Genomic DNA, 50,204 nt, shown 5'->3' with positions numbered 1-50,204 from the left:
GACTCGACAGAGGGCCGCTTCCACGGCTGGGGCGTTGATTACGAGGTGTTCGAGACCGGTCCCGGCAACTACACCGTGGCCATCGTAGAAATGTCAGATGGCTCCGTTCAAACGTTGATGCCGTGGCTGATCCGCTTCTTGGACAGCAAGCAAGCCGAATCCGAAGCCTTGGATCACGCATTAGCCAACCCGATCATCATCGGGTGATTCAATCCCAGGCTCTCCCCCGAGAGCCCATCGATAACCCCTTTCGCACAACGATAGTTGGACGGCAGCCACCGTCGCGAGAGGGGTTATCGATGCCGGACGAAACTGCGGCCTATAACCGCCCACCTGGTATCACCTGCGCAGAGCCGATCTGCGAATCCAGTGTTGGAAGCACTGGACGGAATCCCCCTCAACCAGTCTTGCCGGGTATCGGCAGCAAGAAACGGCAGCCCTATCTCACTAGGGCCTCCAACCACCTGCCCGTAGTGAGCCAATAACGGGCCCGATCACCTCGAAAGAGGCTGCATCGGAGTGTGATTTGCCGATTGAGTAGGGTCTGCCAACTCGGGCAGGCACCAAACCGATAACGCGGAAGGTAGCACCGACTGGCGATTCGGATCGGGCGAGACAGATCACACCCCGATGCAGATGCACGCCCAGGCTGATGGGCAGGTTTGAAAACTAACAGTTCCCGAGAGTGAGCGCTGACCGGCTAAGTACTATTTTATGCCCGCGCGGTACCGGCTCGTAATAACTGGCATTGCGGTAGCCGAAAGGCGCTGACCGCGGCATGACTCTCAAGGCGGAGATCAGCACCGTCCTTCTGCATCACCCCCTTCCCCCATCGACCGCATCGGCAGGTGCCAGGCCACCATTCACGGTGGGTTTGGTCACCCGCGCCTGGTATCTGACCAATGCGGTCTGCGCCCTGGAGGCGATCATGCACCCAAGCATCCAAAGCCGCCGCGAAGTACTCGCGGTGCTGCGCGAACGCACCCGGCTGGCCACGGCCGAGTTCTACGAACTGGTCGGCATTGTCTTCCCGGTTGTCTCCTGCCGACACAAGGTCATCCCGGTCGGCAAGGCGTACCACGTCACCGACAGCGCCACCGGTAAGGTGAAGGGCTTCCGCTTCACGCATCAGGCCGCCTGCGAGCTGGCGAAGGTTCTGGACGACCGAGTGTTGAGGTCGTCGCAATGAACACGCACGACAAGGCCGTTTGCCTGATCGACACCGCGATCAAAACGCTAGCCGCGGCAAAGCCTGATCTGCACCTGGTGTATTCCAACGCCGCCTACACAGCCGCGAACGTCAGCCACGAACTCAGGGCCATCGACAGCGCCGAGTTCAAGCAGTACTGCGAACGCATCCGCCACATAGACGCCCGCTTCCTGGGCCTCGACCAACCTGGAGTTGCGCCATGATCGCTCTCGTCTGGTTCTGCTACGCCTACCGCGTCAAATAATCCTCCCCGCCCCACACCAGCCGCCCTCTCGGCCTGGAGATTCGCCATGTCCCAGATTGGACAGTACGCCGACACGCTCCAGGCGTTGGAGCAGGATCGGCGGATGGAGAGCGTGGGCGATGCAAAAGGCGATAACTGGTTCGACGATGCCGCGAACGAGGAAATCGCCCAGCAATACGCCTCAGTGCGTGATCGCCACCTGGCCGGCCGGCCTGCCCGGATCCGCGCCGCAATGCTCCAGCTGGAAATTGTCTGCCCACCCACCACCCTAACCACCAAGGCGCCCAGCATGGAGCGCGAGGAGAGTGCCGTGTCCGCACAAACTGAACTGGCCATCTTGCCAGCCAAAGACGTTGCCCTGACGGTATTCAGCACGCCGAACGGGCTTGATCCATACCTGCAGATCGTGCGGGACGATATCGACAAGTTCCTCGCATCTGCCCCTGACGTAAAAACCAAGAAGGGTCAGGCGGCTTACCGGTCCATCGCCTACGACTTGGCCGGGTCAAAAACGAAGCTCGATACCCTCGGCAAGGATCTTGTGGCTGAGCTGAAGGATGTGCCGAAGAAGATCGACGCAGAGCGGAAACGGGTGCGTGAGCTTCTGACGGCCTGGCAGGAAGAAGTTCGAAAGCCCTTAACCGACTGGGAGGCGGCGGAAACGGCACGCAAAGACCGGCACGTCGACGCGATCCAGGCGATGAAGGATGTGGTTGAAGCGACTGGCCCGCTCGACGCCGCGCAAATTCAGACGGCTATCGATGAGATGGAAACGCGGGTCATCGACGCCTCCTGGGAGGAGTTCCTGACCGAAGCTGCCCAGGTCAAAGACCAATGCCTGCTAGCCCTGCGCAACCACCTGAAAGCGCGACAGGTCTACGAGGCCGAGCAAGCCGAACTCGCCCGGCTACGCGCTGAAGCAGAGGCCCGAGCCAAGGCCGACCACGAAGCCGCCATCGCCCGCGAAGCCGCCGAGCGTGCACAGCGTGAGGCAGATGAGCGCGCCGCGGCTGAACGTGATGCTGCTGCCAAGCGTGAGCGGGAGTTGCTGGACCAGGCCGCCGCCCAGAAGCGCGAAGCCGAAAATCAGCGCCTGCAGTTGCAGCTTCAGGCTGAGCAGGCCGAACGCCAAGCGGCCCAGGCGGAAGCAGACAGACTGGCAGCTATTCAGGCAGCGGAAATCGCCCGGATCGAAGCCGAGAAGAATGCCGAACGCGCCGCCGAGCAGGCCCGCCTGGACGAGCAGCGCCGCCAGCAAGCCGCAGCCGACGAGCTTGTGCGACAGCAGCAGGCTCGCGAGCGCGACGAAGCCCACCGCCGCAATATCAATCGCGCAGCCCTGGACGCGTTCGTCGCCGGCGGCATGCCAGAAGCCTGCGCAAAGCAGGCCGTCACCCTGATCGCCCAGCGCAAGATTCCCGCCATCGCAATCACCTACTGAGGTCGCCATGAACGCGACGCCACGCCTGGCCGCCCAGCTTGACTGGATGCAGGTCAGCGCGTTCTCGCCTGAGCAATTCACCGGCGACGAGCGCAAAGAGTACGAAGACGAAGCCCGCAAAATTGAGCGGGAATGGGACAACCAACCGAACTGAGGACACCTCCATGTTCAAGAAAGCCGAACGCAAGCAGGCCAAGCTACGGCTGGCACTTGCAGGCCCATCAGGCTCTGGCAAAACCTTCTCCGCACTGCTCATGGCCAAGGGCCTGGGCGGCCGGATCGCGGTAATCGACACCGAGCAGGGCAGCGCCTCCCTCTACTCCGACATTGCCGACTTTGACGTGCTGGAGTTGCAGGCCCCCTTCTCGCCCGAGCGCTACGTTGAGGCGATCGCCGCCGCCGAGGCTGCCGGGTACAACGTGCTGATCATCGACAGCTACTCGCACGAATGGACGGGCCCGGGCGGCTGCCTGGAGGCCAACGAGGCGCTGGCCCACCAGAAATTCCGGGGCAACACCTGGGCGGCCTGGAACGAGACTACGCCGCGGCACCGGCAGCTCACCAACAAAATCCTCACCAGCACGCTGCACGTCATCTGCACGATGCGCAGCAAGACAGAAACCGTCCAGGGCGAGGGCAAGAAGATCGTGAAGCTCGGCATGAAATCCGAGCAGCGCGACGGCACCGACTACGAATTCACGGTGGTGCTGGATATCACCCATGACGCGCACACCGCGCTTGCGAGCAAGGACCGGACGAAGATTTTCGAAGGCCCGGAGCTAATCTCCGAAGACACAGGGCGCCGCCTGCTGGCCTGGCTCAATGACGGCATCAACCCTGAGCAGCGCGCCAAAGACTTACTGGTGGACGCAATCGCCGATATCGCCGCTGCCAAGGACATGGCCAGCCTCCAGGCAGCCTTCAACGCTGCCAAAACAATCGCGATCGGCTTCGACCACCTGGTTGCCCAGGTTGTGGCCGCCAAAGACAAACGCAAATTCGAACTCACCCCACAGGAGCAATCTGCATGACGGCGTACATTTTCGATTCGGAAACCACCGGCCTCAACCAGCCCCAGTTGGTAGAAGCAGCGTGGCTGCAACTGGCAAGCATCGCCGAGCCTGTGGCAACCGGCACCTTCCTGCAGCGGTACAAGCCGGCCAAAGCTATTGAACTGGGCGCGCTCGCAACCAGCCACATCCTTGACGAAGAGCTGGAGGGTTGCCCCTCGCACGACACCTTCGCTTTGCCTGGCGATACCGCCTACCTGATTGGTCATAACGTCGACTACGACTGGGGTGTCATTGGTCGTCCAGACCTCAAGCGGATCTGCACCGCGGCACTGAGCCGGCGCCTGTGGCCGGATGCAGACACCCACACCCAGTCAGCGATGATGTATCTGCACTACCGCAGCGAGGCTCCAGCCCTACTGCGAAATGCCCATGCCGCCCTGGACGATGTAAAAAACTGCCGGCTGTTGCTGGTGAAGATCCTCGATGCATTGGCGGCAGACCTGGGCCGGGCCGTTTCTTCCTGGGACGAACTCTGGGAGATTTCGGAGGATGCACGGGTCCCCACCATCATTCGTTTCGGCAAACATGCGGGCTCGGCCATCAAGGACATCCCAGCCAGTTACAAATCCTGGCTCTTGGGGCAAGCCGATATCGATCCGTACCTGCGCGTTGCGCTATCTCGGTAGGTGCAGCATGAGCGAACACAGCCCCCAAACCTACAGCGCCCGGATGGCGGAGATCGAAGCGGCCAAGGCCGAGTTCTTCGCCCGGGGCAATCAGCCCCAGGTGCTCGCCACCTACGCATTCAAGCCTGAGCCGCCACGCAGGGCCTGGATAGACCCTGAAACGGTCCTGAAGCGTAAGCCGATGCGCATCACCCGGGACCAGCGCCGCATCCTCAAGCAATTGGCGGACTCGCTATGAGCAAGGTGCGCAAGCCCCACAACTTCAAGGCCAGGATGGACCGGGCCAGCCGGGCGCTGCTCAAGACCAACCACGCCGCCGTGGTCAACGTCGAGTCACCGGACCGGCAGATCATGCTCAATTGGAAGAACTGCAAGCAGATCATCACCCTGCCGGTGGCTAACGCCATGTGCGATATCCCCCACCGGTGGACGATCTACATGAGCGTGTTCTGCCAGCAGCCAGACGGCAGCCAGTACAGCAAGTCGACCGAGTTTTCACCGGTCGGCGTGCACTTGGTCGCCGCCCTGGAGCAACTGATGATCAGCAAGCACGCCGAGCTGATCGGGTCGAGCAACCAGAAACACGTCATCGGGTCGGGGTGGATCGCGATACCCGATGAGGTGAGCCTGACCGAGGCCCAGGCCAACGCGGTATTCACGGCCATGGGCGTCTGGCAGCAGGCCAGGGCCGCATGAGACGAATCAGCACCAAGGTCCGGGCCCGGCGCCGGGCCGAACATCTCCACCTTCCACCCAGTGGTATTCAATATGACCCCAATTTGGCGATACCTAACCCACCCGGCCGGGATGACGGCCCAGGCGTTGGCCGAATCGGCCAAGATGACCGTCCAGGCGGTCCGCGCCGACCTTGCCAAGCTTGAGTCTGCCGGCAAGGCCCGGCGACAACGCGCAGCCGTGGGCCAGCCCCATCGCTGGTGGCGCGCCGGCAACCAGCCGCTGGATGGCGACGAGGTCATGCTGCACATGGCCTTGGCCGCCTACCACAACTCGTCCGCAGAAAAGCTGAGGGAGGTGCTGGCCGATGTCGGTCGCCGGGCAAAGAACCCCGCCCACCAGAAGATCGTGACCCTGTGCGCTACGGCCCGGTCTCCGCATCAGGTGGTATGGGCAGCGCTGGAAGGGTATGAGGTCGAACCAGGAGACCAGCATGGCACTGACTCAGCAGCAGCGTGACGAACGCCGCCACGCCAAGGCAGCAGCTCTACAGGAAGAGGATCTGAGGCTGAAGGTACGCCCTGGCACCAAGCAGGCCCTGGCCGAACTGATGGCCTGGGCCAGGATCGAGGAACAGGGTGAGGCGTTGACGCTGATGATTCATCGACTGCATGAACTGGGGCCGGGCGGCGCGCTGCCGCTGCTGGAACCGCCGCGCCACGAGATAGCACTATCGCGAAAAGTGGCGCTGGCGTTTGAGCGGAAGAGCCTTCTGATGATTCAGAAGGATCCGGGGGATGTAATTATCGGCCCTGATTTGGCTGGCCGCCAATCCACCGAATAGCTGCAGCCTTTGCCGCGTTTACTGCATCTTCATAACTGCTCCAGTCCCCAATGACGGCATCACATATAAAAAGGTCATCAACCGTCTGGTCAGCTGGATAAATGATGGCGGCGCTTGGAACAGATCCTGGATCCTTCCACTGGAAAGCAATTTTAAGAGCAATTCCCTGGTGCTTGAAGTCAATCGGCCGAGGCCGGTCCCCTGGTGTGTGCATTTTCCACCTCCTTTTGATCCGGCCCCATGCCGGCCAATACCTATAGCCCACCCCCAATCAAATTGCCACCATCCGGCCACGGAGGGCGGCGCATGCAATGGAGATTGCCATGACCCACAAGTGCTACCGGCGCGACCCCAACGTGAACGCGATCACCGACCTTGTAAGCGATGAGCAGATGCAAGCCGTTTTCGATGGCACCAATTTCGGCCATACCGACTTTCGGGGTCTGCTCGCCCAAGGTTGCATCAAGGCGCTGGCCGGCTGGCACCAGGGCCACACTCTGACCACCATCCTCGACGAGCTGCGCTTGATCAGCTGGAACAAACAGGCCGGCAAGATCAAGGTCACGGCCAAGGGCCGGCACTATATCTGGCTCGCCTTCAAAGGCCGCCCGGGTGTCTGATCCCGACACCTAACCCCACCCTCCCCTATATCGCCACCTCGGCCAGCCATCGGCAGGCGGGCGGCCGCCTAGACGCAAGGACCAACGAATGGCTGAGCACAACATCGTCAGCATGAGCGGCGGTAAAGATAGTACGGCCACATTATTGGTCGCCCGCGAACTGGAGGTGCCAAACCTCAGCGCTGTATTTGCCGATACCGGTCATGAGCATCCCGCAACCTATGACTACGTGCATTACCTGGCTGAAGCCACGGGCATCCCTATCCGCTGGGTGAAAGCCGACTTCACGCGTCAGATAGCAGGCAAGCGCAAGTTCATCGAGTCGAAGTGGCGCGAAAAGGGTGTCCCCGAGTCGGTTGTGCTCGGCGCGCTAGAAGTTCTGCACCCAACGGGTAACCCGTTCCTCGACATGTGCCTCTGGAAGGGCCGCTTCCCCAGCACCAAGGCCCGCTTCTGCACAGAGGAGCTGAAGCGCAACCCGATAATCGAAGACGTCTTCATGCCTCTGATGACAGGAGAGAACCTGGTTCTATCGTGGCAGGGCGTGCGTGCTGATGAGTCGCTCGATCGCCGCTATCTACCGGAGTGCGACGAAGTAGGTGCGGGGCTATTCAACTACCGCCCGATCCTCAAATGGCCAGTGGCTGCTGTCTTCGAGGCCCACCGCGCCGCGGGCATCAAGCCAAACCCCCTGTACCTCCAAGGCTGCAATCGTGTTGGCTGCATGCCCTGCATCAACTGCGCGAAGGACGAGCTGCGCGAGATCGCGTCAAGGTGGCCAAAAGAAGTTGCAAGGGTCCGTGAATGGGAGCGTCTGGTCAGCATTGCCAGCAAGCGCGGGTCGGCCACGTTTTTCACCTCAACTAACGACCCGACCGTGCAGGCCAGTGACGACATTACAGCCGCGACCCACGGTATTGACCGCATGGTCGACTGGGCCAACACCGCGCGCGGCGGACGCCAGTTCGACATGGTCGACCTGATAGCGCGCACCGACAGTAAACAGAAATGCTCTTCGGCCTACGGCCTCTGCGAGTAAACCATGACCACAGCAATCGATCTGTTCGCCGGCCTGGGCGGATGGTCCACCGGTGCCCGCGCGGCGGGCGTCAAAGTCCTCTGGGCGGCCAACCACTGGCCCGAGGCCGTGAAGTGGCACGCGGCCAACCATCCCACCACCGACCACGTGTGCCAGGATTTGCACCAGGCGCGCTGGGAGCAGGTACCGCCCCATGACCTGTTGCTGGCCTCGCCATGCTGCCAGGGCCACTCGAAGGCGCGCGGGAAGGCCTCCGGCAACCCGCAGCATGACTCCTCCCGCTCCACCGCCTGGGCAGTCGTATCGGCCCTGGAGTATCACCGGCCGGCGGGCGGGGTGGTGGAGAACGTGCCGGAATTCGTGGACTGGGCGCTGTACCCGGCCTGGCTACAAGCGGTCCAGGCGCTGGGCTACCAGGTCGCTCCGCACATAGTCGACTGCGCGGACCTGGGTGTGCCCCAGCACCGCGTGCGCCTGTTCCTGGTGCTGACCCGCAGCCGTGCACCGCTGATGCTGGAGCTGCACAAGCGCCAGCACGTGCCGGCCGCCAGCTTCCTGGACTTCAGCGCCGGCAAGTGGTCGCCCATCGAGAAGCCTGGGCGGGCTGCCGCGACCCTCACCCGGGTGGCCAACGGCCGGGCCAGATTCGGCGACCGGTTCATCATGCCTTATTACGGCAAGGGGTCGGGCCTCACCGGGCGGTGCACCAGCCGCCCCATCGGGACCATCACCACCCTGGACCGCTGGGCCTTGGTACGCGGCGACGAGATGCGGATGCTCAGCGCCAACGAGGCACTGGCCGCCCAGAGCTTCCCGGCGGACACCCTGCGGCCGGACAACCACCGGCTGACCATGCACATGGCCGGCAATGCGGTTCCGCCAAAGGCCGCGCAGATCATCCTGGAAGCGATGATGGCCGCCGCGTAGCGCAAAGAGTACAAGTGTACTCCACCCCCTATCACAGCCTGCTGCGGCAGGCGCAGAGGACAGATAGATGAAATACCCCCAAGACGATCAGAACGAGATAAACCGGCTGCACGCCGAGTTCATCGTCCTGCACGAGCCCCACAACGAGCAGGTGATGGCCTTCCAGGATGCGAGCTACGCGCTTGGCCTGAAGCGGGGCCAGGCGCGCGAGGCCGCACTCCAGCAGCGCCTGGCCACCGCCGAGCATCAGCGCGAGCAGCTGGCCCAAGCTATCGCTGATGCCACCCACAAGGCTGGCATTGTGGCCGACGGCGCGGCGCTCGACGGGCCAACCCTTCTCATGGTTCTGAGCGATCTTGCCGAGTGCCAGCTTGCGACCCAGCAGCGCCTGAACGAGGCAGAACAGCTTCTTACCGATGCCCGCACCATGCTCGCCGAGCATCAGTGGCACTACAGGCCCTATGACAGGGGTTATTACTGCCCGGAATGTGGCGGTGATCGCGATCATGGCCAGCACAACGAGCGATGCGCGATTGGCGCCTTCCTTAGCCAAGTGACCAAGGACAGCCCGGAGGTGGGATCGTGAGCGCGATCATCAGCCAATGCGGACTGTATCGCTATCGTTTGGAACGCGAAGTCCAGGATGAGGGAAAGGTGTTCGCCTATTTCGGAATCAATCCTAGCACCGCCGACGCCATGCTAGATGACGCGACCGTGCGAAAGTGGCGAGGCTTCACGCTCCGCAATGGCGGCCGGCGCTTCATCGTAGGCAACGCTTTCGCGTACCGCTCAACCAACCCCAAGGCGCTGTATCACGTAGAAGACGCTGTCGGGCCTGAGAACCTGACCCACCTCAAGCAGATCATCGCCGAGGCCGACATTCTGGTGCCTTGCTGGGGCGGTCTATCGAAAACCCTCAAGAGCCAGCACGGCAGGCTGTCAACGCTTCTCTACATGCTGACCTCAAGCGGAAAGCCCGTCTTGCACTTCGGCGTGACCTCGTGCGGGCAGCCCAAACATCCGCTGATGCTGGGCTACGACACTCAGCTACTTCCATGGGGAAAGCCATGAACAACGACATGATCAGCGTGCCGCGTGAGCTGCTGGAGCGCATTTGCCACATCTACGCCAGTTCTCCCTGGCCTGCGTGGTATGAGCTTCGCGCCCTGCTGGCCCAGCCGAACACCTGCACCAAGGACGGCGGCCAGTGCGAACCGCTGGCATATCTGGACCTTGAAAAGATTCAACATGGAACGGCCTACGCTACTAAAATGCGCGTCAACCACAGGCAGACCGCGATGTACGCCAAGCAGCCCGCGCCGGTTGTGCTGCCGGAGCGCAAGCCAGATTCTGGGCCAGACCCATTCGGCAACAAGGGCTGGAACGCCTACGACGACGAACTCAAGCGCCTCAACCCCACCCTCTAACCCTCCCCCATCTATCAAAGTCAGCCGCTGTAGCGGTATGGCGAGGTATTGCCCAATGAAAGCACTCTCAATTCGCCAGCCATGGGCCTGGCTGATCATCCATGGCGGCAAGGACATCGAGAATCGCAGTTGGCACACCAAGCATCGTGGCCGTTTCCTAGTTCATGCGTCAAAGGGGATGACTCGCGCAGAGTACAACCAAGCTACCTGGGTCGCTGGCCCGCTCGGCGTCACCATTCCACAGTTCGAGGAACTGCAACGCGGCGGCATCATCGGATCGATCGAACTGGTCGATAGCGTCGATCACAGCGACTCGCCCTGGTACATGGGCGCGAAGGGATTCACTCTGCGCAATCCGCAGACGCTGGAGTTCATGCCGCGCAAGGGACAACTCAACTTCTTCGATGTGCCAGATGAACTGGTGGAGCCATGACCGAACTGATCGAAGTGAATGTCGCCAACCTTTCCGGCGAGGCCTTGGGCTGGGCCGTCGGCAAGGCGGAAGGCCTGGATGTTCTCCTGGCCCCGCCCGTCTACGGCAACCCTTGGCGGGTGTTCGTCCGTTACGCCGGCGAGGTCACCACTCGCGATGTGCGGTATGTGCCGCAAGATAGCTGGGCTGATGGTGGGCCGCTGATCTCGAAATACCGAGTACTGATCACGCCGCCGAATGAAATGGTCCATCGCAACTTCGGACCTTTCGACAAGCGCAACGGGTACTACGAAAGCGGCTTGTGGGGATCGACCATCTTCGGCAAAGAACGCAAGCACCGACGAGCTTCCTTCCATCACCAAGACAGCCCACTGACCGCAGCCATGCGCGCGATTGTGCAATTCGAACTGGGCGACACCGTTCAGGTGCCCAAGGAGTTGATATGAGCGACCGCGAACTGCTGGAACTGGCGGCCAAGGCTGCTGGCATAACCGGGCTTGATTTCAACTATCACAAGCGCGAAGGTCACGGGCTCTACTTTGGTCCGCGCCTGCCATATCCACCTGGCATCCAAGCGATGTGCCCGCGCTACTGGTGCCCGCTCGAAGACGACGGCGATGCGCTGCGTCTGGCGATGCTTCTCGAGCTTGGGGTTGTGTGCAAAAGGGAGAGCGACAGCTACGAACGGAATACGTCTGTTGTCACCAACCCTTATTGCGTCAACCAGATCAGGGTCACTCAGAAGCATCTTGGTGATCCTGAGGCCGCAACTCGCCGCGCTATCGTCCGCGCAGCAGCCGAGATCGGGAGGGCCATGCCATGACCCAAGTCCTCAAAGGTCCCTACCGTCAGCACGGCTTCTGGTGGGTAGATGTGAAGTGCGACCGCAAGGTGAAGCACAAGATGTACAGCAGCCAGGAGATCGCCCAGGCGGCCGTAGACCGCTGGCTTGCTGGGACCGGCGCTATGGCGGTGACCGGGAAGGCCCAGGCTGGGCAGGAGTCGGTATGAGCAGATTCATTGCCGTCATCCACGGCTGGCACGTCGACAGCAACGGTTTCAACGTGTACCAGCTGAACGCCACTACCAGCGAGGACGCCAGCAAGGAGGCGTGCTGGCTCATGCATCAGCGCGAGAGCACATTCGACCGCTGCTCGTACGTTGTGGTTGAGATCGACGACCGCGAGCACCTTCCCCGTCGCCTGACCTGGCGCGAGCGCATCACCGGCAAGATCTGATAGCTCTGACCTAATCTCACCCACTCTCTACTGCCTGCCGGGGTTCGGCGGGAAGGATCAATCATGTCTGAAATTAAGCACACGCCTGGGCCTTGGATTATTGACCCTGACGACACCGACTATATTGTCCAGGCTTCCAATCCTGACAGCATCGGCATAGCGATAGTCAGCACCATCGATCCGATGGGGGAAAAAAGGCGCTGGTGGTTTGGTCCGGAATCCATGGCCAACGCCAAGCTCATCTCCGCCGCGCCAGACCTGCTGGCCGACCTGCAGGAAGCGGCCGCCACCCTGCGCCGCTACGAAACCCTGCACCGCGCCAAGGGCACACCAGATAGCACAGCGAAGGCCGAGGTCAACGCCACCTTGGCCGCGCGCTTCGAAGCCACGATAGCCAAAGCCACCGAATAACCCCTTCTGCCGCCATAGGGCGGATGGAGCATACCCATGGCAAACGCCACAGCGGCCAAGGCCACCAGCATTCAGCCGCGGTTCATTCGCTTCGGCGATGCCCCGGGCTACCTGGGCATGTGCCGGGACGAGTTCAACAAGACCGTCCGGCCCCACGTTCGGGAATTTCCTATCGGAAAACAGGGCGTTGCCTTCGACCGGCATGAGCTGGACGAGTGGGCAGACGCCTACATCACGGCCAGGGCGATTGAAAAAGCCGCCAATCAGGACAACAATCCGCCTCGCAGCGAGCGCCACGGCGGATCCACAGGAGATGCGCCATGGCCCAAAAAGCAATCACGGGGCTCCAGCAAATGCCGAACGGCATCTGGAAAATCGACAAGAAATACCGAGGTGAGCGAATTCAGGAAAGCACTGGCACTTGTGACCGGGCCGAAGCGGAGCAGTACCTGATTCACCTTTTGGAAAAACGCCGCCAGCAGAAGATTTACGGCGTGCGCACGGTCAGAACCTGGCGGGAGGCGGCCACCCGCTTCCTGCTGGAGGTCAAGGACCAGGCCTCTATCCACATCTCAGCCACTTATATGGAGCAGCTCGACCCCTTCATCGGGGACATGCCGATCACTCACATCGATGACGACGCCCTGGCTCCATACATCAGGTCGAAGCTCAAGCCTGAGGTCGGGCGCCCGGTCACGAACCGGACAGTGAATATCGCGCTGCAACGCGTGATCAGGGTGCTGAACCTGTGCGCAAGGAAGTGGCGGGATGATGAGCGGCGCCCATGGCTGGACGTGGTGCCGATGATCTCCCTGCTGGACGAGAAGACAAGCAGTCGCAAGCCCTACCCACTGTCCTGGGAAGAGCAGTCGATTCTGTTCGCGGAATTGCCGGCGCACCTGCAGACCATGGCGATGTTCAAGGTCAACACGGGCTGCAGGGAACAGGAGGTGTGCAAGCTTCAGTGGGATTGGGAGATTGCGGTGCCGGAACTGGGGACGAGCGTGTTCCTGATCCCGGCGAGCTTTGGAGGCAGGAGCGCACGGGCCGGCGTGAAGAACCGAGACGAGCGCCTGGTAGTGATGAACGACGTGGCCAAGTCGGTGATCGAGAAGCAGCGCGGCAAGCACCCGCTGTTCGTGTTTCCGTTTGGCAAGCCGGATGGCGAGGGGAATGAATCGACTGTGCACCGCATGAACGACTCAGCCTGGAAGAAGGCCAGGGTCCGGGCGGCGAAGAAGTGGCAGGAGAAATTCTTGCGGCCGGCGCACGATGGCTTTGCCAGGATCCGCATTCACGACCTGAAACACACCTTTGGGAGAAGGCTGCGTGCGGCAGGCGTGACTGAGGAAGATCGGAAAGCTTTGCTCGGCCACAAGAACGGGAGTATCACCAGTCACTACTCGGCAGCAGAACTGGACCAACTCATCGAAGCGGCAAATAAGGTATCAGCAACCGACTCGCGCGCACCAGCGTTGACGATTTTGAAGAGGAGGCAGGGATGAAGAAAAATGCCAGGGTCACTCGAAAAGTCACTATGGCAAAAACAACAAAGCCACCCGAAGGTGGCTAAGTCATTGAATTATATGGTCGGGACGGAGTGATTCGAACACTCGACCCCTAGCACCCCATGCTAGTGCGCTACCGGACTGCGCTACGCCCCGACTAGGCGTGAATCTTGTTGCGTAAAACCTGTTCCTTGTTGAAGGGAACGATTAAGAATATACCGCAAGCTTTTGAAAAGTGGAAGTATTTTCTTCAGCTGATTTGCTACTTTTTGAGCACCACCAGGACGTCTTCCAGTTCCGAGATCATCTGACGAATCAGTTGCTTGTACTGGGTGGTGTCGTCCTTGGCCTCGTCACTGGACAGGCGCAACCGCGCGCCGCCAATGGTGAAGCCCTGGTCGTACAGCAAGGCGCGGATCTGCCGGATCATCAGCACGTCCTGGCGCTGATAATACCGGCGATTTCCGCGGCGCTTGACCGGGTTGAGCTGGGGAAATTCCTGCTCCCAGTACCGAAGTACGTGGGGTTTGACAGCGCAAAGTTCACTGACTTCACCAATGGTGAAGTAGCGTTTGCCAGGAATCGGCGGAAGCTCGTCGTTATGACTTGGTTCCAGCATATGCCTCAACTCGGGCCTTCAACTTCTGCCCTGGACGAAAGGTGACCACACGGCGAGCCGTGATCGGGATTTCTTCACCCGTTTTCGGGTTACGGCCTGGACGCTGGCGTTTGTCGCGCAGGTCGAAGTTGCCGAAACCGGACAGCTTGACCTGCTCGTTGTCTTCCAGAGCGTGCCTGATTTCCTCGAAAAACAGCTCGACCAATTCCTTGGCCTCGCGTTTGTTCAGGCCCAGCTCTTCGTAAAGACGCTCGGCCATCTCAGCTTTCGTCAGAGCCCCCATGCGCTACTTCCTTAACGTGGCGTTCAACCTTTGTTCGAGCGAGGTGAGGATAGCTTGGGTCGTGGCATTCACCTCATCATCATTAAGAGTGCGCGATGGATGCTGCCAGGTCAAGCCAACTGCAAGGCTTTTTCTATTGGGATCAATGCCTTTACCTTGGTAGACGTCAAAAAGGCTGAGGTCTGTGAGCCACTCGCCTGCATTTTCACGGATTACCTGGAGTACAGCGCTCGACGCCACGTCACGATCCGCCACCAAGGCCAGGTCACGACGCACTTCCGGGAACCTGGACAGCTCCTGGAATTTCGGCAGGCGGCCTTCGGCGACTTCCGCCAGGACCAGTTCGAACACGAACACGGCGCGGTCCAGGCCCAAGGCCTTGGCCAGTTCAGGATGCAGGGCACCCAGGTAACCGACTTCGCGACCATCGCGAACGATTTTCGCCGTCTGGCCAGGGTGCAGCGCCGGGTGTTTGCCAGCCTCGAAGCTGAACTGCTCCAGGGCACCGGCGAAGCCGAGCACGGCTTCCACGTCGGCCTTGGCATCGAAGAAGTCGACGGTTTCACGGCCTTGCGCCCAACCTTCCGGCAGGCGCGAACCGCAGACGACACCCGCCAGCATTGGCTCTTGCTTCAGGCCGTCCAGTTGGCCGACGAAGCGCAAGCCGCTTTCGAACAGGCGCACGCGGGTCTGCTGGCGGTTGAGGTTGTGTTGCAGCGCCTTGACCAGGCCCGGCCACAACGAGGTGCGCATGGCAGCCATGTCGTTGGAGATCGGGTTGGCCAACAGCAGCGGCTCGACGCCTGGGTTGAACAGCTCGAACCATTTCGGGTCGATGAAGCTGTAGGTGATCGCTTCCTGGTAGCCGCGGGCAACCAGCAGGCGACGCAGCTCCGGCAGTTCGCCACGGGCTTCGGCCTTGGCCTGAGGGGCCAAGCGGGCTTGCGGGTAGCGGACCGGCAGGTGGTTGTAGCCGTACAGGCGCGCCAGCTCTTCGATCAGGTCGACTTCCAGACTGATATCGAAGCGGTGGCTCGGTACTTCAACGCGCCATTGGCCTTGGCCTTCGGCGGTAATGCCGAGGCCCAAGGCGGCGATCAGGCTTTCGATCTGCTCGGCCGGCATGTCCATGCCCAGCATCTGGCTGACACGGTCGGCGCGCAGGGTGATCGGCGCGACGTTCGGCAGGTGTTCCTGGCTGACGGTCTCGATGATCGGGCCAGGTTCACCGCCGGTGATTTCCAGCAGCAGGCCGGTGGCGCGCTCCATGGCTTCGCGGGCCAGGTTGAAGTCCACGCCACGCTCATAGCGGTGCGAAGCATCGGTGTGCAGGCCGTAGGAACGGGCCTTGCCAGCAACGGCGATCTGGTCGAAGAACGCGCTTTCCAGAAAGATGTCGCGGGTCTTGGCGGTGACGCCACTGTGCTCGCCGCCCATGACGCCGGCAATGGCCAGAGCACGGGTGTGGTCGGCGATGACCAGGGTGTCGCTGCGCAGGGACACTTCCTGGCCGTCGAGCAGTACGAGCTTCTCGCCCTCCTCGGCCATGCGCACGCGAATGCCGCCGTTGATTTCAGCCAGGTCGAAGGCGTGCAGCGGCTGGCCCAGTTCGATCATCACGTAGTTGGTGATGTCGACGGCGGCATCGATGCTGCGCACGTCGCTGCGACGCAGACGCTCCACCATCCACAGCGGTGTCGGCCGGGACAGGTCGACGTTGCGAATGACACGGCCCAGGTAACGCGGGCAAGCGGCCGGCGCCAGCACGTCGACCGGACGGACTTCGTCGTTCACTGCGGCCACGGCAGGCACTACAGGGCGAGTGACGGGGGCCGCGTACAGCGCGCCCACTTCACGGGCCAGGCCAGCCAGGGACAGGCAGTCGCCGCGGTTCGGGGTCAGGTCGACCTCGATGCTGGCGTCGTCCAGGCTCAGGTACACGCGCAAGTCTTCGCCCACCGGCGCGTCAGCCGGCAGTTCCATCAAGCCGTCGTTACCTTCGCCGATCTGCAGCTCGGACTGGGAGCACAGCATGCCGTTGGACTCCACGCCCCGCAGCTTGGCTTTCTTGATCTTGAAATCGCCGGGCAACTGGGCGCCCAGGGTAGCGAACGGGATCTTCAGGCCGGGGCGCACGTTCGGCGCGCCACACACCACCTGGAAGGTCTCGCTGCCATTGCTGACCTGGCAGACACGCAGTTTGTCGGCATCGGGGTGTTGCTCGGTGCTCAGCACTTCGCCAACGATCACGCCGGTGAAGGCGCCGGCCGCGGCGGTGACGCTGTCCACTTCAAGCCCTGCCATCGACAGGCGGGCCACCAGCTCATCACGTTCGACCTGCGGGCTTACCCAGCCACGCAGCCAATTTTCACTGAATTTCATCCTGCTCTCCTAATAATTCGTTTAGCGAAATTGCGCGAGGAAGCGCAAGTCGTTGTCGAAGAACAGGCGCAAGTCATTGACGCCGTAACGCAGCATCGCCAGGCGCTCGGCGCCCATGCCGAAGGCAAAGCCCTGGAACTCTTCAGGGTCGATACCGGACATGCGCAACACGTTGGGGTGGACCATGCCGCAGCCCATGACTTCCAGCCAGCCGGTCTGCTTGCACACGCGGCAGCCTTTGCCACTGCACATCACGCACTGGATGTCGACTTCAGCCGAAGGCTCGGTGAAGGGGAAGTAGGACGGACGGAAACGCACCGCCAGCTCTTTCTCGAAGAACACCCGCAGGAATTCCTCGATGGTGCCTTTCAGGTCCGCGAAGTTGATGTCGCGGTCGATCAGCAGCCCCTCGACCTGATGGAACATCGGCGAGTGGGTGATATCCGAGTCGCTGCGGTATACCCGGCCGGGGCAGACGATGCGAATCGGTGGTTGCGAAGATTCCATGCTACGGACCTGCACCGGCGAGGTGTGGGTGCGCAACAGCATGTTCGCATTGAAATAGAAGGTGTCGTGCATCGACCGGGCCGGGTGGTGGCCTGGGATGTTGAGCGCCTCGAAGTTGTGGTAGTCGTCTTCGACCTCAGGGCCTTCGGCGATGCCGTAGCCGATGTGGGTGAAGAACTGCTCGATCCGCTCCAGGGTGCGAGTGATCGGGTGCAGGCCGCCCGATTCCTGACCACGACCCGGCAGGGTCACGTCGATCTGTTCGGCAGCGAGCTTGGCACTCAGTTCGGCCTCTTCGAAAGCCGCCTTGCGTGCATTGAGGACTTCTGTGACACGCTCCTTGGCTTCGTTGATCAGCGCGCCGACTTTGGGGCGCTCATCGGCCGGCAGGTTGCCCAGGGTCTTCATCACCTGAGTCAGCTCGCCCTTCTTGCCAAGGAAGTGAACCCGGATCTGCTCCAGGGCATTGATGTCTTCAGCGTGTTGCACGGCCTCCAGAGCTTGAGAGACCAGCGCATCCAGGTTTTCCATGTACAGACTCCAGATACGAAACAGGGGAAGAGCTTGAAGGCTCTTCCCCTGTTTATGACGTTTAACACCAGAGGCCGTGGAACGGCCCCGGGTGATTGTCGTGGGTACTTAGGCCAGAGTGGCTTTAGCTTTCTCGACAATCGCAGCAAACGCCGCTTTTTCGTTCACTGCCAGATCAGCCAGAACCTTACGGTCGATCTCGATGGACGCTTTCTTCAGGCCAGCGATGAAACGGCTGTAGGACAGACCGTTTACACGAGCACCAGCGTTGATACGGGCGATCCACAGAGCGCGGAACTGACGCTTCTTCTGGCGACGGTCGCGGTAGGCGTATTGGCCTGCCTTGATGACCGCTTGCTTGGCTACACGGAATACGCGCGAACGCGCGCCGTAGTAGCCTTTAGCCAGTTTCAGAATCTTTTTGTGACGCTTACGGGCAATGACGCCACGCTTTACACGAGCCATGAGTAACTTCCTCTATCTTTGACCGAAATTAACGAAGGCGCAGCATGCGCTCGACTTTTGCAACGTCCGACGGATGCAGCAAGCTGCTACCGCGCAGTTGACGCTTACGCTTGGTCGACATTTTGGTCAGGATGTGGCTCTTGAAAGCGTGCTTGTGCTTGATGCCGTTAGCGGTTTTCAGGAACCGCTTAGCTGCACCACTCTTGGTTTTCATCTTTGGCATGTTCGGATACTCCGCATTCAGTTGATAAACATAACCGCAAGGCCTGCCGTGCCCTGGTGGTTACTTCTTTTTCTTGGGGGCGATGACCATGATCAGCTGGCGTCCTTCCATCTTAGGATGCTGTTCGACGGAACCGTACTCCAGCAGGTCTTGTTCGACCCGCTTGAGCAGCTCCATACCCAGCTCCTGATGCGCCATCTCACGGCCGCGAAATCTCAAGGAAATCTTGGCCCTGTCCCCATCACTAAGGAAACGTACCAGGTTGCGTAGTTTTACCTGGTAATCCCCTTCCTCCGTCCCTGGACGAAACTTGATTTCTTTTACCTGGATCTGCTTCTGGTTCTTCTTCGCCGCAGCAATCTGCTTCTTCTTCTCGAAGATCGATTTGCCGTAGTCCATGACTCGGCAAACCGGAGGGACTGCGTCGGCAGAAATTTCTACCAGATCCAGCTTCGCTTCTTCAGCGATACGAAGCGCTTCATCAATCGAGACGATGCCAACCTGCTCGCCGTCAGCGCCAATTAACCGAACCTCGCGCGCCGAGATATTCTCGTTGATCGGGGCTTTCGGTGCAGCTCGTTTATCTTGTCTCATTTCACGCTTAATAATTATTACTCCGAATCTTGGCGACCACGCCGGGAAACCGCTTGTGCGAGGAACTCGGTGAACTGGGCGACGGGCATGGAGCCCAGGTCTGCACCTTCACGGGTACGCACAGCGACAGTTTGCGTCTCGACTTCCTTGTCCCCGATGACCAGGAGATAAGGAACCTTGAGCAAGGTATGCTCGCGGATTTTAAAGCCGATCTTTTCATTTCTCAAGTCGGACTTGGCACGAAACCCGCTTTCCGTCAGATTTTTTTCCACCTGATGAACAAAATCAGCTTGTTTATCAGTGATATTCATGATCACCGCCTGGGTGGGTGCCAACCAGGCCGGGAACGCACCTTCATAGTGCTCGATCAGGATGCCGACGAAACGCTCGAACGAACCCAGGATGGCACGGTGCAGCATCACGGGATGCTTGCGGCTGTTGTCCTCGGAGACGTACTCGGCGCCCAGGCGGATTGGCAGGTTGAAGTCCAGTTGCAGCGTACCGCACTGCCAGACGCGACCCAGGCAATCCTTCAGGGAAAACTCGATTTTCGGACCGTAGAAAGCACCCTCGCCCGGCTGCAGATCATACGGCAGGCCCGCGGCGTCCAGCGCGGCGGCCAAAGCGGACTCGGCACGATCCCACAATTCGTCGCTGCCTACACGCTTTTCAGGACGAGTGGACAGTTTCAGCTGAATATCCTTGAAGCCGAAGTCCGAATACACGTCCATGGTCAGCTTGATGAACGCAGCGGACTCGGATTGCATCTGCTCTTCGGTGCAGAAGATATGGGCGTCGTCCTGGACGAAACCACGCACGCGCATGATGCCGTGCAGCGCGCCCGAGGGCTCGTTGCGGTGGCACGCGCCGAACTCGGCCAGGCGCATCGGCAGCTCGCGGTAGCTCTTCAGGCCCTGGTTGAACACCTGCACATGGCATGGGCAGTTCATCGGCTTGATGGCGTAGTCGCGGTTTTCCGACTCGGTGGTGAACATGTTTTCGGCGTAGTTGGCCCAGTGGCCAGACTTTTCCCACAGGCTGCGGTCAACGACCTGAGGCGTCTTGATCTCCAGGTAACCGTTGTCGCGCTGCACCTTGCGCATGTACTGCTCGAGTACCTGGTACAAGGTCCAGCCGTTCGGGTGCCAGAACACCATGCCCGGTGCTTCTTCCTGGAGGTGAAACAGGTTCAGGCGCTTGCCGATCTTGCGGTGGTCGCGCTTTTCCGCTTCCTCGATGCGCTGGATGTAGGCGGCCAGCTGCTTTTTGTCAGCCCAGGCGGTGCCGTACACGCGCTGCAGTTGCTCGTTCTTGGCATCGCCACGCCAGTAGGCGCCCGACAGCTTGGTCAGCTTGAACGACTTGAGGAAACGGGTGTTCGGCACGTGCGGGCCGCGGCACATGTCGACGTATTCTTCGTGGTAGTACAGGCCCATGCTCTGGGTATCAGGCATGTCCTCCACCAGGCGCAGCTTGTAGTCCTCGCCACGGGCGCTGAACACCTCGATGACTTCGGCGCGCGGCGTGACTTTCTTGATCACGTCGTATTCGGTCTCGATCAGCTGCTGCATGCGCTGTTCGATGGCGGCCATGTCGTCCGGGGTGAAAGGACGCTCGTAGGCGATGTCGTAATAGAAGCCTTCATCGATGACCGGCCCGATGACCATCTTCGCGGTGGGGTACAACTGCTTGACCGCGTGGCCGACCAGGTGGGCGCAAGAGTGACGGATGATTTCCAGCCCCTCTTCGTCCTTGGGGGTGATGATCTGCAGGGTGGCGTCGTTTTCGATCATGTCGCTGGCGTCGACCAGGTTGCCGTCGACCTTGCCGGCCACGGTGGCCTTGGCCAGACCAGCGCCGATGGATGCGGCGACTTCGGCGACCGATACCGCGTGGTCGAAGGAACGTTGACTGCCGTCGGGAAGAGTAATGATGGGCATGGCGCCTCCTCTCCTAGTGGTGACCCCTACCAAAGGTCACGTGGGTTGGGATGAGCCAGTACAAGATTCGGCGGTATGCCTGCCTCACAGTGGCAGGAGCCGCTAGGCCAACCAGGACCGAACCAGAGTGACTGGAATAGTAATGAAAAGGTACCTCGCCACCGCGGTTGCCAAAGGAGCAACCACACCTGTCGAGGGCGCCCACAATAGCATAGATAATGACCGATGAGTGGTCGGTTGCGCAGAGCTTGCAGGAACTTGCCAGCCGACCTTCACTCTGATGAAAAGCAAGCTACATGTCGAATCAGCCTGAAAAAGGAGCATTACGGTATGCGTCTTCAATCGCTTTTCCTGTCCCTGGCCGCCTGCGCCGCGATCACCTTGCCCCCACTGGCCAGCGCGGGTGAGTGGCCAGCGGGTGCGCAAACCCAGTTCCTGTCTCAATGCGAGAAATCGGCCGGCGAACACGCCACTGCCGACAAGGCCAAAGCCGCCTGCGAGTGCAGCGACAAGGCCATCACCGCCAAGCTGAGCACCGCCGAGCTCAAGCAGGTGGCCGACTCCAGCAACGGGGTGCCGGCTGCTTTGCAGAAGAAAATGATGGACGCGGCCGCCAGCTGCCGGACCAAAAACTGACCCGTTTTCGTGCCCTGCGTGCGCCCGGCACCCCCTCGCGACCTGAAAACAGGTCGTGACGGGTGAAAATCTGTGTTTTTTTTCGGCTTTTTTTTGCCCCTGCTTTTTCCGCCAAACCCAATAAAATCAAGGGTCTGACGGCTTCCGGGGGGCGAGAGCGAAAAAATAGCTGAGACAAATGCGCATCTAAAGAGCTATTCAGTCGAACAATTAGACTATGATACCTCCGTGTGCCCAGTTGGCCTGAGCAGCACAGCACTACTTAATATGTTTCTTGGAGATACACCATGTCTAATCGCCAAACCGGCACCGTAAAGTGGTTCAACGATGAGAAAGGCTTCGGCTTCATCACTCCTCAAGGTGGCGGTGACGACCTGTTCGTACACTTCAAAGCTATCGAATCCGACGGTTTCAAAAGCCTGAAAGAAGGCCAGACCGTTTCGTTCGTGGCTGAGAAAGGCCAAAAGGGCATGCAAGCTGCTCAAGTTCGCGGCGAGTAATCTCCCGAGCTAAAAAAAACCCGTCTTCATGACGGGTTTTTTTGTGCCTGGCGTTTGAGCGAATGGGGCATCAGCCGCAGTTGACGCGGGTGACGTTGCCAGTGCCATCGGCATTTAGGTTCAGCCGGTCAGAACGGTACTCCAGGGTCATGACATCGTTGGGCTTGAGGATTCGAGCCACCTGCGAGCCCGAACGGCTACGCGCCTGCTCAAGCAATTGCGGCGTGGCAGGCTTGCCTACGGCAAATTGCGCACCTTCGGCGTGGCAACGCCCATCCGACACCGCCGCTGGCGCACTGGCCGCGGCCGACTCCGTGTTACCCGAACCACCGCCATTCGACGCACAACCCGCCAGGGCCAGTGCCGCCAGCAGGGTCACCCATGATGCACGCATGCAGGACATGAAGCCTCCTTGTGAGAAATAAGATCTGCCCCTGTGCGACAACTCGATGACCGCCAGGTTGCATGAAACGACAAGTCTGCCCCACCCCGGCCATGGCGGCGCGGCGCAATCGTGTCCAAATGTTAATAAACGTCGATGTAATCCAGCGGCGGATTGGGCCAGTTCTGCTTCAGGGCATTGAATATCTGGCACACCCATACGTCATCGCACGCGGCGACCGGCCCTACGCAGCCAGAACCCTTGGCCCAGGTCTCCAGACGAAAGCTCAGCCCCTCGATGCCCGTGCCGCCAACCGTCGTGGACAGCCAGGCAAGCCCGGCCTTGCTGACCCGCAACTGGTTGTGCACGTCGTTGTCGCCAGCGGCGATCAGCCGCCGCACAGCGTCGAGGGTAAAGTCATTCGGGTCATTCAGATCAATGCGCACAGGGTGGTTCCAGCCAGGCAAATAAGCGCCAGTTTGGCACGATCATGGCTTTATGCCTAAGTAGGAGTGCCAAAAACCGCGGCAGATGGTTTACTGACTGCACTCATGCCACTTCTTCTGCTCAGGTAGCTTCTGCACCATGGCCAACGTAACCGTAGACGCCGACATCAAAGCCAAGTGGCCCCAGGGCCAGTGTTCCTATAGCCCGGGCAACCCTGAAGAACTGGCGATCATTGCCATTGACCTGCTGGTCAAGGAGCTGGGCACCCCGGGCGCGCTGTCGTTTATCGAGCAGGTGTTCGGAAAGTATGCCGGGGAGCACAGCCATTACACCGCACCGCCCAGGCCCGCGGAGGCAGAGCCATCCTCCCTGCCGGGTTGATACCGGTGACCTGCGTCGAACGCGCCACGCAGGGTCTGGCGCACCCCATGCGCCGCCGCTACTGCAAGGTGTGCAAGGTCAGAAAGTCACGCCTGCTACCAGAATGATATTGCTGTAGGGCTGACATTCGCCAGTTCGCACCACCGCTCGCGCCTGGCGGGTCAATTGCTTGAAGTCCTCGTGCGCGATGGCCTCGCGCGCACCCAAAGCCCTCTCTTTGTTCAAACGCTCCAGGCCCGCCAACGCCGGCGGCGCCTTGGCGAAGATCTCCTCGGCCAGCACATGGCGCTCCACCTGCATTTCACTGAGCACCACACTCAGGGTGCCGATGAAATCCGGAACCCCGGGGGTCAGTGCCAGGTCGATCAATTCCACCCCGGGCGGCACAGGCAGCCCTGCGTCACCAATCACGACCAGGTCGCCGTGCCCCAAGGATGCGATCAGCCGTGAGAGGGCAATGTTGAGCAACGGTGTCTTCTTCATGACGGTTTGAACCCCCTGACCTCAGCAAGCGATGGAATCGACGGCTGTGCGCCGGCACGGGTTACCGATAGCGCAGCCGCTACCTGGCCGACCGCGATAGCCTCGCGCTCCCCTTTCCCACGGGCCAGCGCGGCGGCGAACGCGCCGACGAACGTATCGCCCGCCGCCGTGGTGTCCACTGCCCGGACCTTCGGCGCCGCGAAGTGCTGAAGACCACTGCCATCGGCGAACAGCAAGCCCAGCGCACCCAGGGTAATGATGACCTTGCCTGCGCCAGCGGCCCGCAATTGAGCCGCTGCCTGCTCGGCGCTGGCCACCGAGTCGACGCGCACCCCGGTCAGGGCAAAGGCTTCGCTTTCGTTGGGGATCAGGTAGTCAACCGCCGGGTACCACTGCATGGGCAGCGGCGCACTGACGGGCGCCGGGTTGAGGATCACGGTCTTGCCCAGTGCGCGGCCACGCTCGAGGGCGAACCCCACGGTTTCCATGGGCACTTCGAGCTGACAGACCAGAACGTCGGCCTGGCGCAGCAATGCGTCGGCGGCTTCCACCCGCTGAGGCGTGACTTCGCCGTTCCCCCCGGCGACGATCACGATGTTGTTCTGGCTGGCATCGTCCACCACGATCAGCGCCACCCCGCTGCTGACCCCAGCCACCGTGGCCACGGCCTGGCAGTCGATGCCCTCGGCCAGCAGCGCGCCGCGCAATTGCTCACCATAGGCGTCATCGCCCACGCAGCCGATCATCGCTGTCGGTGCGCCCTGCCGTGCAGCGGCCACCGCCTGATTGGCGCCCTTGCCACCCGGCACTGTGGCGAACGACGTCCCCACCACGGTCTCGCCGGGCTGCGGCAAGCGCGCCGCGCGGGCCACCAGGTCCATGTTCAAACTGCCTACAACCACGACTTTCGCTTGCATGTGCCTGCACCCTGATTCAGCGGTATTCATTGAAAAGGTCTGTGCGCGGCGCTGTGGACTCGCGCAACACGATACTGGGAGCGACGATCTGCTGAGCCACGCCCTCGCCCACACTGCCCGCAATGCGCGCCAGCAGCCGTTCGGCCGCCTGCTCCCCGAGTTGACGGATAGACTGACCGACCGTGGTCAACGCCGGGTACACATAGCGGCACAATTGGATGTCGTCGAAACCGATCACCGACAACTCTCCCGGCACGCGAATCCCGCGCTCGGCAGCGGCCCGTAACACCCCCATGCCAATCATGTCGTTGGCGGCGAATATTGCCGTGGGCCGCTCGGGGCCATCGAGCAAGGGGCCGACCGCCTGGTAGCCGCCGGGGCCAGTGAAGTCGGTCTCGACCAGGCGGCCGGGGCCCGGCTCCACATCGAATTCGGCCAATGCCCGCTGGTACCCGGCCTGGCGCATCTGCGCGACACTGGTGTCGGCCGGACCGTTGATGCAGGCGATGTCGCGATGCCCCAGCTCCAGCAGGTGACGGGTCGCCAGGTAACCGCCCAACTCATGGTCGATGCGCACCAGGTCAGCCTCCACCCCATCAAGGCTGCGGTCGACGATCACCATGGGCGTGCGCACGGCCGCCAGGCTACTGAGCAAGTCGCCATCCTTGCCCACCGAGGCCACGATCAGGCCATCGACGCGCTTCTCCAGCAACACGCGCAGGTAGCTGCGCTGTTTTTGCGGGTCGTCATCAGAGTTGCACAGAATCACGCAGTAACCATTGCGCTCGCAGCAGTCTTCGATGCCTCGGGCAAGCTCCGCGAAATACGGGTTGGTGCTATTGGGTACCAGCAGGCCAATGGTGGCCGTGCTGCGCGCTTTCAGCGAGCGCGCCACGGCACTGGGCACGTAATCGAGCGTGGCGATGGCCGCTTCGACCTTGAGGCGCACCGGCTCGCTCACGGGCCGCGTCTTGTTCAACACATGGGACACCGTGGTGTAGGAAATGCCTGCCAACGCGGCAACATCTTTGATCGTCGCCATGGCTCAGCTCCGCTTGCGCGCGCGATGGCTACGGTAGGTGTCGAGCACCACCGCAACCACGATCACGGCGCCGGTAATGATGCGCTTGGTCGGCTCGGTAGCGCCGATCTGCGCCAACCCCGCCGCCAGCACCGAAATGATCAACACGCCGAAGAAGGTGCTGATCACCGAACCGCGCCCGCCCATGAGGCTGGTACCGCCGATCACCACCGCGGCGATTACTTGCAACTCCAGGCCAGAGCCGGCATTCGGGTCGGCGGCTTCCAGGCGGGAAATCTGGAACAGCGCCGCCAGGCCAGCCAGCAGCCCCATCAGCGAAAATACCAGGATCTTGTAAGGCTTGGGGTTGATCCCCGCCAACCGTACCGCCTCTTCGTTGGTGCCGATGCCGATCAGGTAGCGGCCGAACACCGTGCGGGTCAACACTGCCTGAGCCACGATGATCACCACCAGGGCAATGATGAACGACGGCGAGATGCCGACGGCAATGGGGTCGGACAACCAGGCAAAGGCATCGCCGATGTACGCTGTGCGCGAATCGGTCATCTGGTAGGCCACGCCCCTGGCCATTTCCAGCACCCCCAGCGACACGATGAATGATGGGATGCGCCACGCCACGGTGATGGAACCGGTGACGGTGCCGGCCAGCGCCGCGCAGCCCATGCCCAGCAGCGCGGCCGGCAATACGCTCCAGCCCCAGCCAAGGATCGCCACGCTGACCGCCGAGGCCGCCAGGGCCAGCACCGAGCCAACCGACAGGTCGATGCCACCGATGATCAGCACGAAGGTCATGCCCACCGCCAGCACCATCAGGTCGGGGATCTGGTTGGCCAGGGTACTGAAAGTGTTGTAGGACAGGAAATGGTCGCTGAGCAGCGAGAACAGGATGATCATCGCCAGCAAGGCACCGGCCAGGCCCAAGTAGGTGCCCAGGCCGAAGTAGGTGCCGCTGCGCCTGGCCGCGGGCTTCGCATCAGGTAATACGGAAGTTTTCATGCAGGGTTCCTGGGCGCTGTATCGCTGACCAGCGCATCTCGTTTTTGATAACCGGCAAAGGCGGCTGCCAGCAGTTGGTCTTGGGTCCAGTGGTCACGCTCGAAGGTATCGATCAGGCGCCCCGCCGAGAGCACACCAATGCGGTCACAGATCAGCATCAGTTCGCGCAGGTCGCTGGACACCACCACCAGGGCCTTGCCCTGGCGCGTCAACTCACCCAGCAAGGCATAGATGTCGAACTTGGCGCCCACATCGATGCCTCGCGTGGGCTCGTCGAACAGCAACACCGAGCAGTCGCGCTCCAGCCAGCGGCCGATGACCACCTTCTGCTGGTTGCCGCCGGACAATTGCGACACCAGCTGGTCCGGGCTTGAACTGCGGATGTGCATGGCCTGGATCTGCCGTTGGGCCAACTGGCGCTCGGAACCACTGTGCACCACCCCCGCCGCCGAGATGGCTGGCATGTTGCCCAGGGCGATGTTGGCGCTGATGGACTGTGACAGCAGCAGGCCTTCGCCCTTGCGGTCTTCGGTGATCAGGGCAATGCCATGGGCCACGGCGTCGGCAGGCGAACGGATGGCCGCCTTGCGCAGCGGCTCGCCTACCTCCACCTGCCCGCTGTCGGCCATGTCGGCGCCGAAGATCAGGCGCAGCAACTCGGTGCGCCCGGCGCCGATCAGCCCGGAAATACCGAAGATCTCGCCTTTGCGCACCTCGAAGGACACGTCATGAACCTTGCCCGCGCGGCTGAGGTTTTTCACCGCAAGCACAGGGCCGCCGATTTGCCGCACGCCCAGGTCGATGTGCTCGCCCAGCTCGCGGCCGACCATGAGGTTGACCAGTTGCTCGCTGTCATAGCGACTCATGTCGTCGACGCACACCAACTGGCCGTCGCGCAGCACGGCGATGCGCTGGGCCACCCGCGCCAGCTCTTCCAGGCGGTGGGAGATGTAGACGATGGCCACGCCACGGGCCTGCAGGCGGGCGATCTGCTCGAAGAGCATTTCCACCTCCCGCGAGGTCAGCATGGCGGTAGGTTCGTCAAGGATCAGCACGTGGCAATCGCCAATCAGGTTGCGGGCGATTTCCACCATCTGCTGATGGCCGATACCCAGCTCACCCACCAGGGTATCCGGGTCGATGGCCTCCAGGCCTACCTGCGCCATGGCCTGCACGGCCGCTTCGCGCAAGCGCTTGCGGTCGATCCAGCCGGCGCGGCTGGGCAGGTTGTCGAGGAACAGGTTTTCCGCCACCGACAGGGTCGGCAGCAGATTGAGTTCCTGCATGACCATGCGCACGCCCAACGCTTCAGCCGCCGCGCGACTGCCGGGGCGGTATGCCTGGCCCTGATACTGCATTTCACCCGTGGTAGCGGTTTCCAGGCCACCGATGATCTTGGACAAGGTGCTCTTGCCGGCGCCATTTTCCCCGGTCAGGGCCAGCACCTCCCCGCGCACCAGGCTCAGGTCGATGCCCGACAGCACCGGCTGGGCGTAGGTCTTACCGATACCACTGACCGAGAGTACGACGTTCGGGGCAGCAGCTGACATAGCGATTCTCCAGGCGCCCGCCCGGAACGGGCAGGCGCGGCAGTGCAAGGAAAGCTCAGGGCTTGGTGACCAGTTCCACCGGGGTTTCGATCACGCCATTGGCGGCGCCGTCGACCGGTTCGTGCTTGAGCATCTTCAGCGCTGCCTGAATACCGAACACCGCCTGCTTGGCGGCGAACTGGTCGGCCGTGGCCAGCACGCGACCGTCCTTGAGCATCGGTTTGATGGCATTGATGTTGTCGTAGCCCACCACTTGCACCTTGCCCGCCTTGCCGGCGGCGCGCACGGCCGACACGGCGCCCAGGGCCATGCTGTCATTACCCGCCAGCAGCGCCTTGAGGTCAGGGTATTCATTGAGCATCGCCGAGGCGACGGCATTGCCCTTGTCGATTTCCCAGTTACCCGATTGGGTGGAGACGATCTTCATGCCCGCGGCGTCCATCGCATCCTTGAAGCCCGCGGTGCGCTGCTGGGCATTGGTGGTGGTCGGCACCCCTTCGATGATGCCCACCTGGTCGCCGGCTTTCAGTTGCTTGGCCAGGTACTCGCCTACCAGACGCGCGCCCTTGCGGTTGTCGGGGCCCACGAACGGCACACTGATGTCCTTGCTTTTGAGCACGGCCGGGTCCAGCTGGTTGTCGATGTTGATGACCGTGATACCAGCATCCATGGCCTTCTTGATCACCGGCACCAGCGCCTTGGAGTCGGCAGGCGCGATGACCAGGGCGTCGACCTTGGAGACGATCATCTGCTCGACGATGCGAATCTGATTGGCGGTGTCGGATTCGTCCTTGATTCCGTTGGAAATCAGGTCAAAATCGGCTGGATGGCTTTTCTGGTAGTCCTTGGCGCCGTCTTCCATGGTGAGGAAGAATTCATTGGCGAGCGACTTCATCACCAGCGCCACTTTTGGCTTGGCGGTGTCGGCAACGGCTTGAGACAGGGGCGCGACCGCACAGGCGGCGGCCAACAGGGATGCGGCGAGAAAACGTCCAGCGACTGGCAATTTCATGGGGTCACTCCAAGCTTATGATTATTTTTGTGCAAGCTGAGGTGCGCAGCGTCGAGCTGAAAGGTTAAAGCAGAAGAATTCAGCGCAAACGTTTGCGTTATCAGACTATGAGTAGGGTTGGGGTTATTTGTCAACGGGGGGACTCGGGTTTTGCAGCGCTCTCGGAGTCGAGCGCCGCCCGATTTCCACAACCGCAACGACTTGAGCGCACACCGCCAAGGCACTTCGCAAAAAAAACCTTCCTCCCGCGCAGCAAATCCCCTTTTCCACTGTCACAAGCGCTCTTCTTCAGTCGACCAGTTGCGAAAATGCCTACAGTAAAATACTGTATGCGCATACAGCAAAATAAGGAACGCTTCGTGGCCACCACCTCCCCCTCCCCGCTCGACAGTTACCAACAGCTCGGCGTGCGTATCTCGAAGATCATCAACGCGCCCACGGCCCAGAAAGCCAAGTCGGCGCTGATCTTCAAGCTGGAGCACGAATCGCCCGAGGACTGGGCGCAGTTGCTGGAGGAGATCGGCGAGAACGACAACGTTACCCTCGCCTGGCGGGATGACGGCGGTGTACAGATTTTCTGGGTCGTGCCCAAGGAAGACTGAACCCGACCGCCCCACTGCTCACCGGTGCGCGCCTGCCAGGCACGCGCCCTCCCCTCGTTTTTTGATTGGAAGCATGCATGTTCAGAACACTAACCACGGCGCTGCTGGCGCTGATGCTTGTCTGCGGCCAGGCGTTTGCCGATGTACGCATTGGCACCTGGAACCTGGAGCACCTCAGCGTGCGCCCCGGCAAGGACTTCGCCAGCATCGCCAAGGTGGCACAGAACGTCGATTTTCTCGCTGTGCAGGAACTGATGAACGAGGACGGCCTGGCCGCCCTGCAAAAAGCCCTGGAGCAGGCCACCGGCACCAAGTGGTCGGCGATGGCCTCCCACGCTACCGGGCGCAGCTCCTACAAGGAGATGTATGGTTTCGTCTGGCGTGACGATGCCGTGGCCTATGAGGATGGCGCCGTGACCTACCTGGACAAGGGCGACCACTTCGAGCGCGAACCCTATTCGGCGCGTTTCCGTAACCTGAAAGACAACACCGCCTTCGTCGCTGCCACCGTGCACATTCACTACGGCAAGACCGTGGCCGACCGCACCAAGGAAATCGCCGTGCTGGGGGATTACTGGGACTGGCTCAAGAGCGTGTATGACGGCAACACCAACATCATGCTGATGGGCGACTTCAACACTCCGCCCACCTCTACTGCGTGGGCCGGCCTGCGCACCAGCGCGCGGCCACTGATGCTGCAAGGCGCCAGCACCCTGTCCACCACCGATGGCCAATTCTCCAACCTCTACGACAACATCTTCGTGGCCAACGAGAGCACCATCAAGGTCAAGAGCGTGCAGGTGTTCGATTACCCCGGCTACCTGAAAATGAGCAACGCCAAGGGGCGCTCCAGCGTCTCCGACCATGCGCCGATCTTCCTGGACGCCGTCATGGGCGGCAAGGCCAGCGGCAAGGCGACCCCATTCGCGGCCACCAGCGTACCTGCCAGCAAACCACAGGTGGCCAGCGCCGCCGGCACCCAAGCCGCCAGTGGGCCGGTGCGCGGTAACCGCACCTCCCAGACCTACCACCGCCCGGACTGCCCGTCGTACAACACCATCGCGGCGAAGAACCGAGTGGAATTCGACAGCGAAGCAGCGGCGCTCGCGGCGCATTACCACATTGCCGGTAATTGCCGCTGACAGTCGCTTCAGCACACCCAACGAGCTGCCAGCCCTTTGTGGGACTGGCAGCAGGCAGAAATTCAACAAGTGAAATGAGAGGACCTATGCGACGCTTAGGCTTGACCCTGGCAACCCTGCTGCTGGCGGCCACCGCCAATTCGGCCATGGCCAGGAATCTGGACCGGCACGAAGTGCAAATGTGCAAATGGGGCGCCGATGTGGCCCGCCATGCCCAGCAGGAGAAACTGTCGGGCGTGACGCTGTACAGTGCTCGGCGCAAGCTGGCGCACCAGCGCTTCAGCCAGCCATGGATGCGCAGCATGGCCATGGGCATTACCGAACAGACCTACCACAGCCGCTCGCGCATGCGACCGGCCGCCGTGGGCAAGACCTACCATGAAGGCTGCGTGCGCCACGAACGCGCACGTCGCTAAGGGTCAGGGGTGTGGGCTGCGCAGCCGCGCCATGCTGTAGACATTGGTCAGCCGGCCGTCACGCAGGGCGTAATCGCGCAGTTCACCTTCCACCTCGAAACCGAACTTGCCGTACAGGGCCAGCGCAGGCTCGTTGTCGGTGTACACCGTCAGCTCCACCCGACGCAGCCCCATCCAGTTGTCCGCCACCTCCAGCACGGCACTCATCAGGCGCGTTCCCACGCCCTTGCCCTGCCAGCGCGGCGCCACGCCCATCCCTATGGAGCCACTGTGGGCCAAGCGTACGCGCTCGCTCTGCCAGAGCGAACAATGCCCCACTACGTGCCCCTGTTCCGTAGCCACCAGCGCTACCCGCCGCTCGCTGTCGGCGCCCGTCGCCAGGCGCTTGCTCCATACCTCCGCGCTTGCCCAGGGCATCTGCAGCACCTGGCGCGTCACGGCCGGGTGGCCATAAAGCTCGGCCAGCCCTTGGGCGTGCAAAGGGGTCGCGGGTTCAATGCGGATCTCGTCGGCGGGGCCAGTCATGGGCTGCTACTCCTTGTGCAGTGGAGCCCGAGTGTAGGCGAACCGCGCCCCGCGCGGCCAGTCAGTTGGCCTGGTGCGGCGCCACCACCGACTTGATGCCCTGGGCCGCCAGCAATTGCGCACGCTTCTGCTCGGCCTCATCACGGGTCTTGAAAGGCCCCAGGAAGACCGTCTGCTTGCCATCGCGATCGGCCACGCTGGCAATGAAACCGTTCTCGATCAGGCGCGAGGTCATGTCACTGAGCGCCCCCATGTTGGCACCGGCGACAATCTGCACTTCCCAGCCGCTGGCCGACTCGACGGCAGCCGGCGTATCGGTTGCCTGGGCCACCTCCTGGCCTTCGCCGCACACCTGGCGCACCTTGGGGTTGTTGCCGTCTTCGTCGATGACCGCAGTGAAGCCGTCCTCGGTCTTGATGGCGGCGTAATTGCGGTAGCCTTCGAATTTGCCCGAGGCGTCCTTCTGCCGCACCTGGCCACAGACATCCCCCTTTGGCGTGGTGCGCACGTTGGTGAAACGCGCGGTCTTGGGGTTGTCCAGATGCAACAGCACCGCCTTCGCCGACTCCTCGACCGCACTGCCACAGCCCGACAACATCAATACCGCACCCACAGCCATCAATTTGCGCACGCGCCGACCTCCCGAAAATGATCCGCCGATTTTAACACTGTTCGCTATGCAGGTAGCGGCCGCGCGCACTTCCCGCCACCGCGCCTCTGGTCGATAATGGCCAGGCTTTTCACCGCCTGATCAGAGACCACCATGATTCCCAAAGAAACCCGCAGCCAGCTCGCCCTGGAAAAATTCGCCGCCAGCCAGCCGCAGTTGCTCGCCGAAATCAAAGACTTGAGCGCCAAGGAACAAGAACAGCAGATTCAATGGGCCTTCGATGACCAGGCCGAAGAGCAGGGTATCGAGCCCTGGGAGCTGACCCTGGAGCTGGTCGCTACCTCCCCGGAGGAACTCAAGGCCATGCGGCTTGAAGTGCATCAGGAAGTTGCCGAGACCCTGGGCATGAGCTGGGAGGAATATTGCAGCTTCAACGAAATCGAGCTGTAAGCCCGGGCTGACCGATGGCTTGAACCCTCTCCCCCGGGGCCGCTCGAACACAGTAACGGCCCCTTGGGAGTAACAGCGCATGAACCCGGACCCCGATTTCGATCACGGTGACGAAGCACCGCTCAACGACGCAGACGAAGGCGAAGCCAACCTGGACACCGAAGAGGTGTTGGCCGACGAGCCGGAAATCATCATCGACGATGGCGTGAACGGCATCGATTAACCGTGGGCCACCGAAGCAGCGGGCAGGTCGCCCACCCCGCGATAGCGCACGATCACACCGCGCATCTTGTGGTCACGGCGCAGTTGGTCCAGCTTCTGGGTAGCTTGCGAGCGCGAGTCGAAGGGCCCTACATAAACGCGACTTACCGTATCCTCGTGGGTGATATACGCGGTGTAACCGTACCCCTTGAGCTTCTGGCTCAACAGGCGCGCCGAGCCCGCACTGGTCGAGACCAGTTGCACCGACCACTTCACGCCGGCGATGTCGCCGACGCCCTTGGTGCTGGTTGCCGGGGTGGCAGTCGTTGATGGGACGGGTGCAGGCGCCGCAGCGGCAACCAACGGGTAGCCGCATGTATTTGCAGCGCTGGCATTGCTGGCCTGGGGGTCCAATGTCACCTGGAAACCATCTGCCTGCTTGCGCGCCAGGTAATGGCCGAAGCCTGAATAGGCACCGTAACTGTTCTTGCCGTTGACCTCGCCACAGACACTGCCATCGGCCAACTCGCGGTCGGCACGAAACTGTGCTGACCCCGGGTCCTGCAACTGGTAGGCCACGGCCTTGTGGGCGTTCTGTACTGCGCTGTCGCCACAACCGGCTAGCGCCAGGGCAACCATCATCAGAGAAAGCGTGCGCACGATGAGACCTCCACGAGGGGACTGCACCCTTCATTCTAGCAGCACCACAGGATTTGCCGCGGCGTTCCCTGCCAGACCCGGCCTGACTATAGCCCCCTGCAACCCCTGTTCACAAGGAGTCTAGGCCGGGCCTGCCAGCCTCATTCACTGGCCCGCCGGCGCGCCGATACCTGAAGCGGCAGGGCGACAGTCGAGCATGCCGACATGACGGAGGCCCACGCCATGGCCAACGCCCCCAGGAGGATGTCTTCTGGCGGTTGAGCACACCCAGCTCGTCGGTGGAGGCCGAGTAGGTGGTGATACCCAACAACACGGCCGCGACCACACTTGAACAGGACATCGCGATCATGATCACCTGATAGGCTTCTCCCGCCCCTCAGTTCGCGCACTTTACAAGCAGGTACTCAGCGCCGCCAACCGGCGGTTCGACAACGGCACGCCCTGTTCAGCAAAGTAGGCCACCGAGCTGCCGGCACCGACCTGGCGCACGTCGGCAAAATTCTTCGAGTCCACCATGACGGTCAGGCCACCCTCCTTGCCAGGCTCGGTGTGGGAGTCGGCAGCGGCGCCTGACAGCACTTCGTCTTGCCAGGAGTATTCGATGCACTGGGCAACATCCTTGGCCGGCTTTTGCGAGGTAAAGGTACGGAAGGCACCCTGACTGCGCGCCTGGTCCATGTTTGCCGACATGCAGCCGCCCAGCGAAACCAGCAGCACGGCACTCAACAGCTTACGCATAGTGTTCCCTCATGTTTGGTCAGGGGCGGACTCTACCACCTGCGCACAGGGTTTGCCGCGCCGGGTTTTCTTCAGGCAAACGAAAAAGGCGACCCCTGAAGGTCGCCTTTTTCACACCGCCCAGCAGAGCGGATTTTGTTTGGTAGGCGCGATTGGACTCGAACCAACGACCCCCACCATGTCAAGGTGGTGCTCTAACCAACTGAGCTACGTGCCTGCTGTAGGGCGGTATTCTACGGATCTGCGCGGGTGTGTCAACGTATTTTTAGCCTAACCTACTGAAATATCCGAATTTTTTCCAAAACAGAGGGTTTCAAGTTAGCGCTGGAATACGGATTTCATCTCAGGTACGATCTGCCAACACGTCAAAAATATAAAACAGAGGTTGCAGCAATGGCGAACACCCCCTACCCACAGTCCTACTACGCCGCATCAGCCAATGCCGCGCCTTCACGCCCGTCCTTGCAGGATGAGGTGCAAACTGACGTGTGCATTATCGGCGCTGGCTACACTGGCCTCTCCAGCGCACTGTTTCTTTTAGAGAACGGCTTCAAGGTTACCGTACTCGAAGCCGCCAAGGTCGGTTTTGGCGCCTCAGGGCGCAACGGCGGCCAGATCGTCAATAGCTACAGCCGCGACATCGACGTCATCGAACGCACCGTGGGGCCCAAGCAGGCGCAACTGCTGGGCAAGATGGCCTTCGAGGGTGGGCGCATCATCCGTGAGCGCGTGGCCAAGTACAACATTCAGTGCGACCTGAAGGACGGGGGTGTGTTCGCCGCCATCACCAGCAAGCAGATGGGCCACCTGGAGTCCCAGAAACGCCTCTGGGAGCGCTACGGCCACACCCAGCTGGAATTGATGGACCAACGGCGCATTCGTGAAGTGGTGGCGTGCGACCAATACGTGGGCGGCATGCTCGACATGAGCGGCGGCCATATTCACCCGCTGAACCTGGCCCTGGGCGAAGCCGCGGCCGTGGAGTCGCTGGGTGGCATACTGTATGAACAGTCACCGGCCGTGCGCATCGAACGCGGCCCCAACCCCGTGGTGCACACGCCCCACGGTCGGGTCCGCGCCAAGTTCGTGATTGTCGCGGGCAACGCCTACCTGGGCAACCTGGTGCCAGAACTGGCGTCCAAATCCATGCCCTGCGGCACCCAGGTGATCACCACCGAACCCCTGAGCGACGAATTGGCCCAGACCCTGCTGCCGCAGGATTACTGCGTGGAGGACTGCAACTACCTGCTGGACTACTACCGACTGTCCGCCGACAAGCGCCTGATTTTCGGGGGCGGCGTGGTCTACGGCGCCCGCGACCCGGCCAACATCGAGGCGATCATCCGCCCGAAAATGCTCAAGGCCTTCCCGCAGCTCAAGGACGTGAAGATCGACTACGCGTGGACCGGCAACTTCCTGCTGACCCTGTCGCGCCTGCCCCAGGTTGGCCGCCTGGGCGACAACATCTATTACTCCCAGGGCTGCAGCGGCCACGGCGTGACCTACACCCACCTGGCAGGCAAAGTGCTGGCCGAGGCCCTGCGCGGCCAGGCCGAGCGCTTCGACGCCTTCGCCGAGCTGCCGCACTACCCGTTCCCCGGCGGCCAGTTGCTGCGTACCCCATTGACTGCGCTGGGCGCCTGGTACTACAGCCTGCGCGACCGCCTGGGCTTCTGAGACAGCGAAAACGGCACCCCAGGGTGCCGTTTTGCGTTACTGGCCGCTCAAGGCTCGGGTGGCCTGCGACGCCGCCTGTTCCTGGCCAGCCTGGCCCAGGTCATTGGCAGCCTTCAGCCAGCGCTGGCGGTCGACGTTGGCCGGCAGTTGCCCGGGTTTCTGCACCAGCACCGCCCAGTGCCCGGCATCCTTCCAGGCCGAACTGAAACTGGCGAAATCCATCAGCTTGCGCCGCTCGTTGCCCGAGCGCAGCAGCACGTGCTGCTTGTAGCGGTCATACCCCACCAGCAAGGCATAGCGCGGGCTGGTCCAGATCGAACCTTGCGTATAGCGCAGCAGCACCGGGTAGCCGGCGGCCACCTGGGTGAACAGCGCGGGCAGGTCGTCCTGCAGCGGGTACACCACCATGCCATACGCCTGGGCCGTGGCGGCCAGCGAGGCCTGCAGGCGGTCCTCACCTCCCGGCAGGTGCAGGGACTTGTCCAGCAAACCCGGTGTGATGATCACGCCCTGTTGCGACAGCGCGCTGGCCAAGGCCATGGAAGCACCCTGCTCGGTGTCGCCGCGAAAGAACGGCACGCTATTGAGCTCCACCCGGTCCGGCAACCCCTTGATCGGTGGGGCCGGCGGTTTGTGGCCCGCGCAACCGGCGACGGCGAGCACCACCAGCACCGGCGCGAACAACGTGAGCAAAGGGGTCGGTAAACGGGAACGTCCCTGCAAAATAGCCTCACTCTCGGGTCAAACGCCGCCCATCCGGCGGCCGGGGCCCTGATGATAGGCCCGGCGTGCACCGGGGTATAGCCTTTGCCGGTAGTTTCCTACAAGAGATAGAGCCAAATAGCCCAAGCCGTGCGACCTTCGGTCAATAGCCTGAAACACGCCACCGGCTAGACTGTCAGCTGTAAAGACCGTTGATTGCCTGAGGAGGCACGTATGAGCCTGACCGTGGCCATCGTCATGATGATCGGCGCCTGGTTGCTGGTGGCGGCCGCCATGCTGTGGGGCGTGATGCGCATCGCGCGCCGTCATCATCACCCCGTGCCACCCGCCGTCCAGCCCAAACCGCTCAACAAGCCCGACAACCGCCCCGCTTCCTCACCCTCGGCCTGACCTAGGCGCCTTCACGCTTGCGCCGCGCCCGGCGCGACAGCATGTTCAACCCTTCCACCAGCGCCGAGAACGCCATGGCGGTGTACACGTACCCTTTGGGCACATGGGCGCCAAAGCCTTCGGCGATCAGCGTCATGCCGATCATGATCAGGAAGCCCAGCGCCAGCATCACGATCGTGGGGTTGTCGTTGATGAACCTGGCCAGCGGCTCGGCGGCCAGCAACATCACCAGTACTGCACAGATCACCGCGATGACCATGATCGGCAGGTGCTCGGTCATGCCTACCGCCGTGATGATACTGTCGATGGAGAACACCAGGTCCAGCATCAGGATCTGACAGATGGCGCCGGCAAAACTGGCCGCCACCTTACTTCCGACACTGGCTTCCTGCTGTTCACGGGGGTCGACGCTGTGGTGAATCTCTTTCGTCGCTTTCCACACCAGGAACAAGCCGCCGGCGATCAGGATCATGTCTTTCCACGAGAAAGCCTGGCCAAACAATTCCACCACCGGCTCCGTGAGTTGCACGATGTAGGCAACGGTGCTGAGCAAGCCAAGGCGCAAGATCAACGCCATGCCGATACCGATCCGCCGGGCGCGCGCCTGGAATTGCTTCGGCAGCTTGTTGGTGAGGATGGAGATGAAGATCAGGTTGTCGATACCCAGCACGATCTCCATGACCACCAGGGTGGCCAGGGCGATCCAGGCGGTAGGGCTTGAAGCGAGTTGCAACAGATAGTCCATGGGAGCGCCGCTCACGATTCAGAGAACATGAGAGCCAGTGTAGGCAAACCGATAGTGCGGGAAAATTCGTATTTTCAACCGTTATACTTCGGTTTTAACGAATCGGTATTTTCCATGCTCAACTACCGCCAATTGCATTATTTCTGGGTGGTGGCCAGGACCGGCAGCATCACCCGCGCCGCCGAACAACTGAACCTCACCCCGCAGACCATCAGTGGTCAGATCACCCTGCTGGAACAGACCTTCGGCATCGCATTGTTCCAGCGCGTCGGGCGCCAGCTCGAGCTGACCGAAAGCGGGCGCCAGGCATTGCCGTATGCCGAACAGATGTTTCAGCTGGGTAATGAATTGCAGACCCTGCTGAGTGCCCAACCCGGCCAGCAACCCCTGGCGTTGCGCGTGGGTGTGGCCGACGTGGTGCCCAAGTCCATCGTGTACCGGCTGATCGCGCCGAGCATGCAGTTGGCCGACCCCGTGCATATCACCTGCCGCGAAGACAAACTCGAACGCTTGCTGGCAGACCTGGCCGTGCAGCGCCTGGACCTGGTGATTTCCGACAGCCCCATGCCCGCGCACCTGGACATAAAAGGCTACAGCCACAAGCTGGGGGAATGCGGCATCAGCTTCTTCGCCACCCAGGCACTGGCCGACCAGTACGGCCCGGGCTTCCCGGCCAGCCTGACCGGCGCACCGCTGCTGATACCCGGGCAGGAAACCATGGTGCGCAGCCGGCTACTGCGCTGGTTCGGCGAACAACTGATTCAACCCAGGATCGTCGGCGAGTTTGACGACAGTGCCTTGATGCAGGCCTTCGGCCAATCCGGTAGCGGCCTGTTCATCGGCCCCAGCGCCATCGCCGAGGAAGTGCAGGTGCAGCATAACGTACGCCTGATCGGCCAGACCGAGGCCGTGCGTGAATCGTTCTACGCCATTTCAGTGGAGCGCAAGGTCAGCCACCCCGGCATCGTCGCCATCACGGAAGGCGCGCGCCGGGAGCTGTTCACTTAAGCGTGGGCGGCCAGGCGCGGGCGCATCATGAGCCACGCCAAGGCGATACCCAACAGCATGAAACCGGCCGCGGCAAAGCCCAACTGCCCCAGGCCCAGGGTATCGATGACCCGCCCACCGACGATCGCGCCCAGGCCGATGCCCAGGTTGGCACCAGCGATGTTCAGCGACGCGGCGAACGCCGGCGCTTGTGGCGCCGCCTTGATCAGGCGCACCTGGCTGACCAGGAACATGGCCGCCTGGGTCACGCCCCACACCGCCAGCGCCAACGCCAGGCCGAAGGTGGAATGGATGCTCGGCACCACCGCCACCAGGCCACCAACCATGAACGCCGAGAAGAGCATCGAGGCAATCAGCGGGTGATGGTCTACCAGGCGCCCGCCCAGTGAATTGCCAAGCAGGCCAACGGCGCCGAACGCCATCAGGCACCAGCCCACCAGCGCGCCGTCGAAGCCAGCCAGGCGTTCAAGGATGTCGGCCAGGTAGGTGTAAGCCGTGAACATGCCACAGAACACGATGATCGACAGCAGCACATGCCCCTGCATCAACGGGTTGCGCAGGATCGCGAACTGCGAGCGCAAGGTACGTTCCTCACCCCGTGCCGGGCTGGCGGGCAGGAACAGGGTCAACAACAGCGCCTTGGCCAGCGCCACCCCGGCGATGATCCAGAATGCGGCGCGCCAGCCGAGGGCGTTGCCGATGAGCGTGCCCACGGGAATGCCGAACACCGTGGCGCAGACGATGCCAAAGCCGATCTTGGCGATGGCCCGGCCGGCATGGTCGGGGCCGACGATGTCCACGGCGGTTTCACTTGCCAGGGCCCAGAACACCGGCAGCCCCAGGGCGGGAATCAGCCGGGCGATGCCCATGACCACGATGTTGGGCGCCAGTGCGGCGATGACATTGGCCACGGCGAACAGCAGCAGAATGGTGACAAACAGACGCTTGCGCTCGAACCGCGCGCAATAGGCGGTCAGGAACGGGCCCAGGGCAGCGACGGTGAAGGCAAACAGAGTGACCAGCAGGCCGGCCTGGGACACGGTGACGCCAAGGTCGCGAGCGATGGCGGGCAACAGGCCGACGATGACGAACTCTGTGGTCAGCACGGTAAAGCCTGCGGCCGACAACAGCAGAATGGGGAACAGCATTGAAACTCCAGAATCAGGCAAGACCCAAGCGCGCCGCCATTCCCCCTGTGGGACCGCGCAGCTCGGGAACCAGACGACGGCAATCTTGCTGATAGCCCGCAGTGTCTGCTTCCCGAGCTTTGCCCGGCCCCGCGGGGGAAAATCAGCGGGCTACGGTGACAACAGCTTCAATAGGCGCCCATGTAATCGCGCTTGCCCACTTCCACGCCGTTGTGGCGCAGGATGTCGTAGGCCGTGGTGACGTGGAAGAAGAATTGCGGCAGGCCGTAGTGCAGCAGGTAGGTCTGGCCGTTCAGTTTCTTCTCTTTCGGGGTGCCGGCGCGCAGCACGATTTCGCGGTCTTCCTGGCCGTCGATCTGTGCCGCGGCCAGGCCGTCGACGAAGCCCAGCACCTTGGCAAGCAAGGCCTGCAGGTCAGCGAAAGTGGCTTCAGCGTCCGGGTAGGAAGGCACCTCGACACCGGCCAGGCGCGCCGAAACGCCCTTGGCGAAGTCGACGGCGATCTGCACCTGCTTGACCAGCGGGAACATGTCAGGGTAGAGGCGCGACTGCAGCAGCACGGTCGGTTCGATGTTTTTCGCGGCGGCGTGGTCTTCAGCCTTTTTGAGCACGTCGCCCAGGGCAGTCAGCAATTGCTTGAACACGGGAACAGAGGCAGCGTACAGGGAAATGCTCATGATGAGATCCTGGTCGTGGTAAGGGCAGTGAGCCGCCAATGATAGCCCCGCCCCGGCGCGGCGTCCGGTGTTTTATTGCATACTGGCGCCTTTTATCGAGCCTTGCCCCGGGAGCGCACCATGTCCGCCGAACACGATACCCCTCAAGAGGCCCCGAGCCTCAGTGCCACTGACGTGCGCATTCTGGGCGCACTGATCGAAAAACAGGCCACCAACCCGGAAACCTACCCCCTGACCCTCAATGCACTGGTGCTGGCCTGCAACCAGAAAACCAGCCGCGAGCCCGTGATGAACCTCACCCAGGGCCAGGTCGGGCAGAGCCTGCGTGCCCTGGAAGGCCGCGACATGACACGGCTGGTGATGGGCAGCCGCGCCGATCGCTGGGAGCATCGCCTGGACAAGGCCCTGGAGCTGGTGCCAGCGCAGTTGGTGCTCATGGGCCTGATGTTTCTGCGCGGGCCGCAGACGCTCAACGAACTGCTGACCCGTAGCGGCCGCATGCATGATTTCGATGACACCGAGCAGGTCCTTCACCAACTCGAACGCCTGATCGCCCGCGGCTTCGCCCTGCACCTGCCCCGCCAGGCGGGGCAGCGTGAAGACCGCTACAACCACGCGCTGGGCGACCTGGCCGACATGGAAGCGATTCTCGCCGCCCGCGGCGCCGGTGGCGCCGAGCGCAGCAGCGCCAGCCCAGTGTCCGCCGACCGCATCGATGAGCTGGAAGCGCGCGTCGCCGCCCTTGAGGAACGGCTGGCGCGCCTGGAGTGATCAGCTGCGGGCGTAATCGGTGGCCAGGCGTACCTGTTCGGCCGTCGGCCGCACGCCGGTGTACAGCACGAACTGTTCCAGCGCCTGCAAGGCAATGACTTCAAGGCCGGTGACCACCTGCTTGCCCAGCGACTGCCCCAGCAGCACCAGGGGCGTCAAGGCAGGCAGCGCCACCACGTCGAAGATGATGTCAGCCGCCCGTACGGCATCCTCGGGAAACGCCAGCTGATCAGCCTCCGGGCCGCCGCTCATGCCGATGGGGGTGACGTTGACCAGCATTCGCGGGCGCGCATCACCCAGGTCCGCCCGCCACTCATATCCCAGGTGCCGCGCCAGCGCCGGGCCGCTCTCGGGGTTGCGGGCGATCACGGTACCCTCGGTGAAGCCCGCATCGCGAAATGCCGAGGCCACCGCCTTGGCCATGCCACCGCTGCCGCGCAAGGCGAATGAAGTGTCCGGGGCCAGGCCGTGCTGTTCGATCAATTGACGAATGGCCAGATAATCAGTGTTGTAAGCCTTCAAATGGCCGTTATCATTGACGACGGTATTGATCGACTGAATGGCTGCCGCCGACGCATCCATCTCGTCGACCAGTGCGATGCACGCCTCCTTGAACGGCATCGACACGCCGCAGCCCCGGATACCCAGGGCACGGATACCCGCAACCGCTGCCGGCAGATCACTGGTGCTGAATGCCTTGTAGTAGAAATCGAGACCCAACTGTTCATACAGATGGTTATGAAAGCGCACGCCGAAACTGCCCGGGCGCCCGGCCAGGGACATGCAGAGAACGGTGTCGCGGGTGGGAATCAAGGGCATTGCAAGGCTCCATCACTGGTATGTAACTGAGTTGTAAGGACACTATGGTTCATGACCTTACACAAAATTTACCAAACCCCGTCGCAGATTCTTACAAAACCGCTGTCATAGTAGTGCGACAGTCCTTGGGCCACCTAACCGGCCCCGGGTACTGGAATCGTAATATGAGGAACAAGTCATGATTCGTCAGCTTCCCAAGATTGCCTTGCTGGTCGGCGCTCTCGCCGTGGCAGGCCAGGCGTCCGCCCATGGCGGTGGTGGTCCAGGTGTGTTGGGTGCCGTATTAGGTGGCGCCGTGGTCGGTGCCGTGGTGACCTCTGCCCTGGCACCACGCGAGGTCGTGGTTCAACAGCCGGTCTATGCCGCGCCACCACCACCGGTCTACGTGGCCCCGCCGCCACCGGTGTACTACGCGCCGCAGCCTGTGGTGTATGCGCAACCGGTCTATGCACCGCCACCGCCACCACGCTACTACGGCCCGCCTCGCGAGTACTACGGCCGTCCGGGCTGGTAAGCGCCGCGGCTCACCGGCAGCCGTTCACGGCTGCGGTGAGCTGATGCGTTGCGTCAATGGTGACTATTGAAAGCGGTGATTTCTACCGGCGGCCCAGTCGCCTTATGCTGGGCCCATGTTTCAGAGGAGCCCACCATGAATACCGTCAGCATCATGTCAGTCATCGGCAGCGCAGTACCCGCCAACCTTCGCGACCTGGGGTTGCTGGCCTGCTGGTACGTGGTGCGCGATGGCGAGCCGCTCACCGGCCCGCTGATGTCACGCGACCAGGCGCAGGCGCTGTTCAGGACTCTGCAGGAAACGGCCAGTGCACCCGTGCAGCACTGACCCCCGAATTCCGTAAGGTGCGTTGCTCTCGCACACCCTTTGCCCCGCCATTGTCGCGGGGCTTTTTATTCACGGCATGCCCGCCCGGTAGCAGCGGACCTGGCCGCGTCCAAGGCACCGCGCAGCATCCGGCACACCGCATGCACCGCGACGCGGCCAGGTCCGCTGCTACACATGGCGCGATTCAGCCGCGTTCGGCCATGAGCACGTTGGCCTGGCCCCGCTGGGCCAGCTTCTGCAAGCGTTTTTCCAGCCCCTGCAACACAGCGCGGTCGGAACGCCCGCTTTCCAGTTCGTCGATCAATGCATTCACCACTTGGCGCAACTCGTGGGCGATGACGATACGGTCGTCATTGCTGTCCTGCTTGTGCGACTCGAACAGCCGATGAAGGTAGTCCTGCAGCACCGCTTGCATGCGGTGGCGGTCTGTGGCGCGCCAGTGCGCCAGGCCCAGGCCCGTCTGGTTCAGCAGTTCCTGGAATTCCAGCACCAGGTATTGCAGGCGCCTGGCAAGCCCCACCTGCTCGTCGCGCCAGCGCTTGTGCTGCGCCAGGCCTTCTTGCTTGCGCTGGATGGCCGGCACGAATACCGCCAGCATCAGGGCGATGACCACCGCCACGGCCTGGATCCACGCCAGGGCATCCAGCGGCTTCTGAATGAATGCGCATACCAAAAGGACCACCGCGATAACGCTGCCCCACAGCAGCAGGGCGCTGTAATCCTTGCTCATGAAACCCTTGAACATTGCGCGACTCCCGAGTCGTTTTCAAACGTGATGAAGGGGGTAAAACCGCTGAACCGGCGTTGGACGGCCCGCGAACATGAAAAACCACTTTTATTTTTTTATTACAGGGGTTTAAGCCCGCCAGCCAATCGACAGTGCCTGAGCCATACTCATAAACTACAACGCTTTTTCAAGAACAACCCGTTGTAAACGGCATATCTACTTTTTAGCGAGCGCTACACGTGAAAACCTCCCTTTCGATCCTGAGCCTGTTGCTTGTCCTTGCAGGTACTGCCGCCGTCACGTCGAACGCTGTTGCCGCCCCACCCCCACCTGCCCAACGAGACCCTTCACAGCTCCACCTGGCCTCGGGCAGTGCCCTGCTGATCGACCTGCAGACCAACAAGGTCATTTACGAGAACCGTGCCGACACCGTTCTGCCCATCGCCTCGGTGTCCAAGCTGATGACCGCCATGGTCGTGCTGGACGCCAAGCAGGACATGAACGAGATGATTGATGTCGACATCAGCCACACCAAGGAAATGAAAGGTGTGTTCTCGCGCGTCAAGCTGGGTAGCGAGCTGAACCGCCATGACATGATGCTGATTGCCCTCATGTCTTCGGAGAACCGTGCCGCGGCCACCCTCGCCCACCATTACCCGGGCGGCTACAACGCCTTCATCACTGCCATGAACGCCAAAGCGCGCAGCCTGGGCATGACCCATACCCACTATGTGGAGCCCACGGGCCTGTCCACCAGCAACGTGTCCACTGCCCGCGACCTCAGCAAATTGCTGATTGCCGCGCAGCACTACCCCATGCTGCGCGAGCTGAGCACCACGCCCGAGAAGACCGTGTTCTTCAAGAAGCCCAACTACAGCCTGGGCTTCCATAACACCGACCACCTGATCAACAAGAACAACTGGGATATCCGCCTGACCAAGACCGGGTTCACCAACGAAGCCGGCCACTGCCTGGTACTGCTGACCACCATGGGCAACCGCCCGGTGGCCATGGTGATCCTGGATGCCTTCGGCAAGTACACCCACTTCGCCGATGCCACGCGCCTGCGCAATTGGGTGGAGACCGGCCGCAGCACCGCGGCGCCCGCCGTGGCCCTGCGCTACAAGGCCGACAAGCACGGCCGCCAGGTAGACTGACCCCCGCGGCACTGGTCACGCCACCGCGTGGTCAGTGCCGACGGCCCGCCTGCTTGTCCCGGTACATGGCCGTGTCTGCCTCGGCCAGCAGAACCTTGATCGAACCGTGCTGGGCGGGGTCGTACTCGATGCGGCCAATACTGTAGCGAATATCATAACCGCGCTGGGCTTCGGCATTGCGGCGCGCCAGCGCCTCCTTCAGGCGGCCGGCGACCAGGTCGCCATCCTGGGCATTGGAGCCCATCAGCAGCGCCACGAATTCATCCCCGCCCAGGCGCCCCACCAGGTCCATTTCCCGAAGCACGTCACGCAAGGTCTCGGCGAACGTCACCAGTGCCCGGTCGCCTTCGGCATGGCCCCAGGTGTCGTTGATATGCTTGAAACCATTGAGGTCGAAGAACAGCAGCGAAGCCGGGGTATTCATGCGCTTGCAGATACTCAGCGCGTGCTCGGCCAGCGCCTCGAAGCCGCGGCGGTTGGACACCTGGGTCAGTTCGTCGATGGTCGCCAGTTGAAACGCTTCTATCTCCTGCTCGGCCATGCTCGCCAGGTCGCGCAACAGGTCACGTTCCTCGGCGTCCAGGATGCGCGGGCGCACATCGATCAGGCACAGCGTACCGATCTTCACCCCGTTGCCCACCCGCAGCGGGCAGCCGGCGTAGAAACGGATGTTCGGGTCGCCCGTCACCAGGGGATTGTCGTGGAAACGCTCGTCGTTGGTAGCGTCCGGGATCATCAGCACCTGGTCACCCAGGATGGCATGGCCGCAGAATGAGATATCCCGAGACGTTTCCGGCACGCACAGGCCCTGGCATGACTTGAACCACTGCCGGTTGGTGTCCACCAGGCTGACCAGGGCGATCGGCACATCGAACAGCCGGCGCGCCAGCCGGGTCAAGCGGTCGAAGCGCTCTTCCGGGGCTGTATCGAGGATGTTCATGGAGCGCAGGGTGCTTACGCGCTCAGGTTCGTTAGCGGGTTTGGCTGGGGCCAGCATCGAAATACTCCGTGGTCCTGACTCTGCTTGTTGCGCTAAGCCTAGCCCATCTCGACGCGCTAACGAAGACTGGCCCCAAAACATTACGCCGTGGTGTTGATGGTCGAACCAGTGGTGCTGCTACCTTCTTCCGTCAGCGCCGTGGACAGCTCGGCGGTCAGGGAAGAAATCTCGGCCGTGGTGGAAGCCACCTGGGCTTCCGCGGTGGCCAGGGCGGCGGTCTTGGCGTCCTCGTCCTTCATGGCCTGGGCCTTCTGCACAGCCTGCTGCTGGGCTTGCAGCTCTTTTTGCAGCTCAGCGATCTGCTTCTGCAGCTCGGTCACGGTGTCGGAGGACGACGACGAACTGCTATCGCTGTCGCTGCTGCCGCCACCACCCGCACCCGCGGCGCCGCCAGCCGAATTGGCCGTGGTGCTGGAAGTGCTGGACGTGGTGGAGGTGCCGTCGGCGCTGGTGGAGGTCGAGGTGGTATCGTCAGTGCTGGCAGTGGTCGCTGCCGTCGATTTGGTGGTGCTGGTGGTCGCGATTTGCAAACCAGAGGAGATGTTACTGATGGTCGACATGACAGAAACTCCTTTGATGGAAGATGGTTCATGGGTCATCGACTGGCCAGGGCCCAGCTTTAGAAATATCGTGTAACACCTGGGATACGCCGGCGATACAAACCAACGACCGGCTGAAACCCTTGTTCCAGAGCCTTTCAGCCCTGCCACACGCAGATGAAATAATCTTCAGCAAGGCGACAGGTAAAACTCGGCACAATATGCCCTCAACAGCCGAAATCCCAGGTACAACACCATGACACGCGTTTTGACCATCGAAGACGATGCCGTGACAGCCAAGGAAATCGTGGCCGAGCTGAGCAGCCATGGCCTTGAAGTGGATTGGGTCGATAACGGTCGCGAGGGCCTGGTCAAGGCCGTGAGCGGCAACTACGACGTCATCACCCTGGACCGCATGCTCCCCGAGCTCGACGGCCTTGCCATTGTCACTACCTTGCGCACCATCGGCGTTTCCACGCCCATCCTGATGATCAGCGCCCTGTCCGACGTGGACGAGCGTGTGCGCGGCCTACGCGCCGGTGGCGATGACTACCTGACCAAGCCTTTTGCTTCCGACGAAATGGCTGCCCGCGTCGAAGTGCTGCTGCGCCGCAAGAGCACCGTGGCCGACGTCGACACCACCCTCAAGGTCGCAGACCTGGAGCTGGACCTGATCACCCGTGAAGCCCGCCGTGGCGAACAGGCCCTGAACCTGTTGCCCACCGAATACAAACTGCTGGAATTCCTGATGCGCAATGCCGGGCAGATCCTGACCCGCATGATGATTTTCGAGGAAGTCTGGGGTTACCATTTCGACCCGGGCACCAACCTGATCGACGTGCACATCGGCCGCCTGCGCAAGAAGATCGACCCGCCAGGCGCCACCGCGCTGATCAAGACCGTTCGGGGCTCGGGCTATGTCATTGCCGAACCCCTCTAAGGGCTGGCGCTCGTCCAGCAGTCGCCTGCTGGCCCTCTACAGTTTTCTCTTCGTGGCCTGGAGTTGCATCCTGATGGGTGTGCTCTATTACGAAGTGTCGGACTACCTCAACAGCCTGGCGCGTCATTCCTTGATGCAGCGCCAGCACCTGTTCTCGCGGTTCAGCGGCCAGGCCCTGGACGACGCCCTGTCGGCCAGCGAGACCTTCGACAACCGTGCCTACGACGCCTATGGGCTGTTCGATGCACAGTTGCGCCCGCTGGGTGGCGACATCAAGGAAATTCCCAAGGGCGTCGCCCTGGACGGCAACATCTATGAACTGGATGACTGCATCGACTCCGACGACCCCAAACTGCCCCAGCAGGGCTGCGACGCCGTGGCCATGGCCACCCAGGACGGCCGCTGGCTGGTACTGGTGCGCGACAACGGTTCGCTGTTCGCGGTGACCCGCATCATTCTCCACGCGTTGCTGTGGGGCATCTCGCTGACCATCATTCCCGGTGCGGCGGGCTGGCACCTGCTGCGCAGGCGTCCGATACGGCGTATACGGGCCATTCAGGACAGTGCCGACGCGATCGTCGCCGGCGACCTGACCCGGCGCCTGCCCCTGTCCAACCGGCGGGATGAACTGGACATGCTGGCGGCCATCGTCAACGCCATGCTCGACCGTATCGAGCGGCTGATGATGGAGGTCAAGGGCGTGTGCGACAACATTGCCCACGACCTGCGTACGCCCCTGACCCGCTTGCGTGCCCAGCTTTATCGCATTCAGCAGCAGGCGGGCATGGACTCGGCCCACGCGCTGCAGCTGGACGGCGTGATTGCCGAGACCGACACTCTGATGGCGCGTTTCCGCGGGCTGCTGCGCATTTCCGAGCTCGAAGACCACCAGCGTCGTTCCGGCTTCGTGGAATTCGACCCATTGCCGCTGTTGCACGAGCTGCATGACTTCTACCTGCCCCTGGCTGAAGAAGGCGAGCTGCGCCTGGAGCTGGAGGCGCCCGATGTGCTGCCCAGCCTCAATGGCGACCGCGCCTTGCTGTTCGAGGCCATCGGCAACCTGCTGAGCAACTCCATCAAGTTCACCCCACCCGGTGGCGTGGTGGTGCTGCGGGCGCACAACGAGCTGGACAGCACCTGCATCGAAGTCCAGGACTCGGGCCCCGGCATTCCCAAGGACGAGCGCCAGGCCGTGTTCCAGCGGTTCTACCGGTGCGACGACGACAACACTCAGCCGGGCTTCGGCCTGGGCCTGTCGATTGTCGCGGCCATCGTCAACCTGCACGGTTTCACTCTTGAAGTGGGCAACAGCCAACAGGGCGGTGCCAGCCTGGCACTGCATTGCCGTCAAAGCAAAGCGCGAGTGTGATCCCCATGAATCTGCTCTATATCGCCGACACCCGAGACGAACAACTGCTGCGCGGCTTCGCCGACAGCGGCCAGCGTGTGGTCGAAGCGCGCCCGGAGGAAGCTGACTGGGCCCTGGCCGACAGCAACTATGGCTTTATCCTGCTGGACGTGCAGACCGCTCAGCCGGAGCTGCTGGAGCGTTGCCTGGCGCGCAAGCGCAAATCACGGGTGCTGATGCTGCTGGGCGAAGACAACGCCGCGGCGCGGGTCGCCGCATTGCGCACCGGCGCCGAGCTGTGCCTGACCAAGCCGGTGGTGTTCATCGAACTGCAGGCGCGCATGCAGGCGTTGCTGCGCGACCACCTCAGCCCTGCGGTCGACGCCGAAGCCGGTCTGTGGTTGTCCACCACGCGCCTGCTGCTGGGCCGCGGCCCCCATCAGCAACCACTGACCGTCAGCGAGCAGCGCTTGCTGGCCATCCTGGCCAAGCGCCCGGGCGCGGTCAGCCGCGAACTGATCGAAGAACAGCTGTGGGGGGCCACCCATGATTCGCGCAGCGCGCTGATCGAGCGGCACATCTGCAACCTGCGGCGCAAACTGGCGCGCCTGGATGCGCCGAATGCGTTGCAGACGTTGCGGGGGTTTGGATATAGCTTGCGTGAGACGGTGCATGTGCGTACGGATTGAGGTGGGTCAGGGCCTCCAGGGGCCAGACTTGGCTTTTCCGGCGCGCTCAGGATCG

Annotated in this window: 71 protein-coding genes and 2 tRNA genes (1 of these 73 running past the window's edge); 43 read left to right on the top strand and 30 right to left on the bottom strand. The window is 62.0% G+C overall.

The window, feature by feature from the left end; all coding sequences use genetic code 11:
* The 25 genes from QBK88_RS23240 to QBK88_RS23120 form a co-directional block, all read left to right on the top strand.
* Window positions 1–207, top strand: the 3' portion of a protein-coding gene (locus QBK88_RS23240) for a hypothetical protein (RefSeq protein ID WP_277963867.1). It extends 51 nt beyond the left edge of the window; 207 of the gene's 258 nt are visible here — the last part of the coding sequence; the start codon falls outside the window, past its left edge; its stop codon occupies window positions 205–207.
* Window positions 208–778: 571 nt separating this feature from the next.
* Window positions 779–1,189 carry a hypothetical protein gene (locus QBK88_RS23235; protein ID WP_277963866.1) on the top strand — a complete coding sequence of 137 codons (411 nt, stop codon included), beginning with the start codon at window positions 779–781 and terminating at the stop codon, window positions 1,187–1,189.
* Window positions 1,186–1,413 carry a hypothetical protein gene (locus QBK88_RS23230; protein ID WP_008369851.1) on the top strand — a complete coding sequence of 76 codons (228 nt, stop codon included), beginning with the start codon at window positions 1,186–1,188 and terminating at the stop codon, window positions 1,411–1,413. The genes QBK88_RS23235 and QBK88_RS23230 overlap by 4 nt, the downstream gene beginning before the upstream one ends.
* A gap of 351 nt (window positions 1,414–1,764) precedes the next feature.
* Window positions 1,765–2,895 carry a hypothetical protein gene (locus tag QBK88_RS23225; RefSeq protein ID WP_445764984.1) on the top strand — a complete coding sequence of 377 codons (1,131 nt, stop codon included), beginning with the start codon at window positions 1,765–1,767 and terminating at the stop codon, window positions 2,893–2,895.
* Between the two features lie 7 nt (window positions 2,896–2,902).
* A complete protein-coding gene (locus QBK88_RS23220) occupies window positions 2,903–3,049 on the top strand; it encodes a hypothetical protein (RefSeq protein ID WP_277963864.1) in 147 nt (48 codons plus the stop codon).
* Between the two features lie 10 nt (window positions 3,050–3,059).
* Window positions 3,060–3,926, top strand: coding sequence for an ATP-binding protein (locus QBK88_RS23215; protein WP_277963863.1), 867 nt, complete (start codon window positions 3,060–3,062; stop codon window positions 3,924–3,926).
* Window positions 3,923–4,594, top strand: coding sequence for a 3'-5' exonuclease (locus QBK88_RS23210; protein WP_277963862.1), 672 nt, complete (start codon window positions 3,923–3,925; stop codon window positions 4,592–4,594). The genes QBK88_RS23215 and QBK88_RS23210 overlap by 4 nt, the downstream gene beginning before the upstream one ends.
* A gap of 7 nt (window positions 4,595–4,601) precedes the next feature.
* Window positions 4,602–4,832, top strand: a complete 231-nt coding sequence (locus QBK88_RS23205) for a hypothetical protein (RefSeq protein WP_158156670.1) — start codon at window positions 4,602–4,604, stop codon at window positions 4,830–4,832.
* On the top strand, window positions 4,829–5,290 hold the full coding sequence (locus QBK88_RS23200; RefSeq protein WP_277963861.1) for a hypothetical protein: 462 nt from the start codon (window positions 4,829–4,831) through the stop codon (window positions 5,288–5,290). Before QBK88_RS23205 ends, QBK88_RS23200 begins: the two co-directional genes overlap by 4 nt.
* Before the next feature lie 72 nt (window positions 5,291–5,362).
* Window positions 5,363–5,788: a hypothetical protein gene (locus tag QBK88_RS23195; RefSeq protein WP_277963860.1), complete on the top strand. Its 426-nt coding sequence runs from the start codon at window positions 5,363–5,365 to the stop codon at window positions 5,786–5,788.
* A complete protein-coding gene (locus tag QBK88_RS23190; RefSeq protein ID WP_277963859.1) occupies window positions 5,763–6,113 on the top strand; it encodes a hypothetical protein in 351 nt (116 codons plus the stop codon). Before QBK88_RS23195 ends, QBK88_RS23190 begins: the two co-directional genes overlap by 26 nt.
* Before the next feature lie 323 nt (window positions 6,114–6,436).
* Window positions 6,437–6,733 carry a hypothetical protein gene (locus tag QBK88_RS23185; RefSeq protein WP_277963858.1) on the top strand — a complete coding sequence of 99 codons (297 nt, stop codon included), beginning with the start codon at window positions 6,437–6,439 and terminating at the stop codon, window positions 6,731–6,733.
* An 88-nt stretch (window positions 6,734–6,821) separates the two neighbouring features.
* Window positions 6,822–7,772 (top strand): phosphoadenosine phosphosulfate reductase family protein, encoded by a 951-nt coding sequence (locus QBK88_RS23180; RefSeq protein ID WP_277963857.1) that lies wholly within the window; start codon window positions 6,822–6,824, stop codon window positions 7,770–7,772.
* Window positions 7,773–7,775: 3 nt separating this feature from the next.
* Window positions 7,776–8,699 (top strand): DNA cytosine methyltransferase, encoded by a 924-nt coding sequence (locus QBK88_RS23175; RefSeq protein WP_277963856.1) that lies wholly within the window; start codon window positions 7,776–7,778, stop codon window positions 8,697–8,699.
* A gap of 67 nt (window positions 8,700–8,766) precedes the next feature.
* Window positions 8,767–9,285, top strand: a complete 519-nt coding sequence (locus QBK88_RS23170; protein WP_277963855.1) for a hypothetical protein — start codon at window positions 8,767–8,769, stop codon at window positions 9,283–9,285.
* Window positions 9,282–9,770, top strand: coding sequence for a DUF1643 domain-containing protein (locus QBK88_RS23165; RefSeq protein ID WP_277963854.1), 489 nt, complete (start codon window positions 9,282–9,284; stop codon window positions 9,768–9,770). The genes QBK88_RS23170 and QBK88_RS23165 overlap by 4 nt, the downstream gene beginning before the upstream one ends.
* Window positions 9,767–10,126, top strand: a complete 360-nt coding sequence (locus QBK88_RS23160; protein WP_277963853.1) for a hypothetical protein — start codon at window positions 9,767–9,769, stop codon at window positions 10,124–10,126. The genes QBK88_RS23165 and QBK88_RS23160 overlap by 4 nt, the downstream gene beginning before the upstream one ends.
* Window positions 10,127–10,181: 55 nt before the next feature.
* Window positions 10,182–10,559, top strand: a complete 378-nt coding sequence (locus QBK88_RS23155; RefSeq protein ID WP_277963852.1) for an ASCH domain-containing protein — start codon at window positions 10,182–10,184, stop codon at window positions 10,557–10,559.
* Complete coding sequence (locus QBK88_RS23150; RefSeq protein WP_277963851.1) at window positions 10,556–11,005, top strand: DUF2591 domain-containing protein; 450 nt, start codon at window positions 10,556–10,558, stop codon at window positions 11,003–11,005. Before QBK88_RS23155 ends, QBK88_RS23150 begins: the two co-directional genes overlap by 4 nt.
* Window positions 11,002–11,382: a hypothetical protein gene (locus tag QBK88_RS23145; protein WP_277963850.1), complete on the top strand. Its 381-nt coding sequence runs from the start codon at window positions 11,002–11,004 to the stop codon at window positions 11,380–11,382. The genes QBK88_RS23150 and QBK88_RS23145 overlap by 4 nt, the downstream gene beginning before the upstream one ends.
* Entirely contained in the window at window positions 11,379–11,570 is a 192-nt protein-coding gene (locus tag QBK88_RS23140; RefSeq protein ID WP_277963849.1) for a hypothetical protein, read from the top strand. Before QBK88_RS23145 ends, QBK88_RS23140 begins: the two co-directional genes overlap by 4 nt.
* Entirely contained in the window at window positions 11,567–11,797 is a 231-nt protein-coding gene (locus tag QBK88_RS23135; protein WP_277963848.1) for a hypothetical protein, read from the top strand. Before QBK88_RS23140 ends, QBK88_RS23135 begins: the two co-directional genes overlap by 4 nt.
* A 63-nt stretch (window positions 11,798–11,860) precedes the next feature.
* Window positions 11,861–12,208, top strand: coding sequence for a hypothetical protein (locus QBK88_RS23130; RefSeq protein ID WP_277963847.1), 348 nt, complete (start codon window positions 11,861–11,863; stop codon window positions 12,206–12,208).
* Window positions 12,209–12,244: 36 nt separating this feature from the next.
* Window positions 12,245–12,661 (top strand): hypothetical protein, encoded by a 417-nt coding sequence (locus tag QBK88_RS23125; RefSeq protein WP_277963846.1) that lies wholly within the window; start codon window positions 12,245–12,247, stop codon window positions 12,659–12,661.
* A complete protein-coding gene (locus tag QBK88_RS23120; RefSeq protein WP_277963918.1) occupies window positions 12,562–13,713 on the top strand; it encodes a tyrosine-type recombinase/integrase in 1,152 nt (383 codons plus the stop codon). Before QBK88_RS23125 ends, QBK88_RS23120 begins: the two co-directional genes overlap by 100 nt.
* 82 nt (window positions 13,714–13,795) lie before the next feature.
* Here the strand turns inward: QBK88_RS23120 and QBK88_RS23115 are convergent.
* The 9 genes from QBK88_RS23115 to thrS form a co-directional block, all read right to left on the bottom strand.
* Window positions 13,796–13,872 (bottom strand) — tRNA-Pro (locus tag QBK88_RS23115).
* A gap of 106 nt (window positions 13,873–13,978) precedes the next feature.
* Window positions 13,979–14,335 (bottom strand): MerR family transcriptional regulator, encoded by a 357-nt coding sequence (locus QBK88_RS23110; protein ID WP_158155781.1) that lies wholly within the window; start codon window positions 14,333–14,335, stop codon window positions 13,979–13,981.
* Complete coding sequence (gene ihfA / locus QBK88_RS23105; protein ID WP_002553164.1) at window positions 14,316–14,618, bottom strand: integration host factor subunit alpha; 303 nt, start codon at window positions 14,616–14,618, stop codon at window positions 14,316–14,318. Before ihfA ends, QBK88_RS23110 begins: the two co-directional genes overlap by 20 nt.
* Before the next feature lie 3 nt (window positions 14,619–14,621).
* Window positions 14,622–17,000: a phenylalanine--tRNA ligase subunit beta gene (gene pheT / locus QBK88_RS23100; protein WP_277963845.1), complete on the bottom strand. Its 2,379-nt coding sequence runs from the start codon at window positions 16,998–17,000 to the stop codon at window positions 14,622–14,624.
* Window positions 17,001–17,021: 21 nt separating this feature from the next.
* Window positions 17,022–18,038 (bottom strand): phenylalanine--tRNA ligase subunit alpha, encoded by a 1,017-nt coding sequence (pheS, locus tag QBK88_RS23095; protein WP_176571569.1) that lies wholly within the window; start codon window positions 18,036–18,038, stop codon window positions 17,022–17,024.
* A gap of 108 nt (window positions 18,039–18,146) precedes the next feature.
* On the bottom strand, window positions 18,147–18,503 hold the full coding sequence (gene rplT / locus QBK88_RS23090) for a 50S ribosomal protein L20 (RefSeq protein WP_002553161.1): 357 nt from the start codon (window positions 18,501–18,503) through the stop codon (window positions 18,147–18,149).
* Window positions 18,504–18,531: 28 nt separating this feature from the next.
* Window positions 18,532–18,726, bottom strand: coding sequence for a 50S ribosomal protein L35 (rpmI, locus tag QBK88_RS23085; RefSeq protein WP_002553160.1), 195 nt, complete (start codon window positions 18,724–18,726; stop codon window positions 18,532–18,534).
* Window positions 18,727–18,786: 60 nt separating this feature from the next.
* Window positions 18,787–19,338: a translation initiation factor IF-3 gene (gene infC, locus QBK88_RS23080; protein ID WP_176572446.1), complete on the bottom strand. Its 552-nt coding sequence runs from the start codon at window positions 19,336–19,338 to the stop codon at window positions 18,787–18,789.
* Window positions 19,338–21,260, bottom strand: a complete 1,923-nt coding sequence (gene thrS / locus QBK88_RS23075) for a threonine--tRNA ligase (protein ID WP_277963844.1) — start codon at window positions 21,258–21,260, stop codon at window positions 19,338–19,340. Before thrS ends, infC begins: the two co-directional genes overlap by 1 nt.
* A 330-nt stretch (window positions 21,261–21,590) precedes the next feature.
* Between thrS and QBK88_RS23070 the strand changes: the two genes are divergently transcribed.
* Both QBK88_RS23070 and QBK88_RS23065 read left to right on the top strand, forming a co-directional pair.
* Window positions 21,591–21,896 carry a hypothetical protein gene (locus QBK88_RS23070; RefSeq protein WP_277963843.1) on the top strand — a complete coding sequence of 102 codons (306 nt, stop codon included), beginning with the start codon at window positions 21,591–21,593 and terminating at the stop codon, window positions 21,894–21,896.
* A 287-nt stretch (window positions 21,897–22,183) separates the two neighbouring features.
* Window positions 22,184–22,396 carry a cold-shock protein gene (locus QBK88_RS23065; protein ID WP_003234260.1) on the top strand — a complete coding sequence of 71 codons (213 nt, stop codon included), beginning with the start codon at window positions 22,184–22,186 and terminating at the stop codon, window positions 22,394–22,396.
* Between the two features lie 70 nt (window positions 22,397–22,466).
* On the opposite strand, the gene QBK88_RS23060 is transcribed toward QBK88_RS23065, so the two are convergent.
* Window positions 22,467–22,799: an I78 family peptidase inhibitor gene (locus QBK88_RS23060; RefSeq protein WP_277963842.1), complete on the bottom strand. Its 333-nt coding sequence runs from the start codon at window positions 22,797–22,799 to the stop codon at window positions 22,467–22,469.
* A gap of 122 nt (window positions 22,800–22,921) precedes the next feature.
* Window positions 22,922–23,224: a hypothetical protein gene (locus tag QBK88_RS23055; protein WP_268150044.1), complete on the bottom strand. Its 303-nt coding sequence runs from the start codon at window positions 23,222–23,224 to the stop codon at window positions 22,922–22,924.
* Window positions 23,225–23,363: 139 nt separating this feature from the next.
* Between QBK88_RS23055 and QBK88_RS23050 the strand changes: the two genes are divergently transcribed.
* Entirely contained in the window at window positions 23,364–23,606 is a 243-nt protein-coding gene (locus tag QBK88_RS23050; RefSeq protein ID WP_277963841.1) for a hypothetical protein, read from the top strand.
* 78 nt (window positions 23,607–23,684) lie between these two features.
* Here QBK88_RS23050 and rbsD read toward each other — a convergent pair whose 3' ends face one another.
* From rbsD to QBK88_RS23020, 6 genes are read right to left on the bottom strand one after another with little or no spacing between them, the layout of a single operon-like run.
* Window positions 23,685–24,089 (bottom strand): D-ribose pyranase, encoded by a 405-nt coding sequence (rbsD, locus tag QBK88_RS23045; RefSeq protein WP_277963840.1) that lies wholly within the window; start codon window positions 24,087–24,089, stop codon window positions 23,685–23,687.
* Entirely contained in the window at window positions 24,086–25,006 is a 921-nt protein-coding gene (gene rbsK / locus QBK88_RS23040) for a ribokinase (protein WP_277963839.1), read from the bottom strand. Before rbsK ends, rbsD begins: the two co-directional genes overlap by 4 nt.
* Before the next feature lie 16 nt (window positions 25,007–25,022).
* On the bottom strand, window positions 25,023–26,048 hold the full coding sequence (locus tag QBK88_RS23035; RefSeq protein WP_277963838.1) for a LacI family DNA-binding transcriptional regulator: 1,026 nt from the start codon (window positions 26,046–26,048) through the stop codon (window positions 25,023–25,025).
* 3 nt (window positions 26,049–26,051) lie between these two features.
* Window positions 26,052–27,044 (bottom strand): ABC transporter permease, encoded by a 993-nt coding sequence (locus QBK88_RS23030; protein ID WP_268150035.1) that lies wholly within the window; start codon window positions 27,042–27,044, stop codon window positions 26,052–26,054.
* Entirely contained in the window at window positions 27,041–28,594 is a 1,554-nt protein-coding gene (locus QBK88_RS23025) for a sugar ABC transporter ATP-binding protein (protein WP_277963837.1), read from the bottom strand. Before QBK88_RS23025 ends, QBK88_RS23030 begins: the two co-directional genes overlap by 4 nt.
* A gap of 55 nt (window positions 28,595–28,649) precedes the next feature.
* On the bottom strand, window positions 28,650–29,606 hold the full coding sequence (locus QBK88_RS23020) for a sugar ABC transporter substrate-binding protein (RefSeq protein ID WP_176571574.1): 957 nt from the start codon (window positions 29,604–29,606) through the stop codon (window positions 28,650–28,652).
* A 308-nt stretch (window positions 29,607–29,914) separates the two neighbouring features.
* Here QBK88_RS23020 and QBK88_RS23015 point away from each other — a divergent pair, with 308 nt between their 5' ends.
* From QBK88_RS23015 to QBK88_RS23005, 3 genes are all read left to right on the top strand, one after another.
* Window positions 29,915–30,208: a DUF1654 domain-containing protein gene (locus QBK88_RS23015; protein WP_268150030.1), complete on the top strand. Its 294-nt coding sequence runs from the start codon at window positions 29,915–29,917 to the stop codon at window positions 30,206–30,208.
* Window positions 30,209–30,285: 77 nt separating this feature from the next.
* Window positions 30,286–31,350 (top strand): endonuclease/exonuclease/phosphatase family protein, encoded by a 1,065-nt coding sequence (locus QBK88_RS23010; protein WP_277963836.1) that lies wholly within the window; start codon window positions 30,286–30,288, stop codon window positions 31,348–31,350.
* Window positions 31,351–31,436: 86 nt separating this feature from the next.
* Entirely contained in the window at window positions 31,437–31,766 is a 330-nt protein-coding gene (locus tag QBK88_RS23005) for a hypothetical protein (RefSeq protein WP_268150026.1), read from the top strand.
* Window positions 31,767–31,769: 3 nt separating this feature from the next.
* On the opposite strand, the gene QBK88_RS23000 is transcribed toward QBK88_RS23005, so the two are convergent.
* Both QBK88_RS23000 and QBK88_RS22995 read right to left on the bottom strand, forming a co-directional pair.
* Window positions 31,770–32,291, bottom strand: coding sequence for a GNAT family N-acetyltransferase (locus QBK88_RS23000; protein ID WP_277963835.1), 522 nt, complete (start codon window positions 32,289–32,291; stop codon window positions 31,770–31,772).
* 61 nt (window positions 32,292–32,352) lie between these two features.
* Window positions 32,353–32,922, bottom strand: coding sequence for an SPOR domain-containing protein (locus QBK88_RS22995; RefSeq protein ID WP_277963834.1), 570 nt, complete (start codon window positions 32,920–32,922; stop codon window positions 32,353–32,355).
* A gap of 132 nt (window positions 32,923–33,054) precedes the next feature.
* On the opposite strand from QBK88_RS22995, the gene QBK88_RS22990 reads away from it, so the two are divergent.
* Window positions 33,055–33,351: a DUF6388 family protein gene (locus QBK88_RS22990; protein ID WP_277963833.1), complete on the top strand. Its 297-nt coding sequence runs from the start codon at window positions 33,055–33,057 to the stop codon at window positions 33,349–33,351.
* A 79-nt stretch (window positions 33,352–33,430) separates the two neighbouring features.
* Window positions 33,431–33,574 carry a hypothetical protein gene (locus QBK88_RS22985; protein WP_268150017.1) on the top strand — a complete coding sequence of 48 codons (144 nt, stop codon included), beginning with the start codon at window positions 33,431–33,433 and terminating at the stop codon, window positions 33,572–33,574.
* Here QBK88_RS22985 and QBK88_RS22980 read toward each other — a convergent pair.
* The 3 genes from QBK88_RS22980 to QBK88_RS22970 form a co-directional block, all read right to left on the bottom strand.
* On the bottom strand, window positions 33,571–34,212 hold the full coding sequence (locus QBK88_RS22980; RefSeq protein WP_277963832.1) for an SPOR domain-containing protein: 642 nt from the start codon (window positions 34,210–34,212) through the stop codon (window positions 33,571–33,573). The two genes, QBK88_RS22985 and QBK88_RS22980, sit on opposite strands and share 4 nt — an antisense overlap.
* 390 nt (window positions 34,213–34,602) lie before the next feature.
* Window positions 34,603–34,950 (bottom strand): hypothetical protein, encoded by a 348-nt coding sequence (locus QBK88_RS22975; protein ID WP_277963831.1) that lies wholly within the window; start codon window positions 34,948–34,950, stop codon window positions 34,603–34,605.
* Window positions 34,951–35,090: 140 nt separating this feature from the next.
* Window positions 35,091–35,167 (bottom strand) — tRNA-Val (locus QBK88_RS22970).
* Between the two features lie 176 nt (window positions 35,168–35,343).
* Between QBK88_RS22970 and QBK88_RS22965 the strand changes: the two genes are divergently transcribed.
* Window positions 35,344–36,627, top strand: a complete 1,284-nt coding sequence (locus QBK88_RS22965) for an NAD(P)/FAD-dependent oxidoreductase (protein ID WP_277963830.1) — start codon at window positions 35,344–35,346, stop codon at window positions 36,625–36,627.
* 36 nt (window positions 36,628–36,663) lie between these two features.
* Here the strand turns inward: QBK88_RS22965 and QBK88_RS22960 are convergent, their stop codons facing one another.
* Window positions 36,664–37,320 (bottom strand): peptidase C39 family protein, encoded by a 657-nt coding sequence (locus QBK88_RS22960; RefSeq protein ID WP_445764982.1) that lies wholly within the window; start codon window positions 37,318–37,320, stop codon window positions 36,664–36,666.
* Between the two features lie 243 nt (window positions 37,321–37,563).
* Here QBK88_RS22960 and QBK88_RS22955 point away from each other — a divergent pair, with 243 nt between their 5' ends.
* Window positions 37,564–37,740: a hypothetical protein gene (locus tag QBK88_RS22955; protein ID WP_277963829.1), complete on the top strand. Its 177-nt coding sequence runs from the start codon at window positions 37,564–37,566 to the stop codon at window positions 37,738–37,740.
* 1 nt (window position 37,741) lies between these two features.
* On the opposite strand, the gene QBK88_RS22950 is transcribed toward QBK88_RS22955, so the two are convergent.
* Entirely contained in the window at window positions 37,742–38,485 is a 744-nt protein-coding gene (locus QBK88_RS22950) for a TerC family protein (RefSeq protein ID WP_277963828.1), read from the bottom strand.
* 114 nt (window positions 38,486–38,599) lie between these two features.
* On the opposite strand from QBK88_RS22950, the gene nhaR reads away from it, so the two are divergent.
* Entirely contained in the window at window positions 38,600–39,493 is an 894-nt protein-coding gene (gene nhaR / locus QBK88_RS22945) for a transcriptional activator NhaR (RefSeq protein WP_277963827.1), read from the top strand.
* Here the strand turns inward: nhaR and QBK88_RS22940 are convergent.
* Window positions 39,490–40,641, bottom strand: coding sequence for an MFS transporter (locus QBK88_RS22940; RefSeq protein WP_277963826.1), 1,152 nt, complete (start codon window positions 40,639–40,641; stop codon window positions 39,490–39,492). The genes nhaR and QBK88_RS22940 overlap by 4 nt on opposite strands.
* Before the next feature lie 167 nt (window positions 40,642–40,808).
* Complete coding sequence (locus tag QBK88_RS22935) at window positions 40,809–41,318, bottom strand: DUF1993 domain-containing protein (RefSeq protein WP_277963825.1); 510 nt, start codon at window positions 41,316–41,318, stop codon at window positions 40,809–40,811.
* Window positions 41,319–41,438: 120 nt separating this feature from the next.
* Between QBK88_RS22935 and QBK88_RS22930 the strand changes: the two genes are divergently transcribed.
* Window positions 41,439–42,089, top strand: a complete 651-nt coding sequence (locus QBK88_RS22930) for a DUF480 domain-containing protein (RefSeq protein WP_277963824.1) — start codon at window positions 41,439–41,441, stop codon at window positions 42,087–42,089.
* Here QBK88_RS22930 and QBK88_RS22925 read toward each other — a convergent pair whose 3' ends face one another.
* Entirely contained in the window at window positions 42,090–42,908 is an 819-nt protein-coding gene (locus tag QBK88_RS22925) for a shikimate 5-dehydrogenase (RefSeq protein WP_277963823.1), read from the bottom strand. It lies immediately after the preceding gene.
* A 178-nt stretch (window positions 42,909–43,086) separates the two neighbouring features.
* Here QBK88_RS22925 and QBK88_RS22920 point away from each other — a divergent pair, with 178 nt between their 5' ends.
* Window positions 43,087–43,422 carry a hypothetical protein gene (locus QBK88_RS22920; RefSeq protein ID WP_268149993.1) on the top strand — a complete coding sequence of 112 codons (336 nt, stop codon included), beginning with the start codon at window positions 43,087–43,089 and terminating at the stop codon, window positions 43,420–43,422.
* 135 nt (window positions 43,423–43,557) lie between these two features.
* Window positions 43,558–43,749, top strand: coding sequence for a hypothetical protein (locus QBK88_RS22915; protein WP_268149992.1), 192 nt, complete (start codon window positions 43,558–43,560; stop codon window positions 43,747–43,749).
* A 184-nt stretch (window positions 43,750–43,933) separates the two neighbouring features.
* Here the strand turns inward: QBK88_RS22915 and QBK88_RS22910 are convergent, their stop codons facing one another.
* Window positions 43,934–44,494: a hypothetical protein gene (locus tag QBK88_RS22910; protein WP_277963822.1), complete on the bottom strand. Its 561-nt coding sequence runs from the start codon at window positions 44,492–44,494 to the stop codon at window positions 43,934–43,936.
* A 221-nt stretch (window positions 44,495–44,715) separates the two neighbouring features.
* On the opposite strand from QBK88_RS22910, the gene pbpG reads away from it, so the two are divergent.
* Complete coding sequence (pbpG, locus tag QBK88_RS22905; protein ID WP_277963821.1) at window positions 44,716–45,633, top strand: D-alanyl-D-alanine endopeptidase; 918 nt, start codon at window positions 44,716–44,718, stop codon at window positions 45,631–45,633.
* A 31-nt stretch (window positions 45,634–45,664) separates the two neighbouring features.
* Here pbpG and QBK88_RS22900 read toward each other — a convergent pair whose 3' ends face one another.
* Window positions 45,665–46,630 carry a sensor domain-containing diguanylate cyclase gene (locus tag QBK88_RS22900; protein WP_277963820.1) on the bottom strand — a complete coding sequence of 322 codons (966 nt, stop codon included), beginning with the start codon at window positions 46,628–46,630 and terminating at the stop codon, window positions 45,665–45,667.
* Window positions 46,631–46,713: 83 nt separating this feature from the next.
* Window positions 46,714–47,193, bottom strand: coding sequence for a hypothetical protein (locus tag QBK88_RS22895; protein WP_277963819.1), 480 nt, complete (start codon window positions 47,191–47,193; stop codon window positions 46,714–46,716).
* Window positions 47,194–47,428: 235 nt separating this feature from the next.
* Between QBK88_RS22895 and QBK88_RS22890 the strand changes: the two genes are divergently transcribed.
* From QBK88_RS22890 to QBK88_RS22880, 3 genes are read left to right on the top strand one after another with little or no spacing between them, the layout of a single operon-like run.
* Window positions 47,429–48,112: a response regulator transcription factor gene (locus QBK88_RS22890; RefSeq protein ID WP_158157507.1), complete on the top strand. Its 684-nt coding sequence runs from the start codon at window positions 47,429–47,431 to the stop codon at window positions 48,110–48,112.
* Complete coding sequence (locus QBK88_RS22885) at window positions 48,090–49,481, top strand: sensor histidine kinase (RefSeq protein ID WP_268149982.1); 1,392 nt, start codon at window positions 48,090–48,092, stop codon at window positions 49,479–49,481. The genes QBK88_RS22890 and QBK88_RS22885 overlap by 23 nt, the downstream gene beginning before the upstream one ends.
* Before the next feature lie 5 nt (window positions 49,482–49,486).
* Entirely contained in the window at window positions 49,487–50,149 is a 663-nt protein-coding gene (locus QBK88_RS22880; protein ID WP_277963818.1) for a response regulator transcription factor, read from the top strand.
* Window positions 50,150–50,204 lie beyond the last annotated feature (55 nt).

This window comes from Pseudomonas sp. RIT-To-2 (genome assembly GCF_029623465.1).
GTDB lineage: Bacteria > Pseudomonadota > Gammaproteobacteria > Pseudomonadales > Pseudomonadaceae > Aquipseudomonas > Aquipseudomonas silvicola.
Note: the sequence above shows the minus strand (reverse complement) of the source record. Positions and strands in the feature narration are given on the sequence as shown.

Coding starts and splice junctions, on each gene's coding strand:
- QBK88_RS23060 (WP_277963842.1), bottom strand. CDS start 22,799: ATGTCCTGCATGCGTGCATCATGGGTGACCCTGCTGGCGGCACTGGCC.
- QBK88_RS22885 (WP_268149982.1), top strand. CDS start 48,090: ATGTCATTGCCGAACCCCTCTAAGGGCTGGCGCTCGTCCAGCAGTCGC.
- QBK88_RS23155 (WP_277963852.1), top strand. CDS start 10,182: ATGAAAGCACTCTCAATTCGCCAGCCATGGGCCTGGCTGATCATCCAT.
- QBK88_RS23120 (WP_277963918.1), top strand. CDS start 12,562: ATGCCGAACGGCATCTGGAAAATCGACAAGAAATACCGAGGTGAGCGA.
- QBK88_RS23125 (WP_277963846.1), top strand. CDS start 12,245: ATGGCAAACGCCACAGCGGCCAAGGCCACCAGCATTCAGCCGCGGTTC.
- QBK88_RS22910 (WP_277963822.1), bottom strand. CDS start 44,494: ATGTTCAAGGGTTTCATGAGCAAGGATTACAGCGCCCTGCTGCTGTGG.
- QBK88_RS22890 (WP_158157507.1), top strand. CDS start 47,429: ATGACACGCGTTTTGACCATCGAAGACGATGCCGTGACAGCCAAGGAA.
- QBK88_RS22880 (WP_277963818.1), top strand. CDS start 49,487: ATGAATCTGCTCTATATCGCCGACACCCGAGACGAACAACTGCTGCGC.
- QBK88_RS22940 (WP_277963826.1), bottom strand. CDS start 40,641: ATGCTGTTCCCCATTCTGCTGTTGTCGGCCGCAGGCTTTACCGTGCTG.
- QBK88_RS23015 (WP_268150030.1), top strand. CDS start 29,915: ATGCCTACAGTAAAATACTGTATGCGCATACAGCAAAATAAGGAACGC.
- QBK88_RS23025 (WP_277963837.1), bottom strand. CDS start 28,594: ATGTCAGCTGCTGCCCCGAACGTCGTACTCTCGGTCAGTGGTATCGGT.
- QBK88_RS23235 (WP_277963866.1), top strand. CDS start 779: ATGACTCTCAAGGCGGAGATCAGCACCGTCCTTCTGCATCACCCCCTT.
- QBK88_RS23130 (WP_277963847.1), top strand. CDS start 11,861: ATGTCTGAAATTAAGCACACGCCTGGGCCTTGGATTATTGACCCTGAC.
- QBK88_RS23065 (WP_003234260.1), top strand. CDS start 22,184: ATGTCTAATCGCCAAACCGGCACCGTAAAGTGGTTCAACGATGAGAAA.
- QBK88_RS23030 (WP_268150035.1), bottom strand. CDS start 27,044: ATGAAAACTTCCGTATTACCTGATGCGAAGCCCGCGGCCAGGCGCAGC.
- QBK88_RS22935 (WP_277963825.1), bottom strand. CDS start 41,318: ATGAGCATTTCCCTGTACGCTGCCTCTGTTCCCGTGTTCAAGCAATTG.
- QBK88_RS22965 (WP_277963830.1), top strand. CDS start 35,344: ATGGCGAACACCCCCTACCCACAGTCCTACTACGCCGCATCAGCCAAT.
- QBK88_RS22955 (WP_277963829.1), top strand. CDS start 37,564: ATGAGCCTGACCGTGGCCATCGTCATGATGATCGGCGCCTGGTTGCTG.
- nhaR (WP_277963827.1), top strand. CDS start 38,600: ATGCTCAACTACCGCCAATTGCATTATTTCTGGGTGGTGGCCAGGACC.
- QBK88_RS23010 (WP_277963836.1), top strand. CDS start 30,286: ATGTTCAGAACACTAACCACGGCGCTGCTGGCGCTGATGCTTGTCTGC.
- QBK88_RS23170 (WP_277963855.1), top strand. CDS start 8,767: ATGAAATACCCCCAAGACGATCAGAACGAGATAAACCGGCTGCACGCC.
- QBK88_RS22895 (WP_277963819.1), bottom strand. CDS start 47,193: ATGTCGACCATCAGTAACATCTCCTCTGGTTTGCAAATCGCGACCACC.
- QBK88_RS23150 (WP_277963851.1), top strand. CDS start 10,556: ATGACCGAACTGATCGAAGTGAATGTCGCCAACCTTTCCGGCGAGGCC.
- QBK88_RS23070 (WP_277963843.1), top strand. CDS start 21,591: ATGCGTCTTCAATCGCTTTTCCTGTCCCTGGCCGCCTGCGCCGCGATC.
- QBK88_RS22900 (WP_277963820.1), bottom strand. CDS start 46,630: ATGCTGGCCCCAGCCAAACCCGCTAACGAACCTGAGCGCGTAAGCACC.
- QBK88_RS23205 (WP_158156670.1), top strand. CDS start 4,602: ATGAGCGAACACAGCCCCCAAACCTACAGCGCCCGGATGGCGGAGATC.
- QBK88_RS22915 (WP_268149992.1), top strand. CDS start 43,558: ATGAATACCGTCAGCATCATGTCAGTCATCGGCAGCGCAGTACCCGCC.
- thrS (WP_277963844.1), bottom strand. CDS start 21,260: ATGCCCATCATTACTCTTCCCGACGGCAGTCAACGTTCCTTCGACCAC.
- QBK88_RS23140 (WP_277963849.1), top strand. CDS start 11,379: ATGACCCAAGTCCTCAAAGGTCCCTACCGTCAGCACGGCTTCTGGTGG.
- rbsK (WP_277963839.1), bottom strand. CDS start 25,006: ATGCAAGCGAAAGTCGTGGTTGTAGGCAGTTTGAACATGGACCTGGTG.
- QBK88_RS23195 (WP_277963860.1), top strand. CDS start 5,363: ATGACCCCAATTTGGCGATACCTAACCCACCCGGCCGGGATGACGGCC.
- QBK88_RS23145 (WP_277963850.1), top strand. CDS start 11,002: ATGAGCGACCGCGAACTGCTGGAACTGGCGGCCAAGGCTGCTGGCATA.
- QBK88_RS22950 (WP_277963828.1), bottom strand. CDS start 38,485: ATGGACTATCTGTTGCAACTCGCTTCAAGCCCTACCGCCTGGATCGCC.
- QBK88_RS23020 (WP_176571574.1), bottom strand. CDS start 29,606: ATGAAATTGCCAGTCGCTGGACGTTTTCTCGCCGCATCCCTGTTGGCC.
- rplT (WP_002553161.1), bottom strand. CDS start 18,503: ATGGCTCGTGTAAAGCGTGGCGTCATTGCCCGTAAGCGTCACAAAAAG.
- QBK88_RS23220 (WP_277963864.1), top strand. CDS start 2,903: ATGAACGCGACGCCACGCCTGGCCGCCCAGCTTGACTGGATGCAGGTC.
- QBK88_RS22925 (WP_277963823.1), bottom strand. CDS start 42,908: ATGCCCTTGATTCCCACCCGCGACACCGTTCTCTGCATGTCCCTGGCC.
- QBK88_RS23005 (WP_268150026.1), top strand. CDS start 31,437: ATGCGACGCTTAGGCTTGACCCTGGCAACCCTGCTGCTGGCGGCCACC.
- pheS (WP_176571569.1), bottom strand. CDS start 18,038: ATGGAAAACCTGGATGCGCTGGTCTCTCAAGCTCTGGAGGCCGTGCAA.
- QBK88_RS23000 (WP_277963835.1), bottom strand. CDS start 32,291: ATGACTGGCCCCGCCGACGAGATCCGCATTGAACCCGCGACCCCTTTG.
- ihfA (WP_002553164.1), bottom strand. CDS start 14,618: ATGGGGGCTCTGACGAAAGCTGAGATGGCCGAGCGTCTTTACGAAGAG.
- QBK88_RS23050 (WP_277963841.1), top strand. CDS start 23,364: ATGGCCAACGTAACCGTAGACGCCGACATCAAAGCCAAGTGGCCCCAG.
- QBK88_RS23210 (WP_277963862.1), top strand. CDS start 3,923: ATGACGGCGTACATTTTCGATTCGGAAACCACCGGCCTCAACCAGCCC.
- QBK88_RS23190 (WP_277963859.1), top strand. CDS start 5,763: ATGGCACTGACTCAGCAGCAGCGTGACGAACGCCGCCACGCCAAGGCA.
- QBK88_RS23230 (WP_008369851.1), top strand. CDS start 1,186: ATGAACACGCACGACAAGGCCGTTTGCCTGATCGACACCGCGATCAAA.
- QBK88_RS23215 (WP_277963863.1), top strand. CDS start 3,060: ATGTTCAAGAAAGCCGAACGCAAGCAGGCCAAGCTACGGCTGGCACTT.
- rpmI (WP_002553160.1), bottom strand. CDS start 18,726: ATGCCAAAGATGAAAACCAAGAGTGGTGCAGCTAAGCGGTTCCTGAAA.
- pheT (WP_277963845.1), bottom strand. CDS start 17,000: ATGAAATTCAGTGAAAATTGGCTGCGTGGCTGGGTAAGCCCGCAGGTC.
- QBK88_RS23135 (WP_277963848.1), top strand. CDS start 11,567: ATGAGCAGATTCATTGCCGTCATCCACGGCTGGCACGTCGACAGCAAC.
- QBK88_RS22990 (WP_277963833.1), top strand. CDS start 33,055: ATGATTCCCAAAGAAACCCGCAGCCAGCTCGCCCTGGAAAAATTCGCC.
- QBK88_RS22985 (WP_268150017.1), top strand. CDS start 33,431: ATGAACCCGGACCCCGATTTCGATCACGGTGACGAAGCACCGCTCAAC.
- QBK88_RS23185 (WP_277963858.1), top strand. CDS start 6,437: ATGACCCACAAGTGCTACCGGCGCGACCCCAACGTGAACGCGATCACC.
- QBK88_RS23180 (WP_277963857.1), top strand. CDS start 6,822: ATGGCTGAGCACAACATCGTCAGCATGAGCGGCGGTAAAGATAGTACG.
- QBK88_RS23110 (WP_158155781.1), bottom strand. CDS start 14,335: ATGCTGGAACCAAGTCATAACGACGAGCTTCCGCCGATTCCTGGCAAA.
- QBK88_RS22920 (WP_268149993.1), top strand. CDS start 43,087: ATGATTCGTCAGCTTCCCAAGATTGCCTTGCTGGTCGGCGCTCTCGCC.
- QBK88_RS23035 (WP_277963838.1), bottom strand. CDS start 26,048: ATGGCGACGATCAAAGATGTTGCCGCGTTGGCAGGCATTTCCTACACC.
- rbsD (WP_277963840.1), bottom strand. CDS start 24,089: ATGAAGAAGACACCGTTGCTCAACATTGCCCTCTCACGGCTGATCGCA.
- QBK88_RS23160 (WP_277963853.1), top strand. CDS start 9,767: ATGAACAACGACATGATCAGCGTGCCGCGTGAGCTGCTGGAGCGCATT.
- QBK88_RS22930 (WP_277963824.1), top strand. CDS start 41,439: ATGTCCGCCGAACACGATACCCCTCAAGAGGCCCCGAGCCTCAGTGCC.
- QBK88_RS23175 (WP_277963856.1), top strand. CDS start 7,776: ATGACCACAGCAATCGATCTGTTCGCCGGCCTGGGCGGATGGTCCACC.
- QBK88_RS23200 (WP_277963861.1), top strand. CDS start 4,829: ATGAGCAAGGTGCGCAAGCCCCACAACTTCAAGGCCAGGATGGACCGG.
- QBK88_RS22975 (WP_277963831.1), bottom strand. CDS start 34,950: ATGCGTAAGCTGTTGAGTGCCGTGCTGCTGGTTTCGCTGGGCGGCTGC.